This is a genomic window from bacterium, from assembly GCA_024226335.1.
GTDB lineage: Bacteria > Myxococcota_A > UBA9160 > SZUA-336 > SZUA-336 > JAAELY01.
Window position 1 is genome coordinate 1 of record JAAELY010000238.1, and the last position, 57,671, is coordinate 57,671.

Below are 57,671 nucleotides of genomic sequence, written 5' to 3' on the forward strand. Positions count from 1 at the left end.
GGTCGCGAATGCGTTTGGCGATGTCGGTCCAACCGTCCTTCACGAGATCCTCGTCGGTGAATCCGCCCATCTGCAGGGTGGCGAAGTTCATCAGCCACTCGCTTTGCCATCCCGGCTCGAGCTGGGCGAACTCTTCAGGATCGATCGGATGGTTGTTGCGCACATCGATGGACGAGGGCGTGCGCTGTAACACGAACAACTCCCCGGCGTCGCGCGCGAGTCCGGGGATGCATTGGACCGCGGTGGCGCCGGTGCCGATGATTCCCACCCGCTTGTCGGCCAATCTCTCCATCGGAGCGCCGCCCCAGTCGCCACCGGTGTAGTCGTAGTCCCAGCGCGCAGTGTGGAAGGTGTGACCCTCGAACGACTCGATCCCGGCGATGCCCGGCAACTTCGGGCGAGTCATCGGCCCCGTACCCATGGCGACGAAACGCGCCCGGAAGCGGTCACCGCGGTCAGTCTCGATCTCCCAGCGTGAGGACACGTCGTCCCACTCGAGGCGGGTCACCTGGGTCGAGGTCAGCACCTTGTCGGTGAGATCGAACGTCTTGGCAATGCGCTGAGCGTGTTCGAAGATCTCTTTGCCGTAGACGTACTTCTTGCTGGGCATATACCCGGTCTCTTCGAGTAGGGGCAGGTAGACCATCGCCGCGGTATCGCACATTGCACCTGGATAGCGGTTCCAGTACCAGACTCCGCCGACGTCGCCGGCGCCGTCAATGATGCGGACATCGGTCACGCCGAGTTTCTGCAACTGGGCTCCGGTGCAAAGGCCGGAAAAACCGCCACCGATCAGCGCCACAGTGACTTCGTCGGTCACAGGCTCGCGATCGACATCACCGACCCAGGGGTCATCGGCCAGGCCGGCGAATCGGCCGCTCGGTTCCATGTACTGGTCTGCGCCGTCGGAGCGAAAGCGCTTGTCTCTTTCCGCCCGGTATTTCTCACGCAGGGCTTCTTGGTCGGACGGGCTGAGGGAATCGGTGGCTGACATGGAGGTCTCCCACAAAAATGTTGGTCTCTAATATATTCTATGTGACTAATATTGCAAAGCCACCTACATTTCGACCATGGACCACAACACTGCCCAGGCGGTTCCCTCACTTCGGGAGCGCAAGAAGGCCAAGACCCGGGCCGCCCTGATCGAGGCGTCCCAGCGACTCTTCGCGAGGCAGGGCTATACCGGAACCACGCTCGAGGACATCTCCGCTGAGGTGGACATCACCACGCAGACCCTGCTGCGCTACTTCGATTCGAAGGCCCAGCTGGCCCTGGCCCCGTTGGCGGCCTCCCTCGAGGAGGTCGAGCGCATTCTTTTAGACGAGAACCGCTCGGTCGACACGCTGTCTGCGTGGCGTCTCTATGTGCAGCTGGAAGCTGAGGAAGCCTCGAACCCGTCTGAGTCGACGACCGTTACGTATGTTTCAAACCTACGCGCCTACGACCAATGGGTCGACAAGGATCCCCTGTTGGTCGCCACTCTCACGGGCGTAGAGCGAGAGCTCCAGGAGCTTCTGGCGACAGCCCTGGCCCGGGACGCTGGGGTCGGATCCGATGACCTGCACTCGACGTTGGTCGCAGCGCTGCTGGTCGCCGGCCGCAGGGCCATCTGGGACCGCTGGCTCGCGCGCAACTGCGAAACCGATTCCCTCGTCGAGGACCAGCTGGCCGTGGTGGACTACGCAGTCGGGAGTAGGGGTGTCGGAGACAACTAGAGGCCCGACACCGGGTCCGAATCTATGCGGCGATCTCAGGGATGTCGATGCCCATATCGCCGAGCAGCGGTAGGAACTTCGAGCGCGGGATCCGCTCGGCGAAGCCTGCGCGGCGCAGTCGGTTGAAGTACTCCTGAACCTGGCTGACCTGCAGGTGGCCGACGATTTCGATTCCCTTCTTGATCTGCTCGGGCTTCGTGCCCTTGCCCGCCAGCACGATCATCGCCTCCATGAGGGACGAGTCGAACTGCTGGATGCTGAACTCTTCGCCTGAATCGAGGCCCAGGTGAATCTGCTCCTTGCGCTCTGGCGCGTGGTCGATGACCCAGCGCAGATGTTGCAGGCCGTAGGATACGTGGCGCGCCTCGTCCTGCATGACGAGCTGGAACATTCGCTTGTCGACCGGTGTGGGCGAGATGTACTCGCTGAAGCGGAACATCGTCAGGATGTTGCCCTCGGCAAGCAGGTGCATGAACGCGCTGGCATCGGAGTAGTTGTCGCAGTCGAGAATCGCCTTCAGCGAGTGCTCGGCCTGAGGTAGCGCGTGCATCAGGCCGACGCCGCCCGCCAGCGCTCGCTTGCGGAATACCTCGGCATGACGCGCTTCGTCCATCGCCTGGGTGGCGATGAAGTGCTTCACTTCCTGGAACTGGTCGTTCATGCGCCAGACCCATTTTGCGGGCAGGTCGGTTGCGATCATTTCGACTTCGGTGAAGAAGGTGCAGAGCTGGGCAAAGGCGATCTCGACCTCGTTCGAGCGCTCGTACTTTTCCAGATCGCCCCACGGTACGTCGGTGCTGGCATCCCATTGCCGGCTCATCGCTTCCTCTGTGAAGGAAGCGACCTTGTATGCCCAGACGTCGCTCTTCCGGTTCAGTTCGGGCTCGAGATCCGCCTGTCGATCCACGTCGTAGGCTGCACCTCTGGGCGCCGGTCCCCGCGCTCCGCGCGGCAGTTCGGGCAGATCGTCATAGCCATAGCTGCCCTGATTGATGTCCAGATAGGTGAAGCCCCGTTTCCCGTTTTCCGCATTGGCCTGGATCTGCTCCGTGCCCGCCTTCATCCAGCCGAGGTCCAGGTTTCCCTTGCGGATATCGCGCATGCGCAGCGCGAAGTCGTCGTTGTAGCGAAACTCGGTCGAGCCGTAGTAACTCATGATGCGTTCCTAACCTTGAAGGAGTTCGAGGAAGTGGCTGAGGGGGGAGCGCTCGCGTCGATCACCCAGGCCGATCTTTTCGCAGCGCAAGAGGTACTCGTCGGTCGTGCGTTCGTAGAGTCGCGCGACCGGATCCAACCCGCCCGAGAGCACGATCAGCGGTTCGATTACCTCGGGTGCACCGAGCGCACCCACCAGGGTGTTCTCGAGCAGGTCGAGGTGTTCGTTCAGGTGATCGGTCTCGCTCGGACGCGCTTGCAGGCTCATCCGGATGTGGTCGACGCCGTAGGCCACGAAACGCGTGGCGTCCTGCGTCAGGCGGGTACCCAGGAAGGCGTCGGCGGCGTTCGTGGCCGCCCACTCCCAATGCCGACCCAGCGCCTGAACGAACGACATCAGCGTCACGTTCATGCCGAGCGAGGTCTCTGGGTAGGTGTCACTTTCGAATACGGACTTCAGCACCTCTCCCAGGCCGAGTGAGTCGACCCCGAGCTGACCGGTCTCGCCAAACAATGCCCGCTTGCGGAATCCCTCGGCGATGCGACACGCGTCGAACATCTGTACGCACATCAGGTATTTGATCTCGTGGAATTCCTGATTCGTGCGCCACTCCCAGTAGGCGACCGTGTCGTTGCAGACGAGACCGATCGAAACCAACGAGGTTGCGAGCTGGCGCAGGGCGCCTTCGGCCTCGTCCGAATGTCCGTGGTCGTTCAGCGCGGTCCAAGGGACGTCTTTCGCGGGCGCCCAGTGTCGCGACTTGCCCTCTTCGAAGAGTCGCCCGGAAAGATCCGACCAGACATCGCTCTTGCGATTGAGTCGGTAGCCCAGCGACGGCAGGCCTTCCGGCAGCATTGCACCGCGTGGGGCCATCGAGAAGTTGTGGCGGATGATCTCGGGGATTTGATCGGGCGAATAACCGCCCTGGTTGATGTCGTCGAGGGTGAGCCCCCGACTGGGCTGGCTGGCCGCGAAACCGGCGCTCTCGCCGGTGTTTTTCATCCAGCCCAGGTCCAGGTCACCCTGCATCACCTTCACGACTCGCGCAAAGAGTTCGGGATCCTGGGAATAATCCTTCGGTGCGATGTACGACACGCGTTCCTCCTCCGCTTCCACAGAGAGTATTGGCTAGCCCGCTCCCGGAGTGCAATGAGAGTAATGGCTAGTCCGTTCACTGGGTGCAATGAGAGTAATGGCTAGTCCGCTCCGGGAGTGCAATCTGAGAATCTCGATGGCCCACGGGGATTGAGATCTGCCGGCCAGGTGTGGTAGTATCCCTTCAGAACGTTGTAAGATGCTGATTTTGTAACGAATTGCTCTGATTGAAGATCGCTCGACGGCCCCCGAAGTGGGTGCCAGAGCTGTGGAAAAGCCATGAAGATTCGCTGTGCAGGATGGGCGCTGGCCGCTCTCGTTTCGCTTTCGCTAAGCGCGCCCGAGGCGCTGGCTGGAACTCTCACGTTGCGGTTTTTCGGGGGCAGTTCCCTGGATCGCATCCTGGACGACGGAGGCGTCGAGCTACCCGCCGGTAACGCTGCGTACATCTACGGAAATAGTGGGCCGCTCGACGTGAACTCGATCATCACGATGAACCCAGGGAGCGGTTTCAGTGTGGCCCCCGCCGGCATCGTGCGGTCCCTCGCCATCGGCGATGGCATCAGTCCCCCGACCGACACCGATGGTCGCTTCCTGTTCGAGGTCAATCTGGGCAGCTTTGAATCCCCGAACTTCGCGGACGGCCTGTCATTCTTCGTGTTTGCCTTCAATGCCAGTGATCCCGCGATCGCGACAGCCTATGGCGTTTCGCCAAGCTCGTACACGGTCGACAATTCGATCTTGCCGCTCGACGGTGACTTGACGCCGCTGCCCGTCGATTTCGTTTTCAACGGCTTCGCCACGACGACTACGCCGGAACCGGCGACCGGCGTGCTTCTCCTGGCCGCCCTCGCGGGCCTGGCCGCCGCACGGCATCGCAACTAGGCTCCGCCAGCCTCGTTCCAGATCCCTCAGGGAACCATCTGCGGCAGCTCGTAGGGCCGAGTCTGGTTCCAGTCCAGGTCCGACGCGCCCTGGTGACGGTAGAAGAAGCCTTCTCCGGCTTCGAGTTCGAAGTTCTCGCCAGGCGCACCGGTTTCTGGGAACCACATCTCATCGAAGCCCGGGTTCTCCCCGGAGTCGAAGAAGAACTGTCCGAAGAACAGTTGCTGGATCGGATCGAAGCGCAGGATACGATCCGAGTCCAGCGGAGACAGACCGCCGATGGACCCCTGAGTTCCCAATAGGGTGTCGTTGAGCGCCACGCCTTCGACGCTGTAGCAGGGCGCGAACATCGAGTAGCTCTGGGCCAGGGTCTGCGTGCGCGAGGGTGCGAAGCCGATGCGCCCGGCCAGGAAGAGCGACTGGGCCGCGCCGCGGTTGTGCACGAACAACGCCTCGCCACAGCCGATCGTCAAATCCGACTCGCCGCCGATGGAAAAAAACGTTGGTCGAAATTGGGGTCGCCGCTGCCATCGAATAGGAACGCCGTCTCGTAGAGCTGAGTTGCGGGATCGAAGGCGAAGATGCGGTCGGCGTTGAACTCATCGAGGCCGCCATCGAGTTGCGGTCCGAGTACGTTGTGTACGGACGGATCCTCAGGAACGAAGGGCATGCCCAGGATCTGATAAGCCGCCGCAGGCAGGTCGACTCGCTGAAACCCCGCAGGTGTGCCCTGGACCGTGATGGCGGCCCGGGTTCCCGCGCGCACGGAAATGCCGGCCACCGCCGTCGTGACGCGTAGCGTGTAGAGTCGGGAGGTGATGCCCGCGGGAGAGCTGCCCGTCGCGTTGCCATCGTCGAGCAGAGTGGTCGTGGGCGCGATACCCGCAACGCTCGCAAAGGCCGACTGTGTCGGTAGCACAGCGGTCTGAGTGCCGGGATTGGCCTGCGCGAGCCCGTCGGCAAAACTCACCTCGTAGTCGAGGCCCGCGACTGCATCCCAGCTCAATTCCACCGCACCCGGCGTTTCCCTCACCACCGGTGAAACGTCCGAATTGGGGTCGAACGGGTCGGACTGGGCTACGTACTCGACCAGATCTCCATCTCCGTCTGCGTCGCTGTCGGCCAGAAACGGATCGCTGCCGAAGATGGTTTCGAAGTCGTCCGCCAGGCCATCGCTATCGCCGTCTGCGCATAATGAGATGCCTGTTTTCTGTTTCACCGCGTCCAGAAGAACCGGATTGGAGATCAAGCTTCCCTCGTTGTCTCCCTCCGTGCCGCCATTTTCACAGCCCGATAGACCGTGGATGCCGATGATTCTCCCCAGGGAGTCATAGATCGGCGAGCCGCTATTCGACTGCTCGGTATCGGTCTGGTAACGCACCGCGAACAGGCCACTGCTACTCGCGACCGCGGGGCCGGTGTCGCTCTGAAGGACGCCATTGCGCGTGCCTTCGGTGTCGATGCCGTAACCTTCGATCGTCAAGAGCCCGCCTGCGCTGGTGGTGTCGTGTCCGCAATAGAAGACGGGGCTACAGCCTTCACCCGGACCCAGAGGTCTGTTCGGATCGGCCGGAATCTCGATCAGAGCCCAGTCGTGCCCCTGCTGTAGGGAAAACGCGAGTCCTCCGGTCGCACTGGACAGGTCCGCGAGTTCAACCTGCCACTGATCGTCGGCCGCGGCGGCCACGATCGTTCCATTGGGATCCGATGCGGGGACATTGCGTTCGACGGTCCACGGAAGTGGCAGCCCAGAGACGTTCACGGTATGCGCGGTGGTCAGCATCCAGTGCCCGTTCACCATGAAGCCGGTGAACCAGTTGGAGTTGGGGTCCGACGACACGATGCGAACCGTGCAACTCGGACCGGCGACGGGAATGCGGTCATCGTTATTGCAGATCGTACGCGGGATCAGGCCGGAGCTGCTGCTCGCCGGTTCGCGAGGTGTGTACGCGAGCCGGGCGATCTCGAGTGCGCGAATCGAGAACGAAGCGCCTTCGCTTGCCGGCGAAACGTGAAGCTCGATATCGATTTCGCCACCGCGGAAGACCGAACTCCACAGAAGGCCGTTGTAAATCGGCTCCCGATCGTCGACGATCTGCTCTTCGCCATCGACTCGAGACGAAATGCGGATCGAATCACCGGGTCCGAGCTGTAGATCTCCCAGCTCCAGGCGCGTCCATTCGGCGTCTTCGAGACGGATCTCGTGGAGGAAGATTCGCGCGGTCTCGGGGCCCGTATTCGACAGGAGCGAACTCTCTAGGGGATAGGGAATGCGCGAGATTTCGTACTTCAACCCATCCTGCGCGACGGCCTTCGCTCCACCAAGCAGCGCCACGATGGCGGCGAGTAGGCGAAGGGCCAGTAGGACGGGACGACTTCGGGTGGCGCAGATCGATCTCATGGATGATTCGATGCTGCCAGAACGCAGAGGCAGAGCCAAGCACTACTGGGGCTTCAGGATTGCCGACTACGCAGAACCGCGTAAAACCCGGCGGATCGAAACGGACTTCACGACCCAATCAAACCGGGTCGGGTCCGCCTTTCTGATTCGCCTCCATGACCTCGGCGAGCTCGTTGAGTTCTCGGGCGACTTCCGCAAAAGCATCGGCGCGGCGCAGGATGATTCGCGCGCTGTAATCTTGATTCTTCAGGCTTTCGATGTGGCGTCGGAAAGCGACCGTGGGACCGACCAGGCGGTGCGTGACGAGGACAGATATTCCGAGCATGAGCAGTACGTAGGCGATGGCCAGGGTCGCGGACACGACCTTGAAGTTCTCGGTCTGGGCGCTGATCACGCGCTCGAAGTACTCTGGCTGATCGGTGTGCTCCAGAGTGATCTCGAACAGACGCTCATAGGTGATGTAGCTATGGGCCCAGAACGTTCCGGCAAACGCGAACGTGAGAACGAGCAGGTAGACCGGAAGCTTCAGCTGAACCATTGGCTGAAGGATGAGATTCAGCGTCTTTCGGCGCGGCTGTACCTTGAAAAGATCGCTGTTGTTTGAAGTCGGCAAACTGCACCCTCCCTATGTGCTTCACGGTCCTTCTTGCGAAAAACTGAAAGCAGGCCGGGGACAGCTGGAGATATTCCCGTCTCCGCGTCAGAGCGAGGGCTCTCGGGAATCCCGGTTCTCCCGGATTTCGCTCCGCGCGCCCGGAAGGACGACCTCGAAACAGGTTCCTCCTCCTTCCCGGGCGATGCAGCGCGCGTGGCCTTCGTGGTGACCGGCGATCTGCCGCACGAGCGAGAGGCCGAGCCCGACGCTTCCATCGATGCTCTCGCGCATTCCGGCGGGTCGATAGAAGGCTCCGAAGATGCGCTCGCGCTCGTTTTCGGGCACTCCAGGGCCGCGGTCGAGGACTCGAAGCCGGGCTTCGCCGTCGTGCGCCTCCAGTGTGACCTCGATCGGTGTGCCCGCGCCGTAGCGTTGGGCATTCTCGACCAGATTTCGCACCAGATGGCGCAACATGCGCGAGTCTCCGAGGATCCTGACCGGCTCGCCCTCGAGCGAGGCGCCCGCACGTGAGGACTCCTCCGCCACCAATGCCAGTAGATCCACTTCTTCGACCCGCTCGAGCTGGTCGAGAGCATCGAGCCGACTCGCGAGCAGGAGTTCTCCGATCAATACATCGAGTTCGCCGATGTCCTTTTCGATTCGCTCCAGCAGTTCGGGTCTCTGGCCGCTGTGAAGCAACTCCGTCGCCACGCGAATGCGAGCCAGAGGAGAGCGCAGTTCATGCGATGCGCTGGCCAGAAGCGTGCGCTGGCCGTCGACCAGGGCTTCGATGCGATCGGCGGCGCGATTGAAGCTTCGTGCCAGCGCGGCGATTTCGTCGCGGCCTTCGATCTGCACGCGTGCGCTCAGGTCGCCCGCACCCAGTTGCTCCACGCGAGCGCGCAGTCGCTCCACGCGGCGAGTCAGTCGGCGTACCAGGGGATAGGCTCCGATTGCGCTCACCACGCCAAGGCCGGCGAGCGCAACCAGCCATTGGATACCGTGTTCGTTCCGGCGCGGGCGGCCGATCATCCAACGGTCATCGGGAAGGCGAACGACGATCACCGGACCACCGTGTCTGCGACCCTGGAACCAGCCGCTCTTCAACTGCTCGGGTGTCGGTTCAGGCAGGGGCCGGCCGATCTGCACGACGAGTTCACCGTCTGCTGAGCGCACGGCCAGATCCGCCCGCAGTTGCTCGGACAGTCTCGCCAAGGCGGAGCGCAGTTCCTCGACGGGGCGGCCCGCTGCGGGCAGTGATTCGGCGACGATCGCGCCGATTCCCTCGATGCTCGCGCGATCTTCATCAGACGGTCCGATCAACAACCAGGCGAGCGAAGCGAGCACGGCGAAGAGCACGATAATGCCGACTAGCGTCAGGTATATCTGTAGATACAGCCGGTTCATCGTCGGTCTGTTTCATCATCCGCGTTGCGGGCGAAAACATAGCCCGCGCCGCGCACTGTGATGACGCGACGCGGATTCTTCGGATCGTCTTCGATCGCGGCTCGGATACGCGAGATATGCACGTCGATGCTGCGGTCGAAGGCGTCGAGTGCGTGACCGCGAAGCGCGTTCATGATCGCATCTCTCGACATGACCCGTCCCGCTCGCTCAGCGAGTGCGCAAAGAAGTTCGAATTGATGGCTCGTGAGTGAACGCTCTTCGCCACCCACGCGAACGACCCTTGCGTTGCGGTCGATCTCGAGCCGGCCAAAACGCAATACTGCGCCGCGCTCAGGTCCCGATTTGTGACGGCGCAGAATCGCGCGCAGACGGGCGAGCAGTTCGCGCGGATTGAACGGCTTGGGCAGGTAGTCGTCCGCGCCGATTTCCAGGCCGACGATGCGATCCGTCTCATCACCGCGCGCAGTCAGCATCAAAATCGGAATATCCGATTCTGCCCGCACTCGTCGACAGACCTCGAAGCCGTCGAGATCGGGCAGCATCACGTCGAGGATCAACACGTCGAAGCTCTCGCTGCGCAGGAGCTCGAGTCCGCCCATCGCGTTCGGCTGGGCCGATAGCGCGAAGCCGCGCGAGCCCAGGTACTCACCGACCATCTCCGAGAGATTCTCGTCGTCCTCGATCATGAGGATGCTTTCCGACACCTCAGCATCCTAACTCCAGGGGATCTCGCTCGCATGTCGGTTTCGTAAAGAAGTGTGAAGTCCGCGCAACTTGAAAACCCCAACCCCGCGTCGATAAGATCGCGGTGTTCCGAAGAATGGGTTTGGCCTGGCCGAGGCCCAGGAGCACACGCGAGATGTCTGAAATGCGCCCCGCGATGTTGCCGGAAAATCCCATTCAGGGTTTTTCGGCGCCGGGCACATTCTTCGGACCACAACTGACAGGAGGAACAGAGGATGGGCGGTTTCCCGCGGGAAGAGATCGAAGCCGCGTTCGAAAACTACAATCGGGCGCGCATCCAGGCTTCAACGAGCGGAGACTGGCGTATCTGGGCGGCCGTTTTCACCGAGGACGCTCACTACACCGAGCATGCCTACGGCGAGATGCACGGTCGTCAGGAGATCGAAGACTGGATCACCAAGGTCATGGCTCCCTTTCCCCATATGAGTTTTCCCCAGGACTGGGTGGCGTTCGACGACGAGCACGACGCGGTCGTGTTCCAGTGCCAGAACCGGCTCGAACATCCGGGAGATCCAGATGGCGAGCCGTTTCAATTTCCCAGTTGGACCCGCCTGGTCTACGGTGGAAACGGGCTCTGGAAATCCGAGGAAGACGTCTACAATCCCGCCCGCGATGCGGGGCGCACGATTTCGGCCTGGCGCAAGGCGGGCGGTGAGTTCGAGAGTCGAGAACTCGTGCAGATGACGGACCGCTGATGCGACGCTTTGAAGAGCGCGTTGCGCTGGTGAGTGGTGCGGCGTCGGGAATTGGTCGAGCGACTGCCGAACGCCTGGCGAGTGAGGGAGCGTCGCTGTTCTGCGTCGATGTGCAGAGCGAAGAACTCGAGGCGACCGTCGAGCAGATCACCGGTGCCGGGGGGATCGCCGATTCGCACCTCTGTGACGTGAGCGATCCCGAAGCGGTGGCCGCAACGCTTTCCGCTTGCGTCGAGCGTTACGGGAAACTGGACGCGTTGTGCAATATCGCGGGAATCTTGAAGCTCGACCACACCCATGAGCTGTCACTGGAGGTGTGGAACAAGATCCTGGCCGTGAATCTGACGGGAACCTTGCTGATGAGTCAGGCCGCGTTGCCGCACCTGCTGGAGTCCAAAGGCGTCATCGTCAATACCTCGTCGACTTCCGCCCTGGCGGGCATGCCCTGGGGGGCGGCCTACGGAGCGTCGAAGGGGGGAGTACTCGCCCTGACCCGCACTTTTGCGGTGGAGTACGCCAAGCAGGGGCTGCGCGCGAACGCGGTCTGTCCCGGTTCGATCGTCACCAGCATGACCACGCGAGGCGTGCTGCCAGAGGGGATCGATACTTCGCTTCTGTCCCGGGTCGTGCCCCTCGACAAGCCCCGGGGGCCCGAGTCGATCGCCGGTGTGATCGCGATGCTGGCCTCCGACGACGGCGCTCACATCAACGGGGCAGAGATTCGTGTCGACGGAGGAACCCTTTCGTAGCGGGCACTTAGCCCTTCGGCTGGGCGACCGGGAGGAATGCCTCGATCCCCGTTGGGGGCGGAGCTGTGTTATAACGCTGTTATAGGGCGCTTTGAATGGTCTCCCAACCCTCCAGGAGGTCGCCGCGCCGGCGCGTTGAATCCACCCGAAGGGTGATTTTGGACGCGACCGAGTCGTTGCTTTTGGAAGTCGGACCCGATCGATTGTCGATCCGACTCGTGACGAATCGCTGTGGCTATCAGGCACCGACCATCTATCACCACTTCGGCGACAAAGCGGGCTTGATCGATGCGTGTCTGGAACGGCGTTTTCAGGACCTGCACGATGAGTTGTTGCGCGTACCGCGCAGGCTCGATCCGGCAGAGTATCTGCGCGAACTCGCCCGGGCCTTCATCCGCTTTGGCGTCGAGCATCCAGCGCATTACCGCCTGTTCTCTGTGCCTCGGCGGGTCGATGTGAGTGTGCCTTCTTCTGCGGAGCGCGGGCGTGAGTTGGTCGCCGAAGCCTTGAAAGATCTCGAGCGTGTCAAGCGCCTGCGCGGAACCGATGCCGAAACCGCTTTCCAGATCACCTGGGCGATGCTTCACGGACTGATCCTGCTGCGAATCAGCCGACCGGACTACGAATGGACAGAAGACCTTACCGAGCGAGCACTCGACTCACTCGAACGCGGATTGTTCGAGAAGGAAAGCGGAGCGGAATGATGATGCGGATTCGAATGTGGAACGGGACGACAAACCTGAAGCGGTGGGCGCTGGCTCTCTGTTGTGTAGGCGCGGGACTCAGCGCCTGCGATGGAGAGCCCGAAGATGCGCTCGAAGTAACCAGACCGGTCGTGATTGCTGAGGTGCAGGCCGTCGATGTGAGCGAGCGCATCGCGGCGACCGGACAGTTGGTCGCGCCCAGTCGAGCCGAGGTCGCTGCGCAGGTTCAAGGAGAGATCACCGCCGTCCTGCGCGACGAGGGCGCGACGGTGGAAGCGGGCGAGGTCGTGCTCGAAATCGACCCCGAGAGATTCGAGCTCGAACTGGCCCGTGCGCGGGCCGGTCTTTCGGAAGCGCGGGCGAGTCTCGGCGAGCACGAACGCGATGTGAAGCGCCAGCGCGCGCTCGCACAACGCGCTGTGGCGTCCAAGGCTCAACTCGACGAGGCCGAGACAGCCGTTCAGACCAGTCGCTCACGCGTGCAGGCGGCTCAGGCGAATCTAGGCGTGGCCGAACGCGCGTTGCGCGACTCGAAGGTGACGGCGCGTTTCTCTGGTCAGATCGGAAGGCGCTATCTGAGCGTGGGTGAGTTCGTTCAACCCGGCCAGAAGCTCTTCGAACTGGTCGCTATGGACCCGATCGAGGTCGAGTTTTTCCTGCCGGAACGAGATTCGAGTCGCGCGAGCATCGGACAGACGCTCGACGTCTTTGTGGCGCCGTATCCCGACCAGGCCTTTCGAGCGACGGTGACGGTCGTATCGCCGACCATCGATTCGCGCACCCGCACTCTACGTGTCAAGGCGGTGGTCGAGAACAAGGAAGGCAAGCTGAAACCCGGTCTGTTCGCTCGTGCAGATCTGGGCGTCGCGGATCGAAAGGGCGTAATCATCGTTCCCGAAGAAGCGGTCTTGCAACGGGCCGACGGTCCGGTTGTGTTTCGCCTCGTTGAGGACAATCGGGTCGAACGCATCGTGGTCGAACTCGGCAAGCTGAGCGAAGGCCATGCCGAGATCATGGCCGGGTTGGCTGTGGGGGATTCCGTGATCCGACGCGGCCACGACGTGCTGATCGATGGAAGCGCCATCAGTCTTCGCAATCCCGACGGAACACCGGCGGTGGCCGCTGGTCCTGAATCCGCTCTGGAGACCACTCCGTGAGTTTTCTCGACATCTGTATCAACCGTCCCGTGCTGACACTGATGATGACACTCTCGCTCATCGTCTTTGGCGTGATGGGGTATCTGCAGCTCGGTGTCGACCAGTTGCCGAACATGGAGTTCCCGGTCGTTACGGTCACCGCAACGCTCGAAGGCGCCACGCCGGAAGTGATGGAGGAAGACGTCACTGAGGTTCTCGAGGAGTTCATCAACACCATAGACGGTCTGCGCACACTCAAATCGACCACGTTCCACGGAGTGAGTCGCGTGGTCGCCGAGTTCGAACTCGAACGCGACATCGACCAGGCCACACAAGACGTACGAGACAAGCTCTCTCGCGCCCGCTTCCAACTTCCTCCGGCTCTCGATCCGCCTGTTATCGAGAAGGTGAACTTCGCCGATCAACCCATCATCTGGCTGCCTGTGAACTCGGAGCGTCCGGCGACCGAGGTCACCGAGTACTTGCGCTACACGGTCAAACCCTACCTCGAAACAGTGCAAGGAATTGCATCCACTGAACTATTTGGACGTCGGAATCGCGAGATTCGCATCTGGGTGGATGGGGATGCGCTCCGCGCGCGCGGACTCTCGGCCATGGACGTCGTCACGGCCTTGCGTCGCGAACACGTCGAGGTTCCGGGGGGGCGCGTCGAGAGTCAATCGGTCGAGTACACGCTGCGGACCGACGCCGAATTCGAGACCGTCGAAGCTCTCGCCGCTATGGTGATCGCGAGCGTGGACGGGGCCGCCGTTCGTCTGAAGGACGTGGCGCGGGTCGAGGACGGTGCAGAAGACCGGCGCTTCGTGGCACGCTTCAACGGCGGAGCGGGTGCGGGAATCGGCATCCTCAAGCAACCGCGCGCGAACACCGTGCAGATCGCCCAGGCGACGCACGATCGTATCGACGACCTGCGCGAGTACCTGCCTTCGGGAATCACCTTTGCGAACCGCGACTCGGTGATCGACTTCTCGCTATCCATTCTGGAAGCGGTCAACGAGACCCTGTTCGCGCTGCAGGTCGGTAGCTTGCTTGCAATCCTCACGGTTCTGCTCTTTCTGCGCCGCATGCGGCCTACATTGATTGTGAGTGCAGCAATTCCGCTGTCGCTGATCACGACCTTCGGATTTCTGTGGCTGTTCGGGTTCACGCTGAACACGATGACGCTCCTGGGCCTGACGCTGGCCGTGGGCGTCGTGATCGATGACGCGATCGTGGTTCTCGAGAACATCGAACGACACCGCGAGGCCGGTGAAGCCCCGAAGGAGGCGGCGTCGAAGGGTGCACGTCAGATCGCCTTCGCCGCGACGGCCGCGACGCTATCGATTGCGGTGGTGTTCCTGCCGGTCGTGTTCGTCGACGGCATTGTCGGCAGTTTCCTGGGTGAGTTCGGACTCACCGTGGCGGCCGCAGTCATGGTTTCGCTCTTCGTTGCCTTGACGCTCACTCCGATGCTGGCGGCGCGCATGGCGCCTCCCGAGGAGAGGGCGCACGGTAGCTTCTATCATCGCCTGGAAGTCGGATTTCTTTGGCTCGAGCGGCGCTACACAAAGATTCTCCACTGGTCGCTCGCGCATCGCGGGTCGGTACTGGCGATCGGGCTAGCTTCATTCTTGATGACCTGTGGTATGGGCTACAAGCTCGACGTCGAGTTCTTTCCGCCAAGCGATGAAGGACGTCTGTTCGTGATGATGGATACGCCCCCCGGGACTTCCCTGGACGGCACCATGGAACGCGTCAAACTGGCAGAGAAGTGGATGCTGCAACAGCCCGAGGTCAACGGGCTGTTCGCGGGTATCGGCGTCAGCGGTCCCGACGGTCCCGGCGATGTGACGAATGCGGTATTCGTCGCGATTCTCAAGCCGCGAGCGGAGCGTGAGCGTACTTCGATGGAAATCATGGAGGCTGCGCGCGACGCGTTGAAGAATATTCCCGGACTGAATTCGCGGGTGTTCGACCCCTCGTCGATGTTCAGCGCGGGTGGTGGTGAGTTCGAGTTCAGTATTCTCGCCAATCTAGAGATCGACGAGCTCGACGAGCTCACCGATCGCGTGGTTCACCGGCTCGAAGAGCGTCCGGGCTTCGTTGGGCTGCACAAGAGCCTGCGCATGGGGCTTCCGGAGATTCGCGTCACGCCAGACCGTGAGAAGGCGGCCGCGATGGGCGTGGATGCACGCTCGATTGCGACGGTGGTTCAGGCCAGCATCGGCGGTATCGACATCGGGAAATTCAAGGAAGCCGGTCATCGCTACGACATTCGCATGCGACTCGAAGAAGGGACTCGCAACGATCCCGAGTCGATCGGCCAGCTCTATGTGCGCAACCGCGAGGGCAAGGTAGTTGAACTGCGCAATCTGGTGTCGGTAGAGACCGGTGCAGCGCCTTCGACGATCACCCGACACAATCGCCGTCGTAGCGTGTCGATCTCTTCGAGTCTCGAAGGCATCCCGGTCAGCGAAGCCATCGAAGAGGTCACGGCCATCGCCCGAGAGATCCTGCCGGAACAGGTTGAGATCGACTTCTCGGGAAGCGCCGAAGCCTTCCAGGAGAGCATTTCACAGTTCATGCTGGCGATAGGGCTCGCGATCCTGATCATCTACATGGTGCTGGCCGCCCAGTTCGAAAGCCTCTTGCATCCACTGACCGTCATGCTCGCGCTACCCCTGGCGATGTTCGGCGCGCTCGGTGGACTGCTGGCCGCCGGAATGTCGATCAATCTGTTCAGCCTGATCGGCATCATCCTGCTGTTCGGACTGGTCACCAAGAACTCGATCCTGCTGGTCGACTTTGCCAATCAACTGCGCGAAGAAGGCATGGACAAGGTCGAGGCCATGCGAACTGCAGCGCCTGTGCGCATGCGACCCGTGTTGATGACCGCGTTCTCCATGATCTTTGGCGTGCTGCCCGCGGCGATCGGAGTGGGGCCCGGATCCGAGACGCGCGCACCCATGGCTGTTGCGACGGGAGCTGGAATGTTCTCGTCCACGATTCTCACTCTCCTCATGGTGCCTGTGTTCTATATCGTGCTCGATGATCTGAGTGAGTGGATCCGCACCCGAGTGCGCCGCCTGCTGGGACGGGAGCCAAAGGACGGCGGTCCGGCCGCGAAGCAACCGACCGAACCCAGCAGCGAAGCGATCGCGCGCACCGGCTAGGCTCAGAGATCCAGAACGACGACACCCCGGGGTGTTCGAGGCTTGTGGGATCCTTGGCTCCTGCTCGTGAATATGCGATAGGCTCCGGAGCTACTTCAGCCGGGGGATATCGATGAAGCGCAGAGACTTTCTGAAGAAGACGGCTGTCGGTCTGGCCGGGGCAGGGATGGCCGCGGCGTGTGCAGGAGAAGAAGGCGGCTCAGCTGGTCCAGCCGTGCACACCCAGAAGCGGGTGACCTGGCGCCTCGTGTCCAGCTTTCCGCGCGGACTCGACACCATCTACGGCACCGCCGAACACCTGGGTGCGCTGGTCGAGTCGATGTCGGGTGGCCGCTTCCGCATCCGTTCGTACCCGGCCGGTGAACTGGTGCCCGGACTTCAGGTCCTCGATGCCGTGCAGCAGGGGACGGTACAGGTCGGCCACTCCGCCAGTTACTACTACACCGGCAAAAACGATGCGTTCGCCTTCGATACGGCCGTGCCGTTCGGTCTCTCCTCGCGGCAACAGATCGCGTGGTTGCTGGAAGGGGGTGGTCAGGAGTTGCTGCGCCCCCTGTTTGCCGACTTCAATATCGTGCAGTTCTACGGCGGGAGTACAGGCGCGCAGATGGGCGGCTGGTTCAATCGCGAAATCAATTCCGCCGCTGAAATCGACGGTTTGAAGATGCGCATCCCCGGTCCGGGTGGAGAGGTGATGAGTCGGCTCGGCGCTACCGTGCAGGTTCTGGCCGGAGGCGACATCTATCCCGCTCTCGAACGCGGTGCGATCGATGCGACGGAGTGGATCGGTCCATACGACGATGAAAAGCTGGGTTTCCACAAGGTGGCCAAGTACTACTACTACCCGGGCTGGTGGGAGCCGGGGCCGTCTCTGACCTATTTCGTCAACAAGTCGGCCTGGGATGGGCTGTCGGACGAGTTCAAGGGAATCTTCCAGGCCGCGACACGCGAGTCTGGAATGACGATGCAAGCGAAGTACGACGCGAAGAATCCGCCGGCCATGAAGCGATTGATCCAGTACGGCACACAGTTCAGGGAATTTGGCGACGACGTGATGAGCGCCGCGCGGCGCGAATCGCTGAGCCTGCTCGAAGAAAATGCGAGCGCTGACCCCGGATACCGCAAGGTCTACGAAGCCTGGAAGAAATTCCGAGAGGAATCTTTCGAGTGGTTCGGGAAGGCCGAGCTCTCGTATGCGGCGTTCAACTTCAAAGGCAAGTAGTCGTTCGACCGATCTACTCGAGTGCCCACGTGACGAGTTCGGGAAAGATCACGATCAGCCCGAGCCCGATCAACTGGATCACGATGAAGGGGATCACTCCCTTGTAGATGCTCGTCGTAGAAACTTCCGGCGGCGCAACGCCGCGCAGGTAGAACAGAGCAAAGCCGAAGGGTGGTGTGAGGAACGAGGTCTGCAGGTTCATGCCGACCATCACTCCGAACCACACCAGGTCGATGTTCAGGACGCGAGCGGCCGGGATCAGCAGCGGTAGCAGGATGAACGCGATCTCGAAGAAATCGAGGAAGAACCCGAGCACGAAGATCGCCAGATTGGCGACGATCAGCAGACCGATCTTTCCCCCGGGCAAATTGGTGAGCAGATCCTCGATCCAGATATCTCCGTAGAGTCCGCGGAAGATCAGTGCAAAGGCCGTCGAACCGATCAGAAGAAAGACGACCATTGTCGTCAGGCGCGTGGTCTCGTCAGCGGTTTCGCGCAGCGACTTCACGCTGAGCCGTCCATTTGCGGCGGCCAGGCCCATGGCACCGATCGCGCCCAGTGCCCCGGCCTCGGTCGGCGTCGCCACACCGGTGAAGATGCTTCCGAGTACCAGCAGGATCAGCACGAGCGGCGGGATCATCGCGCGTACGACCCGCTGACCTAATTCGCGATTCGAGATGTCGCGTTCCTCGGCGGGCAGGGCGGGAGCGCTTTCGGGTCTCAGCATCGCGATGCCCACGACGTACAGCGCGTACATTGTTGCGAGCATCAATCCGGGTACCAGTGCACCGACGAAGAGATCGCCGACCGACACTCCGAGCTGGTCTGCGAGCACTACGAGGACGACGGAGGGCGGAATGATCTGGCCGAGCGTACCCGAGGCGGTGATCACGCCCGCAGCCAGAGACGGCGAGTAGCCGTAGCGCAACATTACGGGCAAGGAGATCAAACCCATGGCCACGACCGAAGCACCGACCACGCCGGTCGCCGCCGCGAGCAGCGCACCGACCATGACCACGGCCAGGGCCAGGCCGCCGCGCAGCGGTCCGAAGAGCATTCCGATCGTCTGTAGGAGGTCTTCGGCGAGCTTTGACTTCTCGAGCATCGTTCCCATGAAGATGAAGAAGGGAACCGCGAGCAGGATGTAGTTCGACATGATCCCGAAGATCCGCTCGGGCAGGGCGTAGAGCAGATTCCAGTCGAAGTAACCCGCCTGCACACCGATCAGTGCGAAAATCAGCGAGGTTCCTCCCAGAGAAAACGCCACGGGATAGCCGCTGAAGATCAGCCCAAAGGCGACCACGAACATCAACGGACCGAGCCAGTCGCCGCTCACGATTTGTCTCGCGCTGCGTCGATACCGCGCAGGTAGGCGATCTTTCGGATTACATGAGAGATGCCCTGCGCGATGAGGAGTCCGAACGCGACCAGGATGAGTGTCTTGATCGGATAGCGGGGCAGGCCGCCGGGGTCGGGTGAAACCTCGCCGATCTGCCACGAGTTGCGCACCGCGGGCCACGTCGCCAGCAGAGACATCAGACAGAACGGGAGCAGGAGCACGACGCTACCGACCAGGTCAATCCACGCGCGTGCGCGCGCACTCATACGCCCGAAGAGAACGTCCACGCGCACGTGGCCGTCACGCGCGAGCGTCGCAGCGGCCCCCAGCAGGAAGACAGCGCTGAACATATACCACTGCAATTCGATGTAGGCGTTCGAGGCCAGACTCAAGCCCAATGAGCGTCCCGCATAACGCGCCAGCGCGTTGTAGGCGCCGATCAGCACCATCGCGAAGGTGAGCCAGGAGATGCCGCGACCGATCTGCAGGTTCACCGAGTCGATGAACCCCGACAATCTGAGCCAGCGCTGCATGCTCCCTCCCTCGAGCCCGATCAGCGCGTTCCTCACCGGGCGGTCTCGCCCGAGTGTAGCAGTCGCGACTCGCCGCTGGCTGACCACGCAACTCGGGGGTATCGTCAGGTCATGGCGGGATCCTCTGAAATCGAAGGCGAGAAGCTCGAACCCAACTGGGACCTGACTCCCTTTTTCCCGGAGTTTGACGGCGTCGAATATCGCAGCTTTCGCGACGAGCTGGCGGCTTCGATTGAAGGCGCACAGGCTCGAGTCGCGCGGCTCGGTGATCTGCGCTTGTCGAATGTGTCGGAATGGGTCGAGTTGCTTGTGCTGACCGAGGACATTGGAGCGCGCACATCGCATATCGGCTCGTATATCGGCTGCATGGCCGCCGCTGATTCTCTCGACGAAGCCGTGCAGCGCCAGTCCGCGGATCTCTCCAATATGCGCGCCGAGTTGCAGAAGCTCAGCGTCGGAATACGCGCCGCACTCGACGACTGCGACGACGCGACCTTCGCCGAGTTGCTGGCCGATGCGCGTCTGCGCGACGCGAGCTACTTCGTGGAGCGCCTGCGCGAGCGCGCACGCTGGAGTATGTCGACCGAACTGGAACAGCTCTCGGCCGATCTCGGGGTGAACGGTCTTTCAGCCTGGGGACGTCTCTACAGTCAGGTGACGGGCAAGCTCGAGTTTGATTTCGAAATCCCGGGGAAGGCATCCAGACGCCTGCCGGTCGCGATCGCCCGCAGTCTCATGGAAGACCCCGACCCACAGACGCGCACCGCGGCTTTTCGCGGAGCCAATGCGGCCTGGGAAGGAGTCTCTGATGTGATGGCCGCCTGCCTCAACGCGATCGCGGGAACTCGTCTCAGCCTGTACGAACGCAGGGGTGTGAGCCATTTCCTGGACCCCGCACTTTTTGATGCGGGCATCTCGCGCACCACACTCGACACGCTGATGGATGTGGTCCGTGCACGCGCCGACGTGGCCCGACGCTACCTGAAGCGAAAGGCTCGGATCCTGGGCCAGGAATCTCTGGGATTTCAGGACTTGATGGCACCGCTTCCTCTGGGCGACGCCGGTTCCATCCCCTGGGATGAAGCGTGTATCGGAGTCCAGCGAGCTTTCGAAGGATATTCCGAAGATCTGGGTGGACTTTCAGCACGGGCTTTCGAGCGGCGCTGGATCGACTACGAGTCGCGCCCGGGTAAGCGTCCCGGCGGTTTCTGCAGCACGTCACCGTTGTTGGGTGAGTCTCGCGTCTTCATGACCTACAACGGTGCGCTCGGCGACCTGCGCACGCTAGCCCACGAACTGGGCCACGCCTACCACGGTTGGCTCATGCGCGATATGCGGCCCTGGGCGCGTCGCTACCCGATGACCCTGGCCGAGACGGCTTCCACGTTTGCCGAGCAGGTCTACACCGAGTCCGTTCTCGCGGACCCGGGAACTTCCGAAGCTCAGCGCTGCGTGATACTCGACAGTCGCCTCGCGTTCGCCGCCGTCTTCCTCGTGAACATCCCGGTGCGCTTCGAGTTCGAGAAAGCCTTCTACGAAGAGCGCGCATCTGGCGAGGTGAGTGTCACGCGCCTGTGCGAGCTGATGATCGAGGCGCAGCGTTGCTGTTACGGAGAATCGCTCGACGAAAACCAGCTGAATCCGTGGATGTGGGCCTCCACGCTGCACTTCTACATTACCGAGCTCAGCTTCTACAACTTCCCATACACATTTGGGTTTCTTTTCAGTCTGGGGCTTTTCGGTCGCGCGCAGGCCGAGGGGAAAGCGTTCCTGGAGCAGTACGACGAACTCCTGCGCCTGACGGGCAGTGATGATGCGGAGGACGTTGCGCGTCGCTGTATGGGCGTGGATCTCGAGGCTCCCGAGTTCTGGAACTCTTCGATCGATGGCATCGAAACCGACCTCGAGCGCTTTCTGGCCGAGTCGGAAAAACTCTTCAGCTGATCGGGTCCAGGCGCACAGGGATCGATGCATCCCCGTCGCGGATCAGCTTGATGAGCGCTTCCGCCACCGGATACTTCTTCGTCATGAGTTCGTGAATCCGGTCGCGCATCGCGGGATCCTCGACTCCGACTGCGCGGAAGCGGTGCGTAACGCCGTCTCTTGTAAGCCAGACTTGCGGATGGGCACGCAGTCGCGCGTACCAACCCGAGTTCGGTTGACCTGCCCGCAACCACAGGGCGCCCTGATCTTCCACAATCCAGAGCCGCGTATCCGCAGCGTTCCCATCGGCCTGTACGGTGCGCAGAGTTACGACTTCTCCGCCCATTTCGGACGCGAGGCCAATTACCGCGAAGAATGTCGCCAGAACGAGTACTGCCACCCCTAGTACGGTCAGCACTGTCTTCATTGGATCTCCAACTGGCAAGGCTGTTCATCGACCAGTTCTCCTGATTATGGACGAAATCCCATGTGCATGCGAGTGCAACCGCCGTAGGTCGGGTGTGTTGATAGGCGCGCAGGAGATTCGTGCCATTCACCGCGCCTCGGGGCACGTCGATGCACACGTGCGCGCCGGCGGCGTTCTTGAAGTCAAGCTCCTCGGCCGCTCGGACGATCGAAGACCAAGGTTTGTAATGGAAAACGATCCCTACAGAATCGCAAGTGAAGTCACGTCTCTGCCGTCTCCCCCCGGCATAGCCTCGCACGTACTCGAAGTACTCTCTGCGAAGGTTCCGGATCTGAAAGCGTTGCAGCGCGTGATCGAGTGCGATCCCGTGCTCGTCGCTCGCGTATTGCGCGCGGCCAATTCGGCCGACCGTACCACCCGCCGCCCAATTTCGACGGTACTTCAGGCGATCCGTACTCTCGGAGCTCAGGAAATCCACTCGGTACTTCTGAGTTTCGAATTGCCTTCCTGGAAAGGCGCCGGAAGTCCAGGTCGTTTCGATCCCCGCTTGCACTGGCGCCACTCGCTGACTACTGCGATCGCCGCGCGCGATCTGATCGGTAACGAGCCGACCTTGCGCGACGAGGCCTACGCTGCGGGAATCCTCCAGGACATCGGTGTGCTGGCTCTGAATCAGATCGCTCCAGACCGCTATGACTCGGTCCTGAGTCGCTTGAACGAGATGGGCGAGGAACTCTGGTTGAGCGAGCGCGCGGAAATCGGGACCGATCACATGGAGGTCGGCGCCGAGTTGCTGAGAAACTGGCGCATACCGCCCATACTTTGGGAGCCGATCAGCGTGCACCACCAGGCGAGTGGTACCGCTCTGGGCGATCCCATCGAAGCGCGCATTGCGCGGGTGCTGCGGGTCGCGGCCCAGGTGGGGAAGGTGTTCTGTCTGAGTGAGGATGCGAGCGCCCTTGTCCGGCTTCGCGAGCTGGCTTTGGACCTGTTGGGCATCGGTGGGCCGGAACTCGAAGAAATCCTGCAGCGCGTCGAGCCGCAGATGCAGTCCGCGGTCGAGGAGCTGGATCTGGATCTGGGCGAACAGCGCGCTTTCGGCGATCTCATGCGGCGCGCGAATGAACGACTTGCTGCGCTCACACTCGACATGGGTCAGAACCTGGCTCAGGCCGAGAACCGACTCGAGACGACCGATCGCGCCGCGCGCGAGCTACGCGTTCAGCGCTTCGCGGCTGAGGAAGCCAATCGTCTCAAGAGCCAGTTCCTGGCCAACATGAGCCATGAGATCCGCACGCCCATGACTGCGATCGTGGGTTACCTGGACCTGATGGCCGATCCCGACCTGACGGCCGAGGATCACACGGACTATATCTCGGTCGTGCGGCGCAACGCGGATCATCTCTTGAAGCTGCTCGACGGGATCCTGGATCTCTCGAAGCTCGAGGCAGGGCACATGCAGGTGGAGCGCACGCGAACTTCAGCGTGTCAGATGGTCACCGATGTGGCATCGCTGATGCGCGCGCGGGCGATTGCCAAAGGTCTCGCCTTTGAGATCGAGTACCTGGGCGCGATCCCCGAAACGATCGAGACCGATCCGACGCGCTTGCGCCAGATCCTGCTGAACCTGGCCGGCAACGCGATCAAGTTCACCGACACGGGCGAAGTTCGCGTGATCGTCGAGTTGCTCGAATCCGTGGATCGCGAACAACCGCGTATGCGCTTCGTGGTGGCCGATACGGGTGTTGGAATATCAGGGGGTGCACAGGCGAAGATCTTCGAGCCCTTCATGCAGGTCGATATGTCGACGACCCGCGAGCACGGCGGTACGGGTCTGGGTCTGGCGATCAGCAAGCGCCTGGTCGGTCTGCTCGGTGGAGATATTTCGCTCGAGAGCGAACCCGGAAGCGGGACGCGCGTGAGCTTGACGATCGAAGTGGGTTCGCTCAAGAACGTTCGCATGATCGAAAACCCGGCCGAAGCCATCGCGGAAGAGGTTGCGGCTGAGACCGTCGCTCCGTGTCACCTCGAGGGGTCCGTGCTCCTGGCGGATGATGGAGCGGACAATCGGCGCCTGATCTCGCTGATCTTGTTGAAGTCCGGACTCCGTGTGGACACCACCGAGAACGGCAGAATCGCGGTCGAGAAGGCGCTTCGAGCCGAGTCGGCCGGTGAACCCTACGACTTGATCCTGATGGACGTCCAGATGCCCGAACTCGACGGTCTGAGCGCGACCGTGCAGCTGCGCCAATCCGGCTACAATGGCCAGATCGTGGCCTTGACCGCCCACGCCATGTCGCATGAGCGCGACGCCTGTCTGCGAGCCGGTTGCGACGGTTTTGCGAGCAAGCCGATCGACCGCCCAGCCCTTCTGGCTGTGGTCGCTGAGCACATCGAGGGAAAATAGCTCCCCGCCTGCTCGTGCTGGGCCGCGCGCGCTTGGACGCGGTTCGCTATGCTGCGCCGGCTATGGAATTGAGCGTCGAAGAAACCGGTCCGGTCGAGCGAAAACTCAAGATCGAGATTCCGACCACGGATGTCGATCGAGCTTTTGATCAAGTCTTCAAGCAGTTCGGCAAGTCCGCGCACATCAAGGGCTTTCGAAAGGGCAAAGCACCCCGGTCCGTGATCGAAAAGTACTATTCGGATCAGGCTCGAGGAGAGGTTCTCGAGCGCCTGGTCCGCGAAACCCTGTTCAAGGCGATCGAAGAGCAGGATCTCGATGTACTGGGTGAGCCCCGCCTGGATCCGGGCGAGCGGCCCCAGCAGGGTTCGGTGTTCGTCTACGTGGCTGCGGTCGAGATCCGGCCCGAGATCGAGCTCAAATCGACGAAGGGCCTGAAAGTGGTCCGACCTGTTCTGCCGGAACCCGAAAAGGATCCGATCGATGCTCACCTGGAGCAGCTTCGCGAGCAGCACGCGCAGATTCTGGATACCGAAGATGGCACGACCTCGGCGCGCGGCCACCTGGCCGTTCTCGATTACGAAGGTTTCCTGGACGGCGAACCCTTCGAGGGCGGCAAGGCCGAAGAGGCCCAGATCGATATCGGAGCGGGCCGTACCATCCCGGGGTTCGAGGACAATCTGGTCGGATTGGTGGTGGGCGACGAACGCGAGTTCCAGGTCACCTTTCCCGACGATTACCCGGCGGAGCACCTGACTGGCAAAGAAGCCACGTTCAAGGTCAAGCTGCACGGGCTCAAGCGCCGCGAGCTTCCGGAACTCGACGATGAATTTGCGAAAGACGTTTCTGAGCACGAGACGCTCGCCGAGTTCCGTGCCGAGATGCAGACGCGCGTCGACGAGGGCCGGGCGCAGGACGAAAAGCGTCAGCTACGCGAGGCGGTGGTCGATGCGCTCGTCGCAGCAAATCCGTTCCCCGTACCGCCGACCCTGATCGAGATGCAGCTCAGCAATCGCATCCAGCGCGCGATGCAGCAATTCGGCGGTCAGCTTCCGGAAGAGCAGGCGCGGGAGATGATCGGAACCTGGACCGAGGAGTGGCGACCGCAGGTCGAACGGGACCTCAGTCTCGCTCTGCTCGTTCCTGAGATCGCCAAGGAGCAGGAATTGGAGGTCTCACCGGAGGAAATCGACGCGCGACTTGCCGAAATCGCTGCCCAGCAGGGGAAGCCGCTGGCCGAGGTCCGAAAAGCCTCCAGGGAAGACGGGATGATCCACGCAGTCGCCGGTGGATTGCTCGAAGAGAAGGTCGTGGAACTTCTGGTGTCGGAAGCTACGCTTTCTGACGCGTAACGCACTGAAACAGAAAGCGAAATACGCGCTGTTGTGCATCTGTGTCTCTGACGCACCCCGTTCGGATCCGTTAGAATAGAACCATGTCGATGATGATTCCGATGGTGGTCGAACAAACGCACCGGGGCGAGCGGGCCTACGATATCTACTCGCGCTTGCTCCTGGATCGAATTGTCGTGCTCGGCAGTCCGATCAGTGAAGACGTCGCGAACGTGATCATTGCCCAACTCCTCTTTCTGGAGGCAGATGATCCCGAGAAAGACATTCACATGTACATCAGCTCGCCCGGAGGCGAGGTCAATGCCGGACTCGGCATCTACGATGTGATGCAATATGTGAATCCCGCGGTGCAGACCACCTGTATGGGTCAGGCCGCGAGTATGGCCACTTTGCTTCTGGCCGCGGGCGCTCCCGGCAAGCGGAGTGTTCTCCCCAATTCACGAGTGATGATCCACCAGCCCTGGGGTGGGGCTCAAGGCCAGGCCAGCGACATCCAGATCGCCGCCGAAGAGATTTTGAAGCTGCGCGAGCGCATGAACGAAATTCTCGCACAGCACACCGGCCAGGCGGTCGAAACCGTTTCCAAGGACACGGAGCGAGATCGCTTCATGAATGCCGAGGAAGCGGTCGAGTACGGGATCGTCGATCAGATCATTACGCGACACAAGTCCGGTGCCGATAACGGTGCTGGGGGAGACAAGCGGTGAAGGGCAAGAAGGAAGAAGGCACCAATCTGGCCTGCTCGTTCTGCGGCAAGAGTCAGAAGGAAGTCAAGAAGCTCATCGCTGGACCCACCGTCTACATCTGCGATGAGTGCATCGAGCTGTGCAACGACATCATCGCCGAAGAGGCGAGTCGCGACACCGAAACCGGCTCTTCCTCGATCCCCAAGCCGCGCGAGATCAACGCAATCCTCGATCAATACGTGGTAGGGCAGGCCGATGCCAAGAAGGTGCTCTCCGTCGCCATCCACAATCACTACCGCCGCATCGAAAACCAGTCGGTCGTCGGCGACGTCGAGTTGCAGAAGTCGAACATTCTGCTGCTGGGCCCCACGGGTTGCGGCAAGACGCTTCTGGCCCAGACATTGGCCAAGATCATCGACGTGCCATTCACGATCGCCGATGCGACGACCCTTACAGAAGCGGGTTACGTCGGCGAAGACGTGGAGAACATCATCCTGAACCTGCTGCAAGCTGCGAACTACGACGTGGAGCGCGCGCAGCGGGGCATCGTGTACATCGACGAGATCGACAAGATCGCGCGCAAGAGCGAGAACCCATCGATCACGCGCGATGTCTCCGGCGAAGGTGTGCAACAGGCGCTGCTCAAGATCATCGAGGGCACGGTGGCGAACGTCCCGCCCAAGGGGGGGCGCAAACATCCGCAGCAGGAGTTCGTACAGGTCGACACGACCAATCTGCTGTTCATCTGCGGCGGTGCCTTCCATGGTATCGAGGAAGTGATCGAGCGACGCATCGGCGTCCACGGCATGGGATTCGGCGCCGAGTTGCGCACCAAGGATCGAAAGCTCGGTCAGGTCTTGCGCCACGTGCATACGGAAGACCTGCTGAAGTTCGGCATGATTCCCGAGTTCATGGGGCGTTTGCCTGTCGTGGCGACGCTCGAAGACCTCAATCGCGAGGCGCTGATCAACATCCTTACCGAACCCAAGAACGCTCTGGTCAAGCAGTACCAGAAGTTGCTCGAACTCGAAGGCGTGACTCTGCGCTTCACGGAAGGCGCTTTGAACGCGGTCGCGGACGAGGCGATCTCGCGCAAGTCGGGAGCGCGCGGACTTCGCTCGATCCTGGAACGAACGATGCTCGATATCATGTACGACTTGCCTTCAAGGGACGACGTGACCGAAGTCGTCCTCAACGAAGACGTCATCCGGAACGGCGCCGAGCCCATGATCGTGTACGATCAGGCCGAGAGCGCATAGCAAATCCACAGCAGCGACGGGACGGGAATGGCCTTTTTCAAGGGTGATAGCGACTCCGAGGAAACGGAAGACGAGGGAATCGCGGGCGAAGACGTCCTGGTTCCACTGCTTCCACTACGCGACATCGTCGTGTTTCCTCATATGGTGGTTCCACTGTTCGTGGGCCGAGAGAAGTCCGTTGCCGCCCTGGAAGAGGCCATGCGCGGGGATCGCATGCTGATGCTTTCGGCTCAGCGCGATGCCAAGGCTGACGACCCCAACGCCGACGAGATCTACGAAATCGGAACTCTGGGCGCGATCGTCCAGCTCGTGAAGCTGCCCGACGGCACGGTCAAGGTTCTGGTCGAAGGCAAGCAACGTGCGTGCATCGACTCGTTCATTCCCAAGGATGATTTCTTCCTGGTGCGAGCCGAGGTGCTCGAGTCCGACGAAGAGATCACGGTCGAGGTCGAAGCCCTGATGCGAAGCGTCGCGTCGGCGTTCGAAACCTACGTCAAGTTCAACAAGAAGGTTCCGCCCGAAATGGTGGCCAGTGTGCAGAGCATCACCGATCCTGCGCGCCTGTCCGACACGATCGTGGCCCACCTGAACCTCAACGTCGAAGAAAAGCAGCGCATTCTCGAAGTCACGAGTCCGCACCAGGCACTCGAAGAGATCTATTCGCTGATGCAGAGCGAGATCGACGTTCTGCAGGTCGAAAACCGCATCCGCTCGCGGGTCAAAAAGCAGATGGAGCGCTCCCAGAAGGAGTACTACCTGAACGAGCAGATGCGCGCGATCCAGAAGGAACTGGGCGAGCGCGACGAGTTCAAGAACGAGATGCAGGAACTCGAGGAGAAGCTCGAAGAGCACAAGCTTCCGGAGCACGCCGCCGAGCGCTGCAAGAAGGAAATCAAGAAGCTCAAGATGATGTCGCCGATGTCCGCCGAGGCGGCCGTCGTGCGCAACTACATCGACTGGATTCTGTCGCTACCCTGGGGCAACTACAAAGAAGACTCGGTCGACGTCGAAGAAGCCGAGCGCATTCTCGATGCCGACCACTTCGGTCTCGACAAACCCAAGGAGCGCATTCTCGAGTATCTGGCGGTCCAGTCGCTGGTCGGCGAACTCAGGGGACCCATCCTGTGTCTCGTGGGTCCCCCGGGCGTCGGCAAGACGTCCCTCGGGCGCTCGATCGCGCACGCGACGGATCGCAGTTTCGTGCGGGTGAGTCTGGGCGGTGTGCGCGACGAAGCCGAGATCCACGGCCACCGCCGCACCTATATCGGCGCGCTGCCGGGCAAGATCATCCAGGGCCTGAAGAAGGCGGGAAGTGGCAACCCGGTGTTCCTGTTGGACGAGGTCGACAAGATGTCGACCGATTTCCGCGGCGATCCCAGTTCCGCGATGCTCGAGGTGCTCGATCCCGAGCAGAACAAGACCTTCGACGACCACTACCTGGATCTCGAATACGATCTTTCGAAGATCATGTTCGTGACGACCGCGAACAGCCTTTCCTCGATCCCGCGACCGCTTCAAGATCGCATGGAGATCATTCACATTCCGGGGTACATCGAGGAAGAGAAGCTCGAGATCGCAAAAGACTTCCTGATTCCCAAGCAGATCAAGGAACACGGTCTGACGGAAGAGAACCTCGAGTTTGGCGAAGCGGGCGTCTACGAAGTAATCCGCCGCTACACCAAGGAGTCCGGCGTACGCGGTCTGGAGCGCGAACTGGCGAGCATCTGCCGCAAGGTCGCGCGCGAGGTCGTGACCAGCAAGGATCCGGTGCGCGTGAAGGTCGGACCCAAGCAGGTTCGCAAGTATCTCGGCGTTGAGAAGCACCGCTTTGGCAAACGCGAAGAAACCGATCAGGTCGGCATCGCGACGGGACTCGCGTTCACCGAGGTCGGCGGCGAGCTGCTGACGATCGAAGCACTGGTCACTCAGGGCAAGGGTCGTATCCAGGTCAGTGGTCATCTCGGCGATGTGATGAAGGAATCGGCCCAGGCGGCGCTGTCCTATGTGCGGCGTCGCGCCAAGCAACTCGGCCTGTCACGCGATTTCTACCAGAAGGTAGATGTGCATCTGCACGTCCCCGAAGGCGGCGTTCCCAAGGACGGACCCTCGGCGGGCATCACGATGGCCGTTGCGCTCACTTCTGCACTCACGGGTATTCCGGTGCATTCGAACATCGCCATGACGGGTGAGATCACCCTGCGCGGTCGCGTCCTGCCGATCGGCGGGCTCAAAGAGAAGCTGATTGCGGCGCTTCGCGGTGGTATCGAAACCGTGCTGATTCCGAAGGAAAACGAGCGCGACCTGAAAGAAGTGCCTCCCAAGGTCAAACGTCGCCTGAAGATCCTCTTCGTGGAACACATGGACGAAGTTCTGCAGCACGCGCTGGCCATGGAGCACCCGGAGCGTTTTGAGGACGTGACGGAATACGCTCTCGAGGAGATCTTCGACATCGAGCCGACGGTCGAAGCACCGGGCGGCTTGAACTAGAGGGATTCGAACTCTGGTCGAAGACTGTCTGGGCGGGTAGCTCAGTGGTAGAGCGACGCCCTTACAAGGCGTTGGTCGGAGGTTCAAATCCTCTCCCGCCCACCATTTCGATCGATCGCAAGAGCGGCCCTGGGCGGAGTGGCGCGAGGGCGTTCTGCTGGACGGTGATCGACACTCCTGGCAACGATTGTAGGAGGCTCGCTTGTTGCGGGTCCGGGCGGAAGCGAATCTAGCTGGGCTACCGCGCTACTGGTGGCGGGAATCGGCGTGCGCATTCTCACCTACACCGCTCCAGGGGCCGTGCTGCCCCACACTCTGAACGACATCCGCGATGCACTCGTCGGCATGGGCCACGAGGTCTACGTTCAGGATCTGGTGGAGATCGCGGCTGCGGGCAGTGGCGCTCACGCTCTCGACGTTGCGATTTGCGACGGGCTTGCGGTGCTGACTCCGGATCTCGTCCTCACCGTCGATACGGCGGGATTGGTGCCCGCGTATCTCGCTACGACCTCACCAGAGAGCCTCGTCGCATCCTGGTTCTACGACGACCCCGTCGAGATTCTCGACGCCAAGGGGATGCGGTTTTCACTGCTCGGGCAGCGCTACCACGTCTTCAGCTGGGACCATGCCTATCTTCCCGAGTTGCGTCGACGCGGCTTCGTCCACTGTCACTACCTTCCGTTCGCGACCAATCCGCACGTGCACTATCCCCGAGAGCCTGCCGGGTTCGATTTCGATGTGTCCTTCGTCGGTCATGCGACCGAAACGCGCGCTCAATTGCTTATCGAGATCGCCGCGGCCGGTTTTGAAGTGGATGTATTTGGAGACGAAGCATGGGCTGGCCTGAAGCATCCGCGATTGCATTTTCACGGAGCGGCCAACAACCGCCACGGCTGCCCGCGCGTCTACAGTGGTTCGCGCGTCAATCTGAACGTGACCAACGCGCAGTTGCACACGTCGCTGCCCGTGCGCGTCTTCGATGTCCTGGCCTGTGAGGGTTTCCTGCTGACCGACGCGAGAGGCGACACTGAGCGCCTCTTTCGAGATGGCGAGCATCTGGCGATCTACAACGGCCGTGCGGATCTTCTGGAAAAACTCGAGCATTACCTGGGAAATCCCGAGGAGCGACGACGCATCGCTTCGTTGGGTCGGCGCCGCGTACTCGAGCGTCACACCTTCAGTCATCAATTGCGAGAACTCCTGGGTCTGGTAGCCGAGGCACCAGCGGCGCCTTTGATCGCTGAACCGGAGGGTGGCGACGCGGCACTCGGCCTCTGGCTCGGATGTCTGGCCAAACTCAAACTCGGTCGACTCGACGAGTCCCAGGCGTGTCTGGATCGAGTTCTGAAGCTGCTGCCTAGTGACGAAAATGTGAAACTCGCGCAGGAGGCTCTCTGCGAGGCCGGGCGCGGCGACTGGATTTCAGAGGACTGGTCGCAGCTCTACCGGGGACTCGATGTCGATCTCGACGACGATGGCCGCGTTTTCGGCTGGCAGCCGCTTCGCTACGGCGATCGAGAGTCTCGCTAGGTTTTGCGTCAGACCTCTGCGCGGATTCGCGTCCCACGCGATCGCTCCAAGATCGTCGAGCTATGCAACAATCTCCCCAATGATCGAAAAGACTCCTTTTGGCACAACGGGTCACGACAGCACGCGAATCATCTTCGGCGCTGCGGCACTGGGTGGGATGCGACAGGACAAGGCAGATACCGTGCTCGAACTGCTCTTCGAGCGAGGCATCAACCATCTCGACACCGCGGCGGCCTATGGGGAAAGCGAGCTTCGTATCGGACCCTGGATGTCGCGGCATCGGAGTGAGTTCTTCCTGGCCACCAAAGCAACGGCCCGCGATCGAGTCGGGGCGTTCGAGAGTATTCAGCGATCCCTCGATCGGCTGCAGACCGATCACCTCGACCTGATCCAGTTCCACAATCTGGTCGACGAAGAGGGCTGGCAGACAGCCATGGGTCCCGATGGCGCGCTGGAAGCGGCGATCGACGCGCGAGACCAGGGCCTGGTTCGCTTCATCGGTGTGACCGGGCACGGTACGAGAACGGCGGCCATGCATCTGCGCAGTCTCGAACGCTTTCCCTTCGATTCAGTGCTCTTGCCCTATAACTACTCCATGATGGCGCAACCCCAGTACGCGGCCGACTTCGAGGCATTGTACGGTGTCTGTCGGGAGCGCGGCGTTGCGGTGCAGACGATCAAAGGGATCGCCCGTCGGCGCTGGTCCGATACGTACAGCGGCCCGAGGTTCAGCTGGTACGAGCCACTACGTGATTCGGGGGCGCTCGCGCGCGGCGTGCGCTGGGTGTTGAGCCGTCCCGGTGTCTTCCTCAACAGCTCGAGCGACGCGACTCTGCTGCCACAGGTTCTGGATGCGGCGAGTGGCGCAGGTGAGGCGCCATCCAATGAAAAGATGGAAGCGGACGTCGCCGCTCACGGGATCGAAGCTCTATTCGAACCGGGGTTCGACGACGTCTGAGTCGTCTTGCAAGGCGAACACACGACGGCGAATCCGCTGTTCATGTCGAACCGGCGCGCAACGCTCAGCAGTCCTCGTAGTCTTCGTTCGCAGCGCGGCGCGTCGGGATCAGAGCCGGTTGAACTCCCTGGCCAGATCGCGTTCCTGCTCGGGCGTGGACTGGATGTAGCCGCACGCCGTGCGGGTCAGCAGGTCGCCGAAGCGATCGTTCACGGCCTTGGCGATCTGTGATGGTTTTTCAGCGACGATCGCGAACGCATCGACGATGTCATCGTCGATCAGTTGACCCATCTCGACCCACTTACCCCGCTTGGACAAGGCGTTGAGTTCGCTTTGCAACGCGCCCCAGCCGTGGCTCTCGAGAACGCCCTTGTAGGCGGGCGTCGATCCGTAGAAGCCGATCTGCTGAGTCACCATCGCACGCGACCTCATGTACTGCTCTTCGTTCTCGCCGCTGATCACGAATACGGGGCAGGAAATCTCGAAGCCTTCGCGTTGGCGGCCCGCCTTGGCGAGTCCGGCCTCGACCTTGGGAATCGTTACCTCGCGCATGTACTTTTCGGTGGTGAAGGCGTGGCAGATGATGCCGTCGGCCACTTCACCGGCCACCTCGGTCATCAACGGACCGACGGCCGCGAGCCAGACCTTGGGCGCTCCGAACTCTGTGTTGGTCGGGATGAAAAACGGAGTCATGAGCGAGTGGGTGTAGAACTCGCCGCGGAATTCCAGTTTTTCACCGTCGTGCCAGGAGGCCCAGATCGCACGCATGGCCAGGATGAACTCGCGCATCCGCGCAGCGGGGGAGGACCAGGGCATGCTGAAGCGCTTGGTGATGTGCGGTCGAATCTGTGAACCGAGTCCCAGGACGAAGCGACCCTTCGAGAATGCGTTCAGGTCGTGTCCGATGTTCGCAAGAGTCATCGGAGAGCGTGCGAATGCGACGGCGATCGAGGTCCCGATCTGGATCTTCTCGGTGTGCTCTGCGGCGATTGTCAGGGGTAGAAACGGGTCGTGCGCCGTTTCTGCCGTGAACATGCCGTCGTAACCCGCTTCTTCGAGCGTGCGTGCGCGCGCGGGCATCTGGCTCAGGTCGGAACTGGCTCCACCATCGATTTTCATAGGACCTCCAGGAATTGGACCGAGGCTGAATTGTACACCCCTGAACGGGTGGCTTGCGCGAAGGTCCCGCCCGGTACCAAGATGCACCTCATCATGAGTTCTTCGCCTGAGATCAAGGGAATCGAGATCGACCGAGTCAGCGAGTGGTTCCTCGAGCACGTACCGGGCATTCGCACGCCCTTGCGTTTCGAGCCGATCGTGGGAGGTCATTCCAACCTCACCTACAAGGTCAGCGCCAGCGATGGGGAACTCTATGTTCTGCGCCGCCCGCCACTGGGAGCGGTACTGGCGACGGCCCACGACATGGCGCGCGAGCATCGCATCGTTTCGGCCGTCGAAGCGACCGATGTTCCCGTGCCCGAGACGATCGGTTTGTGCGGGGACGAAGCGGTCAACGGCGCGCCGTTCTACGTCATGAAATTCGTTCACGGACACGTGCTGACGGATCGCTCGATGGCGGAAAAGCACTTCGATCCCGCGCAGCGCGGGCGGATTGGACGCTCGATGGCCGAAGTCCTGGCGCGTCTGCACCGTGTGGATCCCGTCGAGATCGGCCTGGGCAATCTCGCACGCACCGATAGCTACCTGGCGCGTCAACTCAAGCGCTGGAGTACCCAGTGGGCCAACTCCAAGACCCGCGACCTGCCCGATATGGAGGAAGCTTACGAGTTGCTCGTGTCGAACATCCCCGAGCAGAAAGGAGTGGCGATCGCCCACGGCGACTATCGGCTCGGGAACTGTCTCATCGGAGAAGATGCGCGGATTGCGGCGGTCCTCGACTGGGAATTGTGCACGCTGGGAGATCCGCTGGCGGATGTCGGATATCTGATGAATGACTGGCGTGCTCCGGGTGAGATCGATCGCATAGGGCAGATCGCGACCAGCGCGTCGACGTCCTCGGGGTTTCCGGATCGCGAAGAAATGCTCCGCATCTATTCGGAGACCAGTGGGATCGAAGTGGGCGATGTGTCCTATTACCGTGCCTTCCAGTACTGGCGTTCGGGTGCCATCGTCGAGGGCGTGCTGGCACGCTATCTGAAGGGCGTGATGGGCAACGAGGCCGACACGGCGGCATTTCGTCTACAGGTCGACGGCGTGGCGGCCGCGGCGGTCGAACTACTGCGCGCTCGTTGAATCTGATTTCGGCGTGCCGAACCGGTAGGTCGTGGTCTCGGCGTAGATCTCTCCGGGCCGCAGAATGATCGATGGAAACCCCGGGTGATGAACCGCGTCGGTCGGGTGCTGGGTTTCCAGGCACACGGCGCAGCGCGCCGGATAGCGCCGGCCGTTCTTGCCGCGTTGGCCGCGCAAGAGGTTCCCGCTGTAGAGCTGCAGGCTGGGTTGTGTGGTCCAGACTTCCATCTGACGACCGCTGGTCGGATCGCGCAATCGGGCGGCTCTCCTCAACTGGCCGGGTTCGCCGTCGATCATCAGACCGTGGTCGAAACCCCGTGTCGGACCTGTTTCCAGTTCCGCGATGCGCGTGCCCAGCGCCGTCGCCACCCGGAAGTCGAGTGGTGTCTCCGCGACCGGCTCAAGGGAACCGTCGGGAATCAACTCCTCGTCTGCAGGGGTGAAATGCGTCGCATCCAGTTTCAGTTCGTGGTCCAGAACGCTCGGAGTTCCGGCACCGGATAGATTGAAGTAACTGTGGTTCGCCAGATTCACGATCGTCGCTGCATCGCAGTGCGCGCGTGCGTCCATGCGAAGCTCGTCCGATTCGCTCAGGCTGTAGGTGACCTCGACACGCAGACAGCCGGGATAGCCCTGATCGCCGTCGGGGCTGATCAGGTGGAAGCGAACGGCACACGCCTCGTCGCTGATCTGCTCACCGGTCCACACCAGCTTGCCGAATCCGCTTTCGCCGCCGTGAATGTGATGAGGTCCATGGTTTGCGCTCAACTCGAAAGTGCGCCCGTCCAGTTCGAAGCGCGCTCTGGCGATGCGGTTCGCCACCCGACCGACCACGCAGCCCATGTACGGATTGTCTTCGGATTCGTACGACGATAGTTCAGCGAATCCGAGTACGATATCGGCCAGTTCTCCGTTCGCATCCGCAATCCAGAGTTCGTTCAGGGTGGCCCCGTATTCGCTCACAACCGCATGTGTGCCGCGTCGATTGCGCAAGCTGAAACGATCGACTCGCTGACCTCCGCGGCTCGTTCCGAACAGACTGCGTTCGACGCTCACGCCGCGGAGAAACCTCCGTCGACGGGAAGTGTCTGGCCCGTGATGAAACCCGCTGCAGGGCTGGCCAGGAACAGCACGACGGGGGCGATGTCTTTCGGCGTCCCCCAGCGTCGCATGGGAGTGCGCGCGATCTGCGGGTCTTCCAGGGCCGCAACGCCTTTCATCGGTGCGGTCATGCTCGACTCGATCAAGCCGGGCGCAACGGCGTTCACGCGAAGTGGCTGATCCGCCCAGGCCACCGCCAGATTCTTGGTCATCTGCACGATCCCCGCTTTGGCCGCTCCGTAACCCGGAACGAAAGGGACTGCGAAAAACGAGGACATCGAAGCCAGGTTGATGATCGAGCCGCCGCCTTTGAGAGCGCTTGCCCCCAATTGCTTCTGGCAGCCGACCGCCATGCGGAACGCGCCGAACAGATTGATCGCCACCGATTCCTCGAAGACCTCGGGAATGTACTCGCTCTTTCCACCGGGCAGGTTCGCACCCGCGTTGTTGACCAGCACGTCGAGTTCGGGCAGGGATGCGCACAAGGCCTTGATCGCCTCAGCGTCGGTCATTTCGAGTTTTCGGTACTCGAATCCGGACAGATCCGTGTCGTAGTCAGCGGCCGAGTCCCGTCGGCCGGTCACCGTTACCTGCGCGTCGGCGTCGGCAAAAGCGCGTGCGATGCCGCCTCCGATCCCGCTCGTTCCCCCGGTGACCAGAACCTTGCAACCGGAGAAGTCGAATCTGACCCGCGAACTCACGCCCAGACCTTTTCCCAGCGACCCGTCTCGGCGGAGCGGTACATCGCGAGTGCAGCGCGAAGTTCTCCGAGCGCGTACTCGGCGCTCGCATCCGGCGTCTTGCCGTCGAGTACTGCGGCTTCGAAGTCGGCAAACTCACCCGGATAGGACGACATATAGCCTCCGCGTTCGCCGACGCGTTCGCCTTTGCGATGATCTGCGTCGTAGAGCATGACGTCACCGATGCCCTCGATGGCGATTTCACCCTCGGAACCTGTGATGCGAAACAGGGGTTGCGGACCGAGCGGCGCGTTGGTCAGCATGCCATCGAATACCGAAACCGAACCCGATTCGTGTCGCATGAGCGCCCGTACCAGCGACTCGCCCTGCATCTGTTCGAAAGGCGTGCCGAGTGCTGCAACGACCTCGTCGATTTCGCCCATGAGCATGCGCAGAGGGCGGATCCAGTGCGATCCGGTGTCCAGGGCGATGCCGCCTCCGGCTTCATCGAGTTTCAGTCGCCAGGGATCGGAACCGCCGTAGTAACTCGAAAGCGCGGGAGTGAAAAAACAACCGCGCGCCGAGATCGGCTCGCCGATCGCTCCGGCTTCGATCAGGGAGCGCGCCTGGAGCACGTCCGGCCAGTACTGCGCATTCTCCGCCACCATGAAGACGGTGCCGGCGCGCCTGGCCGCAGCGATGATGCGATCGCATGCGGCAAGATCCGGCGCCATGGGCTTTTCGAGTAGTACGTGCTTTCCCGCCTCGAAGGCGCGGGTCGCGAACTCCTCGTGCAGATGGTGCGGGAGCATCAGGTCGACAGCGTCGAACTCGGCGTTCTGCAGGGCCTCTTCGAAGGACTCGAATACCGCCGCGCCGGTTTCCTTCCCGACGGCCTCCGCGCTCTCTCGTCTCGGGTCGACGGCGGCGCAGATCTCGATCCGCGGCGCGCCCTGTCGGATTCCCATGACGTGGAACGAAGAAATCGCACCGCATCCGACGAAAGCGAGTCTGAGGGGCTCGGGCATGGAGCCGTTTATATCATGTGCCGCCGCACAGTCGGAGACGTCAGAAGACGGAGACGACGTCCTTCATGCGAACCTGGAGTTCCTCGCGGATATCATGGATATCGCGTTCGTCGAGCCCCAGATCTTTCAGGAGTACGCCCCCAGAAGGTGCCGCATCCCGCCATCCGGCCAGCGGATTCTCGATCAGCGCGTGCGAGGCGTAGAGCAATTGCGCCAGTGGCTTTCCGAGGGGCGAGGCCTTTTCGGGCGTATCGTGGTGTTCAACTGCTTCTTTCAGAATGTCCGGGAAGTCCCATGCATCAGCTCGACTTGCCAGGCGTTGCCCGTGTGTTTCGGAGAAGCGGCTCTGTTCGAGTCCCGTCAGCATCACGTCTTCGTCGACCGACTTCCGAACGATCTCGGCGTACGCGTCTCCGTATTCCGCGAAGAGGTCGACGACGCCAATATCGTGAATCAGACCACCGAGATAGGCTTCGGACTCGAAAGGCAGGCCAAGCCAGCGCGCCAGGAGTTGTGCGCACACTCCCGTTTCCAGGCTGTGCATCCACAGCGCATCGCTGCTCACTCCGCCGATTTCGACTCCGCGCATGACGTCTGCAACCAACAAGGTGGAAGCGATCTGCGAAACGGTGCGGATCCCGAGGATCAACACGGCCCGTTCGAGTTGGTTGATCTTGCCTTCCATCCCGTAGAGCGCGGAGTTGGCGATCTTTACGACCTCGGTCGCGAGCTTGGGCGAACGCGCGACCAGATCGCGGAACTCCTCGAGATTCACGTCCGGATCTCGGGCCAGATTCAGAATCTCGCCCAGAAGGCTGAGCTCCAGGGTCATTCCGTTCTCGCTCGGTGGCAACCTTCGAGTGCCATCTGGAAGCTGAGAGAGTCCGACCCCAGTTCTGCAAGCTGATTCCAGAGCGACTCGGGTCTGGAGACGAAGAGAGCGACGAGCTCGGGATCCAGGTGCGAGCCCGCGCCCTGTTCCAGGCGGGAAATGGCTTCGGAGTGGGGCAGGGCCTTCTTGTACGGACGATCGGAACGAATGGCGTCGTACGCGTCGACGATCGCGAAGATGCGCGCGTGCAATGGAATGTCCTCTCCGGCCAGCCGCTCCGGATACCCGCTGCCATCCCAGGCTTCGTGATGCGAGGCGGGGATTGAACTAGCAGGTGCAAGGAAACTGATCTTGGACAGGATCTGTCTGCCCATCTGGGTGTGCTGACGCATCACCTCCCGTTCCCGATCCGTAAACGAGCCGGGCTTGAGCAATACGGCATCGGGGATTCCGATCTTGCCGATGTCGTGCAACAAGGCTCCGCGATACAGGTTTTCTGCTTCCTCGCCTTCGATTCCCAGTTCGATGCCCATGAGTGTCGAGTACAGGGCAACGCGTTGCGAATGACAGGCCGTTTCCTGTTCGCGAAGGTCGAGTGCGGACACGAGTGCGGAGAGTGTCTCGTCGTAGTTGTGGCGCAACCGTATCAATGCGGCACCCAGGTCCCGTGTATTGCGCCCGTAGTCCGCAACCAGCTGGGCATCATCGTCCGCCTGTTCGCGTCGCGACGAATGCCGGGCCAGCGCGCGCTCCAGGGTGTGGATCAATTCGACTTCGAGGGCGCTCTCGAATACCAGATCGTCTGCCTGCTCACGCCAGCAATCCCGCACCAGGACCGGATCGCTGTCATCTGCGGCGATCACAACCAGCGGGATCTCCGGAGTGCGCATGCGGTGGCGCCGCAGCACGCGAAGACCTTGGGCGAGTTCGCTCGATCCGATCAGCCGAATGGCGCAGTCATCGACCGCCTCCAGCGCCAATTCGAAGCGGCCCGCGACGACCATATCGATGCGTTGCTGGAGCGCCTCGTCCTTGCCTACGCCCAGTCGGGGCAGGCTTTCGGGCGATCCGGGGCCTTTAGACAGGTCATCCATCCTTTTTTGGATCGACGCGAGAGCCCATTTGCTGAAGGACGCGGGAACTCGGAGTCCCGGATCGGTTTGCACCGACGCGGCACCTGGGGTATCAAACTCGCCTCCGTGGGGCGGTAGTTCAACCGGCTAGAGCACCGGCCTGTCACGCCGGAAGTTGCGGGTTCGAATCCCGTCCGCCCCGCCACGGATTCCGGGATCACTCCGGCTTCCGTCCCGCGTGTGTCCGCCGCAGAGCCTGCGCGAATTCCCTCTGAGTGGGTTTTTCCCATCAGGCGGCTGCAAGTCACGTCCGCTCCATATTTCTGAGAGATTGATAATATGATCACTTAGGAATATGATTGAGCCATGACTCCTCGAAAAGCGAAGCACCCTCTGTTGAGCGATGAGGCCCTGCAGCTCGTGGCCTCGAGGTTTCGGGCGCTCGGCGACCCGACCCGACTGCGAATTCTCAACACCCTGATGCAGGGCGAGAGTTCGGTGCAGGGGCTGGTGGAAGCGACCGAACTGGAGCAGCCCAACGTCTCCCGCCATCTGGCCGTGCTTCGGCGCGAGGGCATCGTCGAACGGCGCTCGGAAGGCAATCGAGCTCTTTACGACATCCACGACACGAGCGTCGTGGAGGTGTGTCGCATCGTCTGTGCCGGGCTCTCCGGGCAACTGGTGGAGACACTCGACGCTCTGCCGAAAGAGCGGATGTGGAAGGGCGATGGCATCTAACCGCTCGGCTCCAGCCACTCACGGTTTCGACCCCGTGAGACTCGTGACGGTTCGATGACGGTTCGAAGGCCCGTTTTCGAAGACCCCGAGTTGTACCGCTGGGCGGGCAGCATGGAGGGGATTCCCGAATGGGGCGATCCCGCCGAGACCCACGAGGAACGCGCGAGTTGGAGCGCATGGCAGGTGCGGGGCAACCGCCTGTTCGAACTGACCGGAGCCCTCATGCCGGGTCTGGTCATCGCAAGCGCACTCGCCTTTCTGGGTGGTGCCGCTTCCAAGTTCCTGGGCTCGTCGATCTTCGGACTGGAAAAAAGCCCCATCAGTCCGATTCTGGTTGCCATTGCGGCAGGCCTCACAGTTCGAAACGCCATCGGCCTTCCCGCGGTCTACGAGGCCGGTCTCCACCTGTGTCTGAAACGCATCCTTCGCATCGGAGTCGCGCTTCTCGGAATCCGCATGAGCCTCGGCGCTGTCGGCGCAATCGGTCTCGGAGCGCTTCCTATCGTGATTGCGTGCATCGCTTCGGCGCTCCTGCTGGTCAGCTGGATCAGTCGCGCGGTCGGGCTACCGCCTCGGCTGGGAACACTGATCGCCGTGGGCACCGCCATCTGCGGCAATACCGCGATCGTCGCGACGGCACCCGCGATCGGCGCGGATGAGGACGAGACCAGCTATGCGGTGGGTACGATCACGATCTTCGGATTGCTGGCTCTCTTGACCTATCCCTTCGTCTCGCACTTTGTCTTCGCGGGTGATGCCAGGCTTGCTGGCTATTTCCTGGGTACGGCGATTCACGATACCGCCCAGGTCGCGGGTGCGGGCATGCTCTACGCACAACAATTCGGTGAGCCGGAAGCGCTCGATATTGCAACGGTGACCAAACTCGTGAGAAACGTCTTCATGATCGCCGTCATCCCGCTGATGGCATTTCTATACCACCGTTCTGATCGAAGCGCGGCGATGCAACGCCCGGATTTCAAACAGGTCGTTCCTATCTTCGTTTTCGGTTTCGTGGGCCTTGCGCTCTTTCGAACGCTCGGCGACCTCGGAAACGCTCCCTTCGGTGGACTGTTGACGTCGGAGCAGTGGAGCGACCTGATTGCCACCGCATCGACTCTGGCCACGTGGTGCCTCACTGTGGCGATGGCTTCGGTCGGGCTCAGTACGAACCTGAAGAGGCTGCGAGCGCTCGGTGTGAAGCCTCTCGCCGTGGGGATTGCGGCCGCGCTCACGGTGGGTTTTGTGAGTTCTGGGCTGATCCACGCGCTCGCACCGTGGATCGGACGCTAGGCTAGCTGGTAGGTCCGATCTCGGTCGGAAAAACGGAGGAGAAACATCGTGTCCAAGACCCCGCTTGATCTGGTCGCTGAGGCCAAGGCGCGCATCTCGACCTGTACCTGTCTGGAGGCGGCTGCGCGTCTTGCGAAGAATTCCGGGACTCTGTTGATTGACGTGCGCGAGCCCGGGGAGCACGCGGCGGGTGCGATTCCGCACTCGCTAAACGTCCCTCGGGGTGTTCTCGAATTCAAGATTGGCGAGGTGTGTTCGGATACTGACGCACCTGTCCTCGTCCATTGTGCCGGAGGCGGGCGGGCCGCTCTCGCTGTAGATGCGCTGCGCAAACTGGGTTACGCGAACGCAACCGCGATCGACGGTGGCTTCGCCGATCTCCTCGAGTCGGTCAAGGGATGACATGAGGTTGACCACACTATGTCTGCTGGCGGTTGGCTTGATCGGGTGCAGCTCGCAGCTCGTCGGGACCGGAGATATCTCGCAGGAAGAACTCCTCTCTCGCCTGAACGCGGCTCAGACACCGCTGATTCTCGACGTTCGAAGCGATGCCGAGTTCGCCCAGAGCCACGTTCCCGGAGCCTTGAATATTCCCCATGATCAGATGAGTAGCCGCCTCAGCGAAATCGATTCCCATCGCGATCGCGAAGTCGTCGTCTATTGCGAGAGCGGGCGGCGTGCGGGAAGGGTCACGGAGATCTTGAACGCTGCTGGCTTTTCCAATCTTCGCCATCTTGCGGGGGATATGTCCGGATGGCGCAACGCGGAGCTGCCTGTCGACAGGTAGCCCCGCTGCGGCTCAGGAACCCATCGCTGCGGAACTGCTTCGACCGTCATCAGCCGACACGTTCGCCGGAGCCACGCTAAAGTCGTTTGCATAAACGGACCGAGCCGAAGGGTGGATGTCGAAGTCGAGTGTCAAGAAGCTATTGCAGGCCGCGCTGGGGATCGGTCTGGTCGTGCTGCTCGTCTTTCTGGTGGAACTGGGCGAGACGCTCGCCATCTTGCGCAATGCTCGGCCGGGTTGGATTGCGGCAGGCCTTTCCATCACCGTCGTGAGTCGCATACTCATGGCCTACAAGTGGAATCTCCTGCTGAGGGCGCGGTCGGTCTGGATTCCGCAGCTCGAAATCCTGCGCATCTACTACATCTCCAATTTTCTGGGCATTTTTCTTCCGGCCACAGTGGGCATGGATGTCATTCGCGCGATCTTCACCAAGCGCGACGACAATAGCTATCCCGAAATCATCTCGTCGATCATCGTCGAGCGCCTGCTCGGGATGGTGATGATCGCGCTGACGGCCGTAGTCGGGTCGTTGATGCTGATCCAGTTCCTGATCGAAGTGGATCTCCCGATCACCAATGTCGTAACGCTTGCGGGAGGCGTGGTCAGCACCGCGATCCTGATGATCTTCGTGTCGTTTACGACCGGCTTTCGAATCCTGGTCGAACGCATTGCGAGTGCTTCTGGACGGGTGTCGTGGCTGGCGGGAGTTGCGGAGCAACTCAACAAGGTCTTCGGGTCGTACTGGGGCTATCGCTACCATCGAGTGGCCTTGCTCTCCTTCTGCGCCCTGACCGGACTGGAGATCGTCACGCTGATATTGTGGAATCACTGTCTGGGCCTGGCGTTGAACATCGATATCGACTTCATGCTCTTCGTTCTCGTGGTGCCCGTCGTCACACTGCTCTTGCGTCTTCCGATCAGCATTTCGGGTTTGGGTATTCACGAAGGAGCCTTCGTGTTCTTTCTCGCGCTCGTCGGCGTACCGAGGGAGGAGGGCTTTGCTCTCGGTATCCTGGCTCACGCGGTCGCAGTCACGGCCCTGCTTCCCGGCGGTCTCCTGTACCTGTTCCTGCCGCGCTATCGAGTGCAGCGAAACCGACCCGCGCCCGATGAACTCCTGGTGTCGGCCGCACAACCGAGAACAGAGGCTCCGTGATGCACTGGAAACGCTCAATATGTGAGGGCTCTCCGGTCGGAGCGCGATGCTCTATTGCACTGCGATCCTGGACGAGTTACCGACTCCCAGCTTCACGGCTGCGCGCGGTGGCTCGATTCCTAGCGAGGTGATGGCAAGAGAATGCGGAAATCCGACACAATCGATCCCGAAAACCTGATCCGCGAGCGTCTTTACGGAGGTGAAGTCAGCGTCTGGCGCAGGTATGCGCAACTGGTGAACGGAAACACCTCGATCTGGAACCTGATCAAATACGAGTTGATCATCTTCCTGTTCGGGCCCGTCCCCGGTGCGTTGGGTCTGGCTCTGCGCGGCGTGTTCTACCCGCTTCTTTTCAAGGAGGTTGGGCGAGGCGCTGTTTTCGGGCGCAATCTGGTCGTTCGCCACGCATCACAAATCACGATCGGGGCTCGAACGCTACTGGATGACGAGGTGCTGATCGACGCGCACGGTGGGGGCCCCGATGGCATCGTCCTCGGGGATGAGGTCGTGGTGAATCGCGATGTGCTCCTGATCGCGAAGTCGGGTCCAATCCGAATCGGCTCGAAGAGTGATGTGGGTGCGAGAGCCATGGTCATCTCGACCGGTGGGATCCGGATCGGCAGCAGTGTTGCATTGGCGGGTGACTGCAAGATCGGGGGCAGTGCGATCAGGCTCGAAGGGGATCCTCTGGATCGCGAAAAGACCACCGATGGCCCGGTCGAGATAGAAGACGGCTGTACGGTCTTCACGAATGCGATCGTTCTGGATGGAGTTCGGGTGGGGCGCGGATCGGTCGTGGGGGCGGGTGTGATCGTGCGGGACGACATCCCGGAACAGACGATTCTCGCTGCGCATCAAAAACTCGTCCGTCTCGGTCGCGGTACGAAAGCAGACCGTCGAAAAACCGAAGAGGAGCGGCGGTTCCAGGCCGATGAACCGGCGACCGACCGTCGCGCCTCGATCGTCAATGCAGTGTTCGCCGCGATCGATGAGGTCAATCTCATGAGCGCCTCGAGTACCGCTCTAGGCAAGTCCCTGGATACGGAACTCACGGAGGTCGATTCCATGGATCTCGTGAACCTGGTCGTGGAGACCGAGCAAAGGCTCTCAACGTCGCTGGGAATCGAGGTCAACCTCAGTAGTTCTGGGGTGCTAGGTGGTGACGATGACGTTCCCTGGACACTGAGCGCCTTCGTGGATCGTATCGAAGCGCTCCTGTCGGGTTCGTGAAGATCGCGGTGCTCATGTTTTCTCTGATCGCCCTGGTGGGCGCGGCTGGCTGTGGGCAACGGAATAACGCCGAGGAGATCGACGCTCCTTTGGCCCCCAGTTCGTCCATCGCTGGCGTAGCGTTCGACTTCTCGACCCACCGGAAGCTGGCTCCCGGGAGCGACAACTGGCCCATGACCTGGTCGGATGACGATCACCAGTATTCTGCATGGGGCGACGGAGGCGGCTTTGACGGGACCAATAGCAAAGGGCGAGTCAGCCTGGGTTTCGCGCGCATCGAGGGACCTCCCAGCGACTACAGAGGCTTCAATCAGTGGGGCGGTGCAAACGCGGCCAGCAGTGCCGAGTTCGACGGCAAGTCGTATGGGATACTCAGCGTCGGCGGTGTGCTCTACGCCTGGATTGGTCCGGGATCCGGAGCCGATAGTTATCGCGAGGCTCGACTGCATCGTTCGACCGACAAGGCTCGCACCTGGACGGCCGCGGATTGGAGTTACGTTGCAGCGGACGGCGTCATTCTTCCCGCGATCTTGAACTACGGAAAGGACAACGCGGCTGCGCGCGACGAATTCGTCTACCACTACTTCATCGGACTTCAGAGGTTCTCGGAGGAGTCGAAGCTCGGGGTTCAGCGTCCCGGAGAGATCTTCCTGGCGCGTGTTCCCGAAACTCGAATTTTCGATGCTGCTTCACACTACGAGTGGTTCACCGGAACGGATGCCGACGGAGCGCCGAAGTGGAGTTCCCGTATGTCGGAGAAGCGGCACGTCTTTTTCGATCGCAACGGCGTGGGCTTCTCGCTGAGCGTCAGCTACAACTCGGGTTTGAAGCGCTACATCCTGTGCACGGAACATACGAGCAGCTTTGAAGGCAATCTCGGGATGTTCGATGCACCCGAGCCCTGGGGGCCATGGACGACAGTTGCGTATCTGAACCGGCGCAATGGCACGGAGTTCGGCGCGGGAAGCAAGATCGCCCGCCAGACTTTCTTCTGGAACTTCGCGCCCAAGTGGGTCACAGACGATGGGAAATCCTTCACGCTCGTGTTCACGGGCATAGGGGAAAGCGATGCCTGGAACACGCTCCAGGGTTCGTTCTCCCTGGTCGACTGATGTCGGCGATGAGTTGCTCGGTTCCGGGAATGGAAGACTAGTCGCATGTGTGGAATCGCAGGTATCGTGGACCCACAGGGAGTTTCTCGAGACGCATTACAGGGCATGATGCAGGTGTTGAGGCACCGGGGGCCCGACGACGAGGGAATGCTCTTGAAGGGCTGCGTGGGGTTCGGTCATCGGCGGTTGTCGATCATCGATCCCGAAACCGGGCAGCAACCGATGTCGAATGCGGACGGCACCGTCTGGATCTGCTTTAACGGCGAAATCTATAACTACCGAGAGCTCAGGGCAGAATTGGAACCTCACTGCTCTTTCGCGACCAATAGCGATACGGAGGTGATACTGCGCCTCTACGAGCGATACGGTGAGGCGTGCGTAACCCGGTTGAGGGGGATGTTCGCGTTTGCGATCTACGATCACGCCCGCAGGAAACTTTTTGCCGCCCGCGACCATCTGGGTCAGAAACCCTTCTACTATCACCACGATGCTGACACTTTGCTGTTTGCGTCGGAGATCAAGGGTCTCCTGGCAGCCAAGCCAGCGCTTCGCGAGATGGATCCGAACGCGCTCTACGAATACCTGACCGTTCGCATCGTCGCGCCGCCCCGCTCGATGTTTCGGGCAGTTCGCAAGTTGCCGCCCGCGCATACGCTGACCTTCGAGAACGGCCAGGTCGAGGTGAAGCGTTTCTGGAGTCTGGACTTCAATCGGAAACTCTCTCTCTCGTTTGATGAAGCAACGGATGAGCTGGAGAGGCGCTTTCTCGAGTCCGTGAAGTACCACATGGTCAGTGATGTCGAGGTGGGTGCGTTTCTCAGTGGCGGTCTCGACTCGAGTCTGATCGTGGCCATGATGAGCAAGGTCTCTGAAAACCCGATCACGACGTTTTCCGGAGATGTTCCCTATGAGCGGTACAGCGAACTGCCCTACGCGAATCTTGTTTCGCAGCGCTTTGGAACCAACCACCATCCTCTGACCATCGAGCCTTCGCTCGTGCGCATGTTGCCGAAGCAGGTCTGGCATCTCGATGAGCCCTCGGACCCGCTTTCCCTGTGCGTCTATCACCTGTCCGAACTGGCGAGCAAACACCTGAAGGTGGTTCTCGGAGGTGATGGCGGAGACGAACTCTTCGGAGGCTACGATCGCTACTACGGCAACTCCTATGCCTCCTATCTCGCACTCTTGCCGCAAGCGGTTCGCAAGCGCGTGTTGGAACCGCTGCTCGGTCTCATGCCAGCGGGATTCTGGTATCGGAGCGTGAGTCACAAACTGCGCTGGATCCTCGATATGTCCTACCACCGGGACGGCTCCAGATACGCCAAGAGCCTCAGCTACTTCTATTTTTCCGATCGCTATCGCGACTCTCTATACACCGAAAAGTTCAGGAGCGAGGTGGCGGCGTTCGATCCCGAGGGGTCCATCAAGCAGTATTTCGATACGGACAACGCCAGCGAACTGGTCGATCGTATGCTTCATTCCGACAGCATGATCCGCATGCCCGATCATCCGGTGATGATTCAGGACCGAATGACAATGGCTCACGGGTTGGAGGCTCGGGCTCCGTTTCTCGATCACAAACTGGCCGAGTTCTGCGCTCAGCTACCGCCCCGCTTCAAGGTCAAGAGGAACAAGCTTCGCCGCATTGAGCAGGAACTCGGACGTCGCCACCTGCCCGCGGAGTTGTCTCGGCGCAAGAAGCAGGGCTTCTCGTCGGCATTGCCGTATCTGCTCGCCGACGAATTTCGCACCCTGTACGACGTGCTGCTGTCCCAATCTCGTCTGGTTGCCGAGGGCATCTTGCACAAGGCGGCGATCGACGAACTTCTGAAGGCTCATCTCGAGCATCGGGCAGATCACGGCAATCGGCTCTGGCTGCTGTGCAATTCCGAGATCTGGTATCGGATGTTCATCGACGGCGAGTCTGTCGACGCGTTGCAGGAGACCCTGATGCGAGGATCCGCAGACCGATCCTAGTCACCCGTCCTTCGAGTGACGGCTTGCCTGGGACTCGCCCGGATTCCGGTCGTCATCCCAGCGTTTTCTCTGTCGTTCGGCGATAGGGGCTTCAGCGCCTTCTTCGGATGGTTCGTAGTAGCGAGCCTTCGTCAGTCGATCCGGCAGGTACTGTTCGCGCACGAAGTGTGCGGGGTGATCGTGCGGGTACTGGTAGCCTTTTCCGTAGCCCTCTCGCTTCATCAATTCGGTGGGCGCATTGCGCAGGGGCATGGGCACCGGAAGGGCGCCGTGTTCGCTCACGTCTCCGGTGGCGCGATCGAGTGCGAGCTTGCTCGCGTTGCTCTTGGGCGCCGAGGCCAGGTAGGTCGCGCACTGCGAAAAGATCAAACGACCTTCCGGCAGGCCTACGCGATCGAAGGCTTCGGTCGTGGCGACTGCGAGCGAGAGCGCCTGCGGATCGGCGTTGCCGATGTCTTCCGCGGCGAAGATCAGCATGCGACGTGCGATGAAGCGCGGATCCTCGCCCCCTTCGAGCATGCGTACGAGCCAGTAGACCGCGGCATTGGGGTCGCTGCCTCGCATGCTCTTGATGAACGCGCTGATCACGTCGTAGTGCATATCGCCGGACTTGTCGTAGTCGGGCAGTCGCGCCTCGACGGCGGCTTCGATCGAGGCGCGATCGATACGCTTCTCGACACGATCGGCCGCGGTGTCGAGCAGGCTCAACGCACGTCGCGCGTCGCCCTGTGAAAGACGGCCCAGCAATTCGAGGGCTGCGTCGTCGATCGCGAGTTCGCGCTCGCCGAGTCCGCGCTCTACATCCTTCAACGCGCGCGCGACGATGCGTTCGAGCGCCGCATCGTCGAGGGCCTTGAGAGTGAATACCTGACAACGCGAACGAAGCGCCGGGATCACCTCGAAGCCGGGATTTTCGGTGGTCGCACCGATCAGCGTGAAGACGCCGCGCTCGACGTAAGGCAGTAGAGCGTCCTGCTGCACCTTGTTGAAGCGATGGATCTCGTCGATCAGAAGGGCTGTTCGGCGCCCGGCCGCCTGAGCCTGCTCGGCTCGAGCGATGGCTTCGCGCAGTTCTTTGACGCCCGAGAGCACCGCCGATACCGCTTCGAAGCGCAGATCGGCGCGCTCGGCGAGCAGGCGAGCCAGGGTGGTCTTGCCCGAACCCGGGGGGCCCCAGAAAATCGCCGAAGGCAGTCGCCCCTGGCCGTGGAGCACCGGAGCCAGCGGTTTTCCCTCGCCGAGCAGGTGTTGCTGACCCTCGAAATCCTCGAGTCGGTTCGGCCGCATGCGTTCCGCAAGCGGCGCATCGGCGGCCCTCGCGTCGGAGTTCGGGCCGGTGCTGGCGGTCAGGCCAGGTTTTGAAGAATCCTTGCGAGGGAATAGTTCCACGCGCCCAGTCTACTCCCGTGAGGCCCGTCGGGGGAGCCCGTCGCTTGCTCGACGCGAGGCCGGGTGGCACTGTTGCGCTGTGGTCAAGGTGGGGGAACGCGTTGATCCAGACGCTCCGTGTGCGAAATCTCGCGACGATTGAAGAACTCGACCTGGAACTCGGCGACGGTCTCAACGTGTTGACCGGGGAGACGGGTGCCGGTAAGTCGGTGCTCTTTGGAGCCATCGGCATGCTCTCGGGCCGTCGCGTGTCGAGTGAGGTCGTGCGCACCGGTGCTGCTGAAGCTCGGGTCGAGGCGGTCTTCGACGCCGTCGCTCTGCTCGAGCGCGCGCGCGAACTGGGACTCGCTGGCGATGAGGACGATCAGTTACTGGTCGCGCGCAGCGTTTCGCGCGAGGGGCGAGGCAAAGTCCACGTGAACGGGCGGCTCGCCACGGTCGCGATGCTCTCGGATCTCCTCGGCGACGCACTGGAGATCGTCGGCCAGGGGGAGCACCAGCGCCTTCTGCGTCCCGAGGTCCAGGCGGAGTTGCTCGACGGCTACGGTGAACTCGAAGCACCCGCCGCCGAAGTTCGCGAGCTCTACGCGCGCTGGCGAGTGATCGCAATCGAGTTGCAGGAAAGACGCGCCCGCGCGGCTGAACTCGCACGTCGCGAGGACCAGTTGCGTTTCGAGATCGAGCAGATCGACCAGTTGGATCCTCAGCCCGGTGAGCTTGCAGCGCTGGACGAGGAGCTGGCCCGCCTGGGCCATGTCGATCGTCTGGGGCAGGCGAGTGCGTCGGCTTCGAGTGCACTCGAAGCCGACGACGGCGCGCGAGCGCGGATCGGCGCGGCCCGAGCGGCCCTGCGACAGGTTTCGGAACTGGACCGGTCGCTGGGCGAGATCATCGATGGGCTGCAAAGGGCGGCATTGGAACTCGAGGAAAGCGTCGGCGCTCTCGAGCGCTATTCGGCTTCGCTGGAATCCGATCCGGCCAGGCTGGCTCGGGTGGAAGATCGCCTGGCAGAGCTGCGGCGTCTGCAGACCCGCTACGGACCCGACGAAGTCGCCATCCTGGCCTATCGCGACAATGCCCGGGCAGAACTCGATGCGATCGGCGGGGGCGAGGCGCGCAACGCCGAGCTGGAGGCCGAACAGGCCGAGCTTGCCGAGCAGATCGACGCTTCTGCGCGCAACCTCACGCGATTGCGGCGCGCGGTGGGGGATGACCTCGAGAAGAAGATCGGGAAAGAGTTGAAGGCGCTGGATCTCCAACGCGCCCACTTCGGCGTCGCGCTCGAGGTCGTTTCGGCGAAAACGCCCGACGGACTCGAAGCCCCGTCAGGTCCCGGTGGGCGCGAGCGCGCCTGCTTCATGCTGGCGGCAAACCCCGGAGAAGAGCCCAAGCGTCTGCGCGATGCCGCATCTGGCGGTGAGTTGTCGCGTCTGCTCCTGGCCCTGCGCAATGTCTTGCGCGATGCGGACCGCGAGCGTGTCCTGCTCTTTGACGAAATCGATGCCGGCCTGGGCGGGGCGACTGCCAGCCGGGTAGGGGAGCGGCTCCGGGCTCTGGCCTCCCGGCATCAGATCGTCTCGATCACCCATCTGCCACAGGTGGCCGCTTTGGGCAGCACGCATTTCCGCGTGGTCAAGCAGGTGCGGGGAAAACGCACCCTGACCGGTGTCGAGACTCTCCAGGGGTCCGAGCGTGTCGACGAGATCGCGCGTATGGCCGGAGATGGCAAGCTCAGCAAAGTCGCGCGTGCGCATGCGCGGGAACTTCTGGCGCAAGCCTGACGCACCTCCCGGGTCGGTGTGTGACCTGAATCCTCAAGTTTCTGGGTCCGCAGCCGATTTCTAGAATCTGAGTACTGGTTTGCGCCGGTTTGTGCACGCAGAAGGAATCCCATGGCCCAGGGAGAAGTCGGCTCTACGAGTGAACTCGCCCCACCATCGGCGGCGACATGCGCGATTGTTCGCGTGGAAAGTGGCTTCTACGAAGGACTCGAGTGGTCTCTGCACCGTTCCAGCACGGTGATCGGACGTGGACGACACGCGGATCTCCTCTTGAACGAAGCGACGATCTCTCGAGCCCACGCACTGCTGGGGCGAGATGGAGAACGCGTTTTCGTGCAAGACCTGGGCAGTACGAATGGCACGCTCGTCAACGGAACACGAGCGGAGCGCCAGGAACTCGAAGACGGGGATGAGCTGACCATGGGTCGGCTCATCCTGCGAGTGCGAATTTCAAATGCAGAAGAGGTTGCGGTCGGTGTCTAAGCGCTCGACAGACAGGAACGAGGTCGTCACGTTCATGTACGTGCCGGACCAGACGGCCGCGATCAAACGCTTCAGCATCAGACGAACGACGATCCAACGCGCATTGATCGCACTTTCGGTCGCCGCCGCGGCGTTTCTGATCATGTCGATCGACTACGTGATCGCGCGTATCGAGTTGAGCGAACTCGACGACCTTCGCGCCGAAACGGTCGATCAGCGCAATGAGATCCAGGATTACGTAGACCGGGTCGACCGCATCAAGGAACGCCTGGCCAAGATCAACGGCATGGAGCGCAAACTGCGCGTGATCACGAACCTCGATCCGGCCGATCCACGACCGCTTCCGGGGATCGGCGGAACGGACGGCGAGCTGCTGGGAACGGAGGATCTGGCCTGGCTCTCGCGTACCAAACGGCACCAGCAACTCAAGGACAGTCTCGATCACCTGACCCAGGCTGCTGGGGTTCAGGAAGAAAGCCTGTCCAATCTGATCATCCACCTCGAAGGCCAGACGGCGAGGCTTCTACACACTCCCTCGATTACTCCGACGACGGGCTGGATTACTTCCTCTTACGGCTATCGATCGTCTCCGTTTACCAGCAATCGCGAGTTTCATCGCGGTCTCGATATTGCCGGACGTCAGGGCACGCCGATTCTCGCACCGGCCGATGGCAAGGTGCGATTTGCGGGTCAGAAGCGCGCACTCGGCAATGCGGTGCGCCTGCAGCACGGCTACGGCATAGAGACCATCTATGGCCACCTGTCGGAACTGCTGGTCAAGCCCGGCGAGAAGGTCAAACGCGGTCAGAAGATCGCGCTCATGGGTACGACGGGTCGCAGTACCGGGCCTCATCTTCACTATCAGGTGATGCTGAATTCCAAGCCCGTAAACCCGCGAAACTACATGCTTGACTGATTCTGGCTGAGCGCAGGGCCCTGCCGTATACTCCAGCGCCTGCCATTCCACAGTGACGTTTGGAGGTTCCCATCGCCGGCTTCCTAAAAAAGATCTTCGGGTCTGCCAACGATCGGCTCATCAAGAAGCTGCAACCGGCCGTCGACGAGATCAATTCGCTCGAGCCCAGGTACGAGCCGCTCTCCGATGACCAGTTGCGCGCTTGCACCGCCGATCTGAAGCAGCGCGTCGAGAAGGGCGAGTCGCTCGACGACGTTCTGCCCGAGGCTTTCGCGCTCGTGCGCGAATCGGCCAAGCGCACCCTGGGCCAGCGCCACTACGACGTTCAATTGATGGGCGGCATGGTGCTGCACGAGGGCAAGATCGCGGAGATGAAGACCGGTGAGGGCAAGACACTCGTCTCGACCCTTCCGGCGTATCTGAACTCCCTGGCTGGCAACGGCGTGCACGTGGTCACCGTCAACGACTACCTGGCGCAGCGCGACTCGGAGTGGATGGGTGCGGTGCATCGCCTGCTCGGCCTGAATGTCAGCTGCATCCTGGCCGGTATGGGGGATGCCGATCGCCGCGAGACGTACCAGGCGGACGTGATCTACGGTCAGAACAACGAGTTTGGTTTCGATTACTTGCGCGACAATATGAAACCGACGCTCGACCTGTACGTACAGGGCGGGCACGACTTCGCGATCATCGACGAGGTCGACTCGATCCTGATCGACGAGGCCCGCACTCCGCTGATCATCTCGGGTCCGGTCGATGATGATCCCGAGAAGTTCCGGCGCATCGACAAGATCATTCCGAAACTCATCTCCGACGAAGAGAACTTCTCGATCGATGAGAAGGCCAAGCAGATCACGCTGACCGATGAAGGGGTCTCGGCGGTGGAGAAGGTGCTGAGCATCGACAACCTCTACGCGCCCAACCACATGGAAACCCTGCACGTCGTCCAGAACGGCATGCGCGCGCACGCGCTCTACAAGTGCGATGTCGACTACGTGGTGCGCGAAGGCCAGGTCGTGATCGTCGATGAGTTCACCGGTCGTCTCATGGAGGGACGACGCTGGAGTGACGGCATCCATCAGGCCGTGGAGGCCAAGGAGAAGGTCCAGGTTCAGAACGAGAGCCAGACCTACGCATCGATTACCTTCCAGAACTATTTCCGCATGTACGAGAAGCTCTCGGGCATGACGGGAACTGCAGATACCGAGGCGCCGGAATTCCAGTCGACTTACGGCCTGGACGTGGTCGTCATGCCGACGAACCGTCCGATGGTGCGCAAGGATTTCGACGACGCCGTCTATCGCAGCCGGTCTGAGAAGTGGAACGCGGTCATCGATGAAATCGAGGAAGGCCACAAACGCGGCCAGCCTACGCTCGTGGGAACGATCGCGATCGAGACTTCGGAGATGCTCTCGAAGAAGCTCAAGAACCGCGGTGTTACCCACAATGTCCTGAACGCGAAGCAGCACGGCCGCGAAGCCGAGATCATTTCCCAGGCCGGTCGTTTCGGTGCGGTGACGATCTCGACGAATATGGCCGGGCGCGGGACCGACATCGTGCTGGGTGGAAACGCGGAGATGATGCTCAAGAGCCGCGGGCTCGATCCGCTGGCCGAAGAACACCGCGAGGAATTCGCGCGCCTGTCGGAAGCCTGCGCCGAAGAACGCGGGAAGGTTCTCGAAGCCGGCGGTCTACACGTACTGGGAACCGAGCGGCACGAGTCGCGCCGAATCGACAATCAGTTGCGTGGTCGTTCCGGTCGCCAGGGCGACGCTGGTTCGTCGCGCTTCTTTCTGTCCCTCGAAGACGATCTGCTGCGCATCTTCGGCGGAGAACGCATTGGCCCGCTGATGCAGCGCCTGGGCATGGAAGAGGGCGAGGCGATCGAGGCGAAGATGCTCTCTGGCGCGATCGAACGCGCTCAGCGCAAGGTCGAGACGCGTAACTTCGACGTTCGCAAGCATCTGCTCGAATACGACGACGTCATGAACAAGCAGCGCGAGAGCATCTACACGTGGCGACGCGCCGTGTTGGGCAATGAGGCGGTGGAGGAAGAGTACCGCGAACTGGCTCGCGAGCTGGTCGAAGATCACGTAGAGCTGCGTCTGCCTGAAAAGGGCGAGCGCGACGAGGAAGCTCTCCTGCACGAAACCCAGAGTCTGTTCGGAGTCGAGATCGATCCCGCCGATGCGGCGTTTTCCGAGGAAGCCGATCGAGAGAAGACCCGGGAGCGCCTGCACGAACTGGTGGAGCAGCGCCTACAGGCCCAGATCCAGATGTTCGTCGATCTGGAAGAGAAATACCCCGATCTGAATCCGCCCAATTTCGATTCCTTCGGGCGGCAACTCCTTCTGCAGGCGATCGACGTGCTCTGGAAGGAGCACCTGCTCGCCATGGATCACATGAAGGAAGGCATCGGGCTGCGCGGGTACAGCGGCAAGGATCCCAAGCGCGAATACCAGCGCGAGGGCTTCGAGATGTTCGTCGAGATGACCGATCGCATTCGCGCACGTGCTGTCGAGCAGCTGTATCACGTGCAGTTCGAAGTACCGGACGTGGATCGATTGGAGCAGATACGCAACCAGGAGCGCGCCAAGCGCGAGGCCATGGAGCGCCGTCTGCAGGAACAGCACGCCGCTTCGCCGGACGAGGCCAACGCGCCGATTGCGCAGCAGACCGTCGTACGCGAAGGCAAGAAGGTGGGTCGCAACGACCCCTGTACCTGCGGTTCAGGAAAGAAATTCAAGAAGTGCTGCGGCGCCGCAGCCTGACCCTGGAAAAAACACATGGCCGTACGCATTCCGGGCTTCCGGGCGTCGGGAATCAGCTGTGGGATCAAGCCGAGCGGAGCGCTCGATCTCGCGATCATCGAATCGGACCGGCCGGCTAACGTCGCGGCCGTCTTTACGCGCAGTCGCGTTCCCGGTGCGCCGGTCGTCATTTCGCGACAGCGCGCTCGCCGGGGAGTGGCCCGGGCCATCGTCGTGAACAGCGGTATCTCCAACGTCGCCATGGGCGAGCAGGGTTTGCGCGACGCGCGAGAGATGACGATTTTGACCGCGCGCGAACTGGCTGTACCGGTCTCGCAAGTGCTGGTGGCCTCGACCGGAGTGATCGGTCAGCCGCTGCCGATGAACAAACTGCGCGAGGGGATTCCCCGGGCCGCACGGGGTCTGTCGGAGGCCGGTTTTTCAAGGGCCGCGCGCGCCATACTGACGACGGATCTCAAGTCGAAACTCGTCACGTCGAAGAGGCGAGGTTTTTCGCTGCTCGGCTTCGCCAAGGGTTCGGGCATGATCCAACCCGACATGGCCACGATGCTGGCCTACGTGGTGACCGATCTTGCAGTCGAGACTTCGTTTCTGCGCGAGGCTCTCAAAGAAGCCGTGGGCCCATCCCTCAACTCGCTGACGATCGATGGAGAGACGAGCACCAGCGATACGCTCGTGGTCATGGCCAATGGCGCAGCGGGCAATCGACCGCTGACGGCGCGCTCGACCCGCGCGCGCGAGTTTCAGCGCGCGCTCGGCGACGTCTGTTCCGAACTTGCCGAGAAACTCGCGCTAGACGGCGAGGGAGCGACACGCATCGCCACCGTCGAGGTGACCGGCGCTCGGAGTCATCCGGCCGCCGATCGGGTCGCACGCAGCATCGCCAACTCGGCTCTGGTCAAGACGGCGTTGTTTGGCGCAGACCCGAACTGGGGACGCATCGTGCAGGCGGCGGGTGCCGCCGGTGTTCCGTTCAGACAGTCGCAGCTCGCGGTTCGAATTGGCGGTGTGCAGATGCTGAACAAGGGCGAGCCCTGCGGTGGCGCACGAGCGCTGCATCGGGCAGAACGAGCCGTCAAGCGCAAGCGGGTCGCGATCGAGGTTTCGCTCGGTACTGGACCGGGGCGCGCTCGCATCCTGACGACGGACCTCAGCTACGAGTACGTGCGCATCAACGCGGAGTACACCACGTGATCGAACTCGTGCTCGTACGTCACGGTCAACCCGACTGGGAGCCCGAGGGTCGTGCCGTCGACGAACCAGAACTCACTTCTCTGGGCCACCAGCAGGCGGAGTCGGTCGCAGAAGCGCTGGCCGGAGAGCATTTCGACTCCTTGCACGTGAGTCCGCTGCTTCGTACACAGCAGACCATGGAACCGATCGCCCGGCGGCTGGGCATGGAGCCGGTGAGCGAATCCTGGCTGGCCGAGCTGCGCCTGCCGCCGCTGGAGGGCAGTACCTCCAAGGAAGTCCAGGAGTTCTTTGCCCACGCGAATGCGCGCGAACTTGAGCACTGGTGGGATGGCCTGCCGGGCGGGGAGAGCTTCCGGCACTTCTATGAACGCGTGACCGGCGGCGTGGAGAATTGGCTGGACGCCAGTTGTGCTGCCCGGATCCATGAGGACACGGCCCATCGTCTGTGGACGCCCGCAGAGCCGCAGAAACTGCTGATCGTTGCCCACGAAGGGACCAATGCCGTGTTGATTTCCCACCTACTGGGAATCGAACCGGTTCCCTGGGCCTGGCTGCGCTTTCGCACCGCCTGGTGCGGAATCAACCGAATCCAGATGGCCGAGGTCGCAGGTGGCTGTGTGTGGACCCTGCGCAGTTTCAACAGGATCGACCACCAGGCGCATCTGCCGCCGGAGCACGGCTTGCCGATTCCGCTCCAGCCCTGATTTTCCTGCTAATTCGGGACCTTAGACTTGAGCCCCTGCGCTGGCTCTGCTATATCAGCCCAGTTCGCAATTCACACGCCCCGTCCGTTTTCGGGTTCTGCGATCCCACCGCGGAGGAAGACGGCGGTCACCTCTGAGGAAGAAGCACCGCCGCCAGGCGTCGGTGTTCCAGGCCGAGGGGCGGAGGCAAAAAACCCGAGTCGCAACGGACCGCGAGTTCGTGCGGCACACTTCGGAGAAATTCTCGATGTCGACTTCCCCGGAAACACCCGCTGCAACACATGCCGTCACGATGAGGGAATTGCTCGAGGCGGGTGTCCATTTTGGACACCAGACCCGCCGCTGGCATCCCGCCATGAAGCCGTTCCTTTACGGGGAACGCAACGGCATTCACATCATCAACCTGCAGCTGACACTGCCGCGCTTCCGCGAAGCACTCGACTACGTGCGCGATACCGTCGCGTCTGGTGGCAAGGTGCTGTTCGTTGCGACGAAGCGTCAGGCGCAAGACATCATTGCCGAGAAAGCTCGCACCTGCGGTATGCCATTCGTCCACCGACGTTGGCTAGGCGGCATGCTGACCAATTTTCGCACGATTCGA

50 protein-coding genes and 2 tRNA genes (1 of these 52 running past the window's edge) are annotated in these 57,671 nt (G+C 61.7%); 34 read left to right on the top strand and 18 right to left on the bottom strand.

Annotated elements, in window-relative coordinates:
* The coding region (locus GY725_11640) for an NAD(P)/FAD-dependent oxidoreductase (protein ID MCP4004839.1) at nucleotides 1-994 on the bottom strand (994 nt) is incomplete at its 3' end.
* A gap of 76 nt (nucleotides 995-1,070) precedes the next feature.
* Here GY725_11640 and GY725_11645 point away from each other — a divergent pair.
* Complete coding sequence (locus GY725_11645; GenBank protein MCP4004840.1) at nucleotides 1,071-1,715, top strand: TetR/AcrR family transcriptional regulator; 645 nt, start codon at nucleotides 1,071-1,073, stop codon at nucleotides 1,713-1,715.
* A gap of 22 nt (nucleotides 1,716-1,737) precedes the next feature.
* Here the strand turns inward: GY725_11645 and GY725_11650 are convergent, their stop codons facing one another.
* Nucleotides 1,738-2,871, bottom strand: a complete 1,134-nt coding sequence (locus tag GY725_11650; protein MCP4004841.1) for a ferritin-like domain-containing protein — start codon at nucleotides 2,869-2,871, stop codon at nucleotides 1,738-1,740.
* A 9-nt stretch (nucleotides 2,872-2,880) separates the two neighbouring features.
* A complete protein-coding gene (locus GY725_11655) occupies nucleotides 2,881-3,966 on the bottom strand; it encodes a hypothetical protein (protein MCP4004842.1) in 1,086 nt (361 codons plus the stop codon).
* A 279-nt stretch (nucleotides 3,967-4,245) separates the two neighbouring features.
* Here GY725_11655 and GY725_11660 point away from each other — a divergent pair, with 279 nt between their 5' ends.
* On the top strand, nucleotides 4,246-4,851 hold the full coding sequence (locus GY725_11660; protein ID MCP4004843.1) for a PEP-CTERM sorting domain-containing protein: 606 nt from the start codon (nucleotides 4,246-4,248) through the stop codon (nucleotides 4,849-4,851).
* A gap of 26 nt (nucleotides 4,852-4,877) precedes the next feature.
* On the opposite strand, the gene GY725_11665 is transcribed toward GY725_11660, so the two are convergent.
* The 5 genes from GY725_11665 to GY725_11685 all read right to left on the bottom strand — a co-directional run bounded on the left by GY725_11665 (nucleotide 4,878) and on the right by GY725_11685 (nucleotide 9,958).
* A complete protein-coding gene (locus GY725_11665; protein ID MCP4004844.1) occupies nucleotides 4,878-5,324 on the bottom strand; it encodes a hypothetical protein in 447 nt (148 codons plus the stop codon).
* On the bottom strand, nucleotides 5,321-7,252 hold the full coding sequence (locus GY725_11670; GenBank protein ID MCP4004845.1) for a S1 family peptidase: 1,932 nt from the start codon (nucleotides 7,250-7,252) through the stop codon (nucleotides 5,321-5,323). The genes GY725_11665 and GY725_11670 overlap by 4 nt, the downstream gene beginning before the upstream one ends.
* Before the next feature lie 118 nt (nucleotides 7,253-7,370).
* A complete protein-coding gene (locus tag GY725_11675) occupies nucleotides 7,371-7,865 on the bottom strand; it encodes a hypothetical protein (GenBank protein MCP4004846.1) in 495 nt (164 codons plus the stop codon).
* A gap of 87 nt (nucleotides 7,866-7,952) precedes the next feature.
* Nucleotides 7,953-9,254, bottom strand: coding sequence for a HAMP domain-containing histidine kinase (locus GY725_11680; protein ID MCP4004847.1), 1,302 nt, complete (start codon nucleotides 9,252-9,254; stop codon nucleotides 7,953-7,955).
* Complete coding sequence (locus tag GY725_11685) at nucleotides 9,251-9,958, bottom strand: response regulator transcription factor (protein MCP4004848.1); 708 nt, start codon at nucleotides 9,956-9,958, stop codon at nucleotides 9,251-9,253. Before GY725_11685 ends, GY725_11680 begins: the two co-directional genes overlap by 4 nt.
* A 255-nt stretch (nucleotides 9,959-10,213) precedes the next feature.
* On the opposite strand from GY725_11685, the gene GY725_11690 reads away from it, so the two are divergent.
* From GY725_11690 to GY725_11715, 6 genes are all read left to right on the top strand, one after another.
* Entirely contained in the window at nucleotides 10,214-10,693 is a 480-nt protein-coding gene (locus GY725_11690; GenBank protein ID MCP4004849.1) for a nuclear transport factor 2 family protein, read from the top strand.
* A complete protein-coding gene (locus GY725_11695; GenBank protein ID MCP4004850.1) occupies nucleotides 10,693-11,442 on the top strand; it encodes an SDR family oxidoreductase in 750 nt (249 codons plus the stop codon). The genes GY725_11690 and GY725_11695 overlap by 1 nt, the downstream gene beginning before the upstream one ends.
* Before the next feature lie 158 nt (nucleotides 11,443-11,600).
* The gene (locus GY725_11700; GenBank protein ID MCP4004851.1) at nucleotides 11,601-12,146 is read left to right on the top strand and encodes a TetR/AcrR family transcriptional regulator; all 546 of its coding nucleotides are present in this window, start codon (nucleotides 11,601-11,603) and stop codon (nucleotides 12,144-12,146) included.
* Nucleotides 12,146-13,303, top strand: coding sequence for an efflux RND transporter periplasmic adaptor subunit (locus tag GY725_11705; protein MCP4004852.1), 1,158 nt, complete (start codon nucleotides 12,146-12,148; stop codon nucleotides 13,301-13,303). The genes GY725_11700 and GY725_11705 overlap by 1 nt, the downstream gene beginning before the upstream one ends.
* Entirely contained in the window at nucleotides 13,300-16,455 is a 3,156-nt protein-coding gene (locus tag GY725_11710) for an efflux RND transporter permease subunit (GenBank protein ID MCP4004853.1), read from the top strand. The genes GY725_11705 and GY725_11710 overlap by 4 nt, the downstream gene beginning before the upstream one ends.
* A gap of 112 nt (nucleotides 16,456-16,567) precedes the next feature.
* On the top strand, nucleotides 16,568-17,677 hold the full coding sequence (locus tag GY725_11715) for a TRAP transporter substrate-binding protein (protein ID MCP4004854.1): 1,110 nt from the start codon (nucleotides 16,568-16,570) through the stop codon (nucleotides 17,675-17,677).
* Nucleotides 17,678-17,690: 13 nt separating this feature from the next.
* Here GY725_11715 and GY725_11720 read toward each other — a convergent pair whose 3' ends face one another.
* Nucleotides 17,691-19,013, bottom strand: coding sequence for a TRAP transporter large permease subunit (locus GY725_11720; protein MCP4004855.1), 1,323 nt, complete (start codon nucleotides 19,011-19,013; stop codon nucleotides 17,691-17,693).
* Entirely contained in the window at nucleotides 19,010-19,549 is a 540-nt protein-coding gene (locus GY725_11725) for a TRAP transporter small permease subunit (GenBank protein ID MCP4004856.1), read from the bottom strand. Before GY725_11725 ends, GY725_11720 begins: the two co-directional genes overlap by 4 nt.
* A 111-nt stretch (nucleotides 19,550-19,660) precedes the next feature.
* Here GY725_11725 and GY725_11730 point away from each other — a divergent pair, with 111 nt between their 5' ends.
* Nucleotides 19,661-21,493: a M3 family oligoendopeptidase gene (locus GY725_11730; GenBank protein ID MCP4004857.1), complete on the top strand. Its 1,833-nt coding sequence runs from the start codon at nucleotides 19,661-19,663 to the stop codon at nucleotides 21,491-21,493.
* On the opposite strand, the gene GY725_11735 is transcribed toward GY725_11730, so the two are convergent.
* Nucleotides 21,486-21,899 carry a nitroreductase family deazaflavin-dependent oxidoreductase gene (locus tag GY725_11735; GenBank protein ID MCP4004858.1) on the bottom strand — a complete coding sequence of 138 codons (414 nt, stop codon included), beginning with the start codon at nucleotides 21,897-21,899 and terminating at the stop codon, nucleotides 21,486-21,488. The two genes, GY725_11730 and GY725_11735, sit on opposite strands and share 8 nt — an antisense overlap.
* Before the next feature lie 94 nt (nucleotides 21,900-21,993).
* Here GY725_11735 and GY725_11740 point away from each other — a divergent pair, with 94 nt between their 5' ends.
* From GY725_11740 to GY725_11775, 8 genes are all read left to right on the top strand, one after another.
* Nucleotides 21,994-24,306: an HDOD domain-containing protein gene (locus GY725_11740; protein MCP4004859.1), complete on the top strand. Its 2,313-nt coding sequence runs from the start codon at nucleotides 21,994-21,996 to the stop codon at nucleotides 24,304-24,306.
* 68 nt (nucleotides 24,307-24,374) lie between these two features.
* Nucleotides 24,375-25,655: a trigger factor gene (tig, locus tag GY725_11745; protein MCP4004860.1), complete on the top strand. Its 1,281-nt coding sequence runs from the start codon at nucleotides 24,375-24,377 to the stop codon at nucleotides 25,653-25,655.
* An 83-nt stretch (nucleotides 25,656-25,738) separates the two neighbouring features.
* Nucleotides 25,739-26,362 carry an ATP-dependent Clp endopeptidase proteolytic subunit ClpP gene (gene clpP / locus GY725_11750; protein MCP4004861.1) on the top strand — a complete coding sequence of 208 codons (624 nt, stop codon included), beginning with the start codon at nucleotides 25,739-25,741 and terminating at the stop codon, nucleotides 26,360-26,362.
* Nucleotides 26,359-27,600, top strand: coding sequence for an ATP-dependent Clp protease ATP-binding subunit ClpX (gene clpX / locus GY725_11755; GenBank protein ID MCP4004862.1), 1,242 nt, complete (start codon nucleotides 26,359-26,361; stop codon nucleotides 27,598-27,600). The genes clpP and clpX overlap by 4 nt, the downstream gene beginning before the upstream one ends.
* 27 nt (nucleotides 27,601-27,627) lie before the next feature.
* The gene (lon, locus tag GY725_11760) at nucleotides 27,628-30,087 is read left to right on the top strand and encodes an endopeptidase La (GenBank protein MCP4004863.1); all 2,460 of its coding nucleotides are present in this window, start codon (nucleotides 27,628-27,630) and stop codon (nucleotides 30,085-30,087) included.
* Nucleotides 30,088-30,117: 30 nt separating this feature from the next.
* A tRNA-Val gene (locus GY725_11765) sits at nucleotides 30,118-30,192 on the top strand.
* Nucleotides 30,193-30,354: 162 nt separating this feature from the next.
* Nucleotides 30,355-31,617: a glycosyltransferase gene (locus GY725_11770; protein MCP4004864.1), complete on the top strand. Its 1,263-nt coding sequence runs from the start codon at nucleotides 30,355-30,357 to the stop codon at nucleotides 31,615-31,617.
* Nucleotides 31,618-31,696: 79 nt separating this feature from the next.
* Nucleotides 31,697-32,575, top strand: coding sequence for an aldo/keto reductase (locus GY725_11775; protein ID MCP4004865.1), 879 nt, complete (start codon nucleotides 31,697-31,699; stop codon nucleotides 32,573-32,575).
* A gap of 108 nt (nucleotides 32,576-32,683) precedes the next feature.
* Here GY725_11775 and GY725_11780 read toward each other — a convergent pair whose 3' ends face one another.
* On the bottom strand, nucleotides 32,684-33,694 hold the full coding sequence (locus tag GY725_11780) for an LLM class F420-dependent oxidoreductase (GenBank protein MCP4004866.1): 1,011 nt from the start codon (nucleotides 33,692-33,694) through the stop codon (nucleotides 32,684-32,686).
* A gap of 93 nt (nucleotides 33,695-33,787) precedes the next feature.
* Between GY725_11780 and GY725_11785 the strand changes: the two genes are divergently transcribed.
* Entirely contained in the window at nucleotides 33,788-34,828 is a 1,041-nt protein-coding gene (locus GY725_11785; protein MCP4004867.1) for a phosphotransferase family protein, read from the top strand.
* Here the strand turns inward: GY725_11785 and GY725_11790 are convergent.
* From GY725_11790 to GY725_11810, 5 genes are read right to left on the bottom strand one after another with little or no spacing between them, the layout of a single operon-like run.
* Entirely contained in the window at nucleotides 34,811-35,884 is a 1,074-nt protein-coding gene (locus GY725_11790; GenBank protein ID MCP4004868.1) for a galactose mutarotase, read from the bottom strand. The two genes, GY725_11785 and GY725_11790, sit on opposite strands and share 18 nt — an antisense overlap.
* Entirely contained in the window at nucleotides 35,881-36,636 is a 756-nt protein-coding gene (locus tag GY725_11795; protein MCP4004869.1) for an SDR family oxidoreductase, read from the bottom strand. Before GY725_11795 ends, GY725_11790 begins: the two co-directional genes overlap by 4 nt.
* The gene (locus GY725_11800) at nucleotides 36,627-37,637 is read right to left on the bottom strand and encodes a Gfo/Idh/MocA family oxidoreductase (protein ID MCP4004870.1); all 1,011 of its coding nucleotides are present in this window, start codon (nucleotides 37,635-37,637) and stop codon (nucleotides 36,627-36,629) included. Before GY725_11800 ends, GY725_11795 begins: the two co-directional genes overlap by 10 nt.
* A 40-nt stretch (nucleotides 37,638-37,677) precedes the next feature.
* Nucleotides 37,678-38,469, bottom strand: a complete 792-nt coding sequence (locus GY725_11805) for an HDOD domain-containing protein (GenBank protein MCP4004871.1) — start codon at nucleotides 38,467-38,469, stop codon at nucleotides 37,678-37,680.
* Complete coding sequence (locus tag GY725_11810) at nucleotides 38,466-39,563, bottom strand: HD-GYP domain-containing protein (protein ID MCP4004872.1); 1,098 nt, start codon at nucleotides 39,561-39,563, stop codon at nucleotides 38,466-38,468. The genes GY725_11805 and GY725_11810 overlap by 4 nt, the downstream gene beginning before the upstream one ends.
* Nucleotides 39,564-39,670: 107 nt before the next feature.
* Between GY725_11810 and GY725_11815 the strand changes: the two genes are divergently transcribed.
* The 9 genes from GY725_11815 to asnB all read left to right on the top strand — a co-directional run bounded on the left by GY725_11815 (nucleotide 39,671) and on the right by asnB (nucleotide 47,832).
* Nucleotides 39,671-39,747, top strand: a tRNA-Asp gene (locus GY725_11815).
* A gap of 161 nt (nucleotides 39,748-39,908) precedes the next feature.
* A complete protein-coding gene (locus GY725_11820) occupies nucleotides 39,909-40,280 on the top strand; it encodes a winged helix-turn-helix transcriptional regulator (protein ID MCP4004873.1) in 372 nt (123 codons plus the stop codon).
* A 54-nt stretch (nucleotides 40,281-40,334) separates the two neighbouring features.
* Nucleotides 40,335-41,570, top strand: a complete 1,236-nt coding sequence (locus GY725_11825) for a putative sulfate exporter family transporter (GenBank protein MCP4004874.1) — start codon at nucleotides 40,335-40,337, stop codon at nucleotides 41,568-41,570.
* 45 nt (nucleotides 41,571-41,615) lie between these two features.
* The gene (locus tag GY725_11830) at nucleotides 41,616-41,972 is read left to right on the top strand and encodes a rhodanese-like domain-containing protein (protein ID MCP4004875.1); all 357 of its coding nucleotides are present in this window, start codon (nucleotides 41,616-41,618) and stop codon (nucleotides 41,970-41,972) included.
* Between the two features lie 7 nt (nucleotides 41,973-41,979).
* Nucleotides 41,980-42,357 (top strand): rhodanese-like domain-containing protein, encoded by a 378-nt coding sequence (locus GY725_11835; protein ID MCP4004876.1) that lies wholly within the window; start codon nucleotides 41,980-41,982, stop codon nucleotides 42,355-42,357.
* Between the two features lie 115 nt (nucleotides 42,358-42,472).
* Nucleotides 42,473-43,513, top strand: a complete 1,041-nt coding sequence (locus GY725_11840) for a flippase-like domain-containing protein (protein MCP4004877.1) — start codon at nucleotides 42,473-42,475, stop codon at nucleotides 43,511-43,513.
* 141 nt (nucleotides 43,514-43,654) lie between these two features.
* On the top strand, nucleotides 43,655-44,743 hold the full coding sequence (locus tag GY725_11845; protein ID MCP4004878.1) for an acyltransferase: 1,089 nt from the start codon (nucleotides 43,655-43,657) through the stop codon (nucleotides 44,741-44,743).
* Between the two features lie 8 nt (nucleotides 44,744-44,751).
* Nucleotides 44,752-45,855, top strand: a complete 1,104-nt coding sequence (locus GY725_11850) for a DUF4185 domain-containing protein (protein ID MCP4004879.1) — start codon at nucleotides 44,752-44,754, stop codon at nucleotides 45,853-45,855.
* Between the two features lie 45 nt (nucleotides 45,856-45,900).
* Complete coding sequence (asnB, locus tag GY725_11855) at nucleotides 45,901-47,832, top strand: asparagine synthase (glutamine-hydrolyzing) (GenBank protein ID MCP4004880.1); 1,932 nt, start codon at nucleotides 45,901-45,903, stop codon at nucleotides 47,830-47,832.
* On the opposite strand, the gene GY725_11860 is transcribed toward asnB, so the two are convergent.
* Nucleotides 47,833-49,119 carry a replication-associated recombination protein A gene (locus GY725_11860; GenBank protein ID MCP4004881.1) on the bottom strand — a complete coding sequence of 429 codons (1,287 nt, stop codon included), beginning with the start codon at nucleotides 49,117-49,119 and terminating at the stop codon, nucleotides 47,833-47,835.
* Between the two features lie 203 nt (nucleotides 49,120-49,322).
* Between GY725_11860 and recN the strand changes: the two genes are divergently transcribed.
* The 7 genes from recN to rpsB form a co-directional block, all read left to right on the top strand.
* A complete protein-coding gene (recN, locus tag GY725_11865) occupies nucleotides 49,323-51,002 on the top strand; it encodes a DNA repair protein RecN (GenBank protein ID MCP4004882.1) in 1,680 nt (559 codons plus the stop codon).
* Between the two features lie 111 nt (nucleotides 51,003-51,113).
* A complete protein-coding gene (locus GY725_11870; GenBank protein ID MCP4004883.1) occupies nucleotides 51,114-51,485 on the top strand; it encodes an FHA domain-containing protein in 372 nt (123 codons plus the stop codon).
* A 34-nt stretch (nucleotides 51,486-51,519) separates the two neighbouring features.
* A complete protein-coding gene (locus GY725_11875; protein MCP4004884.1) occupies nucleotides 51,520-52,401 on the top strand; it encodes a M23 family metallopeptidase in 882 nt (293 codons plus the stop codon).
* A 71-nt stretch (nucleotides 52,402-52,472) separates the two neighbouring features.
* A complete protein-coding gene (gene secA, locus GY725_11880; GenBank protein ID MCP4004885.1) occupies nucleotides 52,473-55,172 on the top strand; it encodes a preprotein translocase subunit SecA in 2,700 nt (899 codons plus the stop codon).
* A gap of 15 nt (nucleotides 55,173-55,187) precedes the next feature.
* Nucleotides 55,188-56,366 (top strand): bifunctional glutamate N-acetyltransferase/amino-acid acetyltransferase ArgJ, encoded by a 1,179-nt coding sequence (gene argJ, locus GY725_11885; GenBank protein ID MCP4004886.1) that lies wholly within the window; start codon nucleotides 55,188-55,190, stop codon nucleotides 56,364-56,366.
* Entirely contained in the window at nucleotides 56,363-57,070 is a 708-nt protein-coding gene (locus GY725_11890) for a histidine phosphatase family protein (protein MCP4004887.1), read from the top strand. The genes argJ and GY725_11890 overlap by 4 nt, the downstream gene beginning before the upstream one ends.
* A 247-nt stretch (nucleotides 57,071-57,317) precedes the next feature.
* On the top strand, nucleotides 57,318-57,671 hold the start of the coding sequence (gene rpsB / locus GY725_11895; protein ID MCP4004888.1) for a 30S ribosomal protein S2. 618 nt of this gene lie beyond the right edge of the window; 354 of the gene's 972 nt are visible here — the first part of the coding sequence; the start codon lies at nucleotides 57,318-57,320; the stop codon falls past the right edge of the window.

Bases quoted from the DNA above. Each gene is read 5' to 3' on its own strand.
- GY725_11645 (MCP4004840.1), top strand. From the start codon at position 1,071: ATGGACCACAACACTGCCCAGGCGGTTCCCTCACTTCGGGAGCGCAAG.
- GY725_11650 (MCP4004841.1), bottom strand. From the start codon at position 2,871: ATGAGTTACTACGGCTCGACCGAGTTTCGCTACAACGACGACTTCGCG.
- GY725_11660 (MCP4004843.1), top strand. From the start codon at position 4,246: ATGAAGATTCGCTGTGCAGGATGGGCGCTGGCCGCTCTCGTTTCGCTT.
- GY725_11670 (MCP4004845.1), bottom strand. From the start codon at position 7,252: ATGAGATCGATCTGCGCCACCCGAAGTCGTCCCGTCCTACTGGCCCTT.
- GY725_11680 (MCP4004847.1), bottom strand. From the start codon at position 9,254: ATGAACCGGCTGTATCTACAGATATACCTGACGCTAGTCGGCATTATC.
- GY725_11690 (MCP4004849.1), top strand. From the start codon at position 10,214: ATGGGCGGTTTCCCGCGGGAAGAGATCGAAGCCGCGTTCGAAAACTAC.
- GY725_11695 (MCP4004850.1), top strand. From the start codon at position 10,693: ATGCGACGCTTTGAAGAGCGCGTTGCGCTGGTGAGTGGTGCGGCGTCG.
- GY725_11705 (MCP4004852.1), top strand. From the start codon at position 12,146: ATGATGCGGATTCGAATGTGGAACGGGACGACAAACCTGAAGCGGTGG.
- GY725_11715 (MCP4004854.1), top strand. From the start codon at position 16,568: ATGAAGCGCAGAGACTTTCTGAAGAAGACGGCTGTCGGTCTGGCCGGG.
- GY725_11725 (MCP4004856.1), bottom strand. From the start codon at position 19,549: ATGCAGCGCTGGCTCAGATTGTCGGGGTTCATCGACTCGGTGAACCTG.
- GY725_11730 (MCP4004857.1), top strand. From the start codon at position 19,661: ATGGCGGGATCCTCTGAAATCGAAGGCGAGAAGCTCGAACCCAACTGG.
- GY725_11735 (MCP4004858.1), bottom strand. From the start codon at position 21,899: ATGAAGACAGTGCTGACCGTACTAGGGGTGGCAGTACTCGTTCTGGCG.
- clpP (MCP4004861.1), top strand. From the start codon at position 25,739: ATGTCGATGATGATTCCGATGGTGGTCGAACAAACGCACCGGGGCGAG.
- lon (MCP4004863.1), top strand. From the start codon at position 27,628: ATGGCCTTTTTCAAGGGTGATAGCGACTCCGAGGAAACGGAAGACGAG.
- GY725_11775 (MCP4004865.1), top strand. From the start codon at position 31,697: ATGATCGAAAAGACTCCTTTTGGCACAACGGGTCACGACAGCACGCGA.
- GY725_11780 (MCP4004866.1), bottom strand. From the start codon at position 33,694: ATGAAAATCGATGGTGGAGCCAGTTCCGACCTGAGCCAGATGCCCGCG.
- GY725_11785 (MCP4004867.1), top strand. From the start codon at position 33,788: ATGAGTTCTTCGCCTGAGATCAAGGGAATCGAGATCGACCGAGTCAGC.
- GY725_11800 (MCP4004870.1), bottom strand. From the start codon at position 37,637: ATGCCCGAGCCCCTCAGACTCGCTTTCGTCGGATGCGGTGCGATTTCT.
- GY725_11805 (MCP4004871.1), bottom strand. From the start codon at position 38,469: ATGACCCTGGAGCTCAGCCTTCTGGGCGAGATTCTGAATCTGGCCCGA.
- GY725_11810 (MCP4004872.1), bottom strand. From the start codon at position 39,563: ATGGATGACCTGTCTAAAGGCCCCGGATCGCCCGAAAGCCTGCCCCGA.
- GY725_11820 (MCP4004873.1), top strand. From the start codon at position 39,909: ATGACTCCTCGAAAAGCGAAGCACCCTCTGTTGAGCGATGAGGCCCTG.
- GY725_11825 (MCP4004874.1), top strand. From the start codon at position 40,335: ATGACGGTTCGAAGGCCCGTTTTCGAAGACCCCGAGTTGTACCGCTGG.
- GY725_11840 (MCP4004877.1), top strand. From the start codon at position 42,473: ATGTCGAAGTCGAGTGTCAAGAAGCTATTGCAGGCCGCGCTGGGGATC.
- GY725_11845 (MCP4004878.1), top strand. From the start codon at position 43,655: ATGCGGAAATCCGACACAATCGATCCCGAAAACCTGATCCGCGAGCGT.
- asnB (MCP4004880.1), top strand. From the start codon at position 45,901: ATGTGTGGAATCGCAGGTATCGTGGACCCACAGGGAGTTTCTCGAGAC.
- GY725_11860 (MCP4004881.1), bottom strand. From the start codon at position 49,119: ATGCGGCCGAACCGACTCGAGGATTTCGAGGGTCAGCAACACCTGCTC.
- GY725_11870 (MCP4004883.1), top strand. From the start codon at position 51,114: ATGGCCCAGGGAGAAGTCGGCTCTACGAGTGAACTCGCCCCACCATCG.
- GY725_11875 (MCP4004884.1), top strand. From the start codon at position 51,520: ATGTACGTGCCGGACCAGACGGCCGCGATCAAACGCTTCAGCATCAGA.
- argJ (MCP4004886.1), top strand. From the start codon at position 55,188: ATGGCCGTACGCATTCCGGGCTTCCGGGCGTCGGGAATCAGCTGTGGG.